Raw genomic sequence first — 57,671 nt, forward strand, 5'->3', positions numbered from 1 at the left:
GTCCTGTGGTCCTGTGGTCCTGTGGTCCTGTGGTCCTGTGGTCCTGTGGTCCTGTGGTCCTGTGGTCCTGTGGTCCTGTGGTCCTGTAAGTAGGCTCGAGGGACGGGGTTCTAGTGTCAAGAAAAATGCAGCTTCTTTTCGCTCTTCCCATAGGACCGAGGGCCACAGATCCGCTTTTTCTCTTCCGCTCTTACTCGTCCCTAGTCCCTGCTCTTCCCGCTCTTCCTCGACCCTGCTCTTAACCGCTCTTAATCCGCCCCAAACAGGTCTCGGGTGTAGACTTTGTCTGCAACGTCTTCTAGTTCATCAGCCATACGGTTTGACAGAATCACATCCGACATTTGCTTAAACGCGTCCAGATCAGTGATCACTTTTGACTGGAAAAACTCATCTTCCGTCAAGACTGGCTCATAGACCACCACAGGAATGCCCTTCGCCTTGATACGCTTCATGATCCCCTGAATCGAAGAGGCGCGGAAGTTATCAGAGCCCGCTTTCATGATCAGGCGGTAAACACCCACAACCTCAGGTTTTTTCGCAATAATAGAATCCGCAATGAAGTCTTTACGGGTACGGTTTGCGTCAACAATCGCGCCAATAATATTGTTCGGCACTTTCTGGTAATTGGCTAATAACTGCTTTGTATCTTTCGGCAGACAATAACCGCCGTAACCAAATGATGGATTGTTATAGTGATTGCCAATACGCGGGTCTAAGCCGACCCCTTCAATGATCTGGCGGCTGTCGAGGCCATGGGCTTCCGCATACGAATCCAATTCATTAAAGTATGCAACCCGCATCGCTAGATAGGTATTAGAAAACAACTTCACCGCTTCCGCTTCAGTCGATTCGGTAAACAAAACTGGAATATCGTCTTTGACGGCACCTTGAATTAACAAGTTTGCAAATGTCTCGGCACGTTCAGATTTTTCGCCAACGATAATGCGAGAAGGATGAAGATTATCGTACAGCGCCCGCCCCTCACGTAAAAATTCAGGCGAGAACATAATGTTCGCACAACCAAATTCTTCTTTAATGCGCTGGGTATACCCCACTGGTACGGTTGATTTGATCACCATCACCGCATCAGGATTAATCGCCAGTACATCTTTAATGACCGCTTCTACCGATGAGGTATTAAAATAGTTAGTGACCGGATCATAATCTGTCGGGGTCGCAATAATAACAAATTGCGCACCGTCATAAGCCAGCGCCTTATCGGTCGTCGCATTTAAGTTCAATGATTTAGATGCCAGATATTCCGATATTTCTTTATCATCAATCGGGGATAAGCGACGATTAATTAACGCCACTTTTTCCGGAATAATGTCTAATGCAATAACTTCATTATGTTGCGAGAGAAGCACTGCATTTGATAGGCCCACATACCCTGTGCCTGCAACAGTAATTTTCATTACTCAACCTCAAAAAACTATCAGTAAAAAAATATGCCGAGTCATTATTTTAGGCTAGTCACCCAAAACGAGCATAAAATCTTACTAATAATGATATTAACTGATGACAAATACTAACTCAGTTCAGAAGTTGAGAGTAGCTTTATACCCAAACGGTTCAGTGCGCATTAATGAGGATCAAGGCAATCATGCCCTTCATCGAGAGTCATCCGATGTTCTGCGGCTAGCATGATGCTACTTTGCGGCTTCACTTTTCTTAACGCATCAGCTAACACCGCTTGTGCACGATGCTCACCATGAACAATATGAATCTTCGATGGTCCCTGCTCAATATTGGCAACAAACTGCACCAAATCGGCTTGATCGGCATGGGCTGAATAACCAGAGAGCTCATGTCGTCGAGCCTTCACCGCAACGCGCTGACCATTAATCTCAACCTTATTCGCCCCGGTTAATAAATTCTGGCCCAATGTGCCTTTGGCCTGATACCCTACAAACACGACATCGGTTCTAGAGTCCGGTAACAAGGCTTCCAGATAATTCATGATCCTTCCCCCCGAACACATACCACTGGCCGCAATCACAATCGCAGGCTCTCCGGTGGATTTAATGCGATTTACTAAGGCAATGTGCTCTTGATGCGACTCCACCGTAATACACTGAGAAAAGGATAACGGATGTCGGCCAAGCTGCACTTTCTGTTTGGCTTCTTTCGTCCACAACCGTTGGAACAGATCGTACTGTTCTGTGATTTGCGTCGCCAGTGGTGAATCTAAAATAACGGGTAAACGCTGCCATTGGATCTTATCTGATGTCGCCCCCTCACAGACCGGCATGATAGCGGCATCCGCCATCAGGGTTTCGATATCAAATAGCAACTCTTGAGTGCGGCCCACACTAAATGCAGGAATTAGAATTGCCCCGCCATCACGCAAAGAACGCGTTATTACCCGAGCTAAGCGGCTACCTCTGTCCCTCACTCTATCGTGCTGACGGTCACCATAGGTACTCTCAATGATCAGAGTATCCACCTTACGCGGGGAGATCGGGTCCACCAGCAACGGCGTCTCTGACGGCCCTAAATCCCCCGAGAACACCACAATGTGACCATCAGGCAATTCCAATTCAATATAGGCCGACCCCAAAATATGGCCAGCCTGACGAAAATAGGCATTAATGCGCTCCCCGCTTGGCAGCGGAATCGGCGCAAGGCAATCAAATGGAACGGGTTTGAGCAAGCGGTTTACCAATGACAGAAATTGGTTACGTTGACTCGTATTCAAATTTAACTGGATTTTTAACCCGTCATCGAGCATCAGTGGCAGCAAGGCTGCTGTCGCTTCAGTGGCATAAATAGGGCCACGAAACCCCGCCGCCAACAACCATGGGATCCGCCCCACATGATCGATATGGCAATGGGTCAATAACAGCGCTTGAATATGCTCAACCGGAAACTCAATATTCAGTGAGTTATTCGACTCACTCCCTTGAAAAAGGCCACAATCAACCAGAACACCGTGCTTTCCCCAACGAAGCTCATGACATGATCCTGTGACCCCTTCAAAGGCACCGTGATGAGTAATGTGCACGTAAATTCCCTCGTTAAAATAATGCATGCATCATGGCAAAATACACGACGGGCAAAAAGGAAATTACTGGTTTGCACGGCCCACTTCACGAAAATACCCACTAACAGAAATCTCAAAATCATTGTCATTGATCATACGTAGCAGAACGCTGTTTTATAACATTCGGCTCACAGCCATCGCACACCATAGGTTTCAATGTGTTCAAGCAGCTTATCATTCTTAATTTTGTGTTTAATGAGCATATCAACTTTAAATGGAATGGTTGTCTGCTCTATCTGCATCAACAAATCAGCCACATCCGTTATACCCAGAGACTCCCCAGCGACAACCAGATCGATATCTGAGTTTGGTTTAAATGTCCCCATCGCTCTTGAACCGAATAACCACGCTGAATGCACGTGAGGATGACGAGCTAATATTGCAACAATTTGCTGCTGATGTTTCTCTTTCAAGCCGTTATCCACTTGTAGATTATTCATCACGCAGGCTTTTCTCCGTTAAATAATGAGTAATAGTGGTGATAACAGGTTCAAATTCATTGACAATCAATGCCTGCGCTTCCAATGCATTTTCTTCATCATAAGTATGAGTTAGCAAGTTCCGCTTACCTAATGCATCAAGCAAAACTTCACACTGCTCAGCGGACAGGTGATTTGCTTCTAAAGCGGTTCTGATCACGCTGCGCGGAGAAGCCGCATCATAGCCTTCAAATTCAAGCAAATCTTTAAGCGTTTTCCAGGTGAGCTCAAATGAAAACTCAAAGGTTTGAATCAATCCCGCTAACTCCAACTCATTATAGGATTCTTGGCGACAAGCCTTCGTTAAGCGAAAATGTGCTTTTTGCAGGTTTTCTAAACGTTGTTTCCAACGCAGCGGATTTAAAGACATCTCAATAATCTCTTTTGTTGATTAGTTATACATTGTCACGAGTGACATTTTACGACATCCACACAGAATAAGCACAATCGCGTTGATCTTTTTAGCCCAAAAACAAAAATGCCGCCCCTCAAAAGGGACGGCATTTCATGATATAGCTACCGCATGCTGTATTCATGTCATAAACATCAAACTAGACGAGGGCCAGTTTGATGCTTAACTATCAACAATTACTTATCGGAACCAGGTTCAGTCGCTTCTACACCAAACACCTTCGATTTATTACTACCGAATAGCTCACGAATAAACGTAACGATACGCCAGATATGACTAATAACAAAAAAGTAGACGCCAAACACCGCCAAGAAACTGACAAACATAATGGACTCACGAATATTATTCATATCAGCCCAAATACCAATCGCCGCCATTAACGATGCCATGGAGCAAATGACCACTAATGACATACCGGAAGAAAGACCAATCCGCTGGCAAATGTGATGTAAATGCTCGCGATCCGGCTTAAACGGTGAATGGCCTTTACGAACACGGCGGATCATGATGGTTGCCATGTCCATCAGTGGGATCGCAATAAGCCATAATGCGGTTACCGGTTGAAACGCATACACACCCGGCTCTTGCGTACCGCGGATCAACATCCATACTGCTGCAAAGCCAATAAACACACTACCGGCATCCCCCATGAACACCTTAAAGCGACGCCCTAGCGGTATCCCCAAGTTGAGCATGATATATGGCACCATGGCAGTCACAATTAACAAACAGACCGTCGCAAGGTACTCATTGCCACTGGCGTAAAATACCAAGCCCAACGCGCCGAATGTCACCGAGGCCAGCCCACCGAGCAGGCCATCTATGCCATCAACCATATTAAACGCATTAATAGCACCAATGACACCCAATATAGTGATCACCCCACTGGCCATCGGTGATAGCGTAATGGTTTCACTGCCCATCAAGAAACCCAAGTTATGTAAACTGTGGTCACCAAGGTTGATCATCGCCAGTGAAATCGCCGCTTGGACTAATAAACGCAATTTAAAGCTAATATCATAATAATCGTCAATTGCCCCCACGACGACGAGAACAAAAGCACAGCTTAAAAATAGAACCAACGTTTCACTTATTGGCAGAAAAATAAGAAAACTGATGCAAACAGTGGTAAATATAGATATTCCACCGACGAGTGGAATAACCCCTTGATGGAGTTTACGGGCATTGGGCTTATCAACCAAGCCAATACGTTTTGCCACTTTGCGAAAGATAAATAAACTGCAGAATGACAAAACGAAAACAAATAGAAATGCGGTAGTTGTCATAATAATTTCTTATTAAGATTAAATTTATAGAACAAGTAAGATTATTAATCGACAGCAAACAATTGATAATCACGATCCGTGTAAAACATGAAGCAATGAAGCAATGAAGCAATAGTATTTAAAATATTAGCTGACTAGCGACAATAATTTATCGCTAACCATCACAGAATGTAGGTAATCCTCAAATTCTTTACCTAAGGTAGGATGACGCAGACCATATTCCACAAACGCTTTGAGATAACCCAACTTGTCACCACAGTCATGGGATTTACCCGTCATGTGGAAGGCTTCAACGGTTTCCTCGCGCATTAACATATCAATGGCATCAGTAAGCTGAATTTCATCGCCAGCACCAAGAGGCGTAATAGCCAACTTATCCCAAATATTGGCGGACAACACATAACGCCCCACAACGGCTAAATTCGATGGAGCCTCTTCCACCGCTGGCTTTTCTACCATGCGCGTCATAACACAAGACTCACCAGCAGCAAGCTCAGCCCCACCGCAATCGACCACACCGTACTTTGACACTTCGCTCATTGGCACGGGTTCAACCATGATTTGGCTGGCACCCGTTTGTTCAAAACGAGCGAGCATAGCAGCAAGGTTTTCAGTACGTTGATCAGCCGTATATTCATCCAAAATGACATCAGGTAATACCACGGCAAACGGCGCATCACCAACAAGCGGTTTGGCACACAATACTGCATGACCTAACCCTTTCGCATGCCCCTGACGGACATGCATGATGGTGACATCTTTCGGACAGATAGATTGCACTTCTTCAAGCAACTGGCGCTTAACACGCTTTTCCAGCGTCGCTTCCAGCTCATAAGAGGTATCAAAGTGGTTTTCGATAGCATTTTTTGAAGAGTGAGTTACCAACACTATTTCTTTAATGCCCGCCGCCACACATTCATTGACGATATATTGAATAAGCGGCTTATCAACAATTGGTAGCATTTCTTTTGGAATGGCTTTGGTTGCGGGGAGCATACGCGTACCGAGGCCTGCCACGGGGATTACGGCTTTGGTGATTTTGTCCATGAGATATCCATATGGGGTTCAAGGTTCAAGGTTCAAGGTTCAAGGTTCAAGGTTCAAGGTTCAAGGTTCAGCATTGTGAAGTAAGCCTATTTTTAACCAACTTAATAATATGATTTTGTGTATACCCACGGAAACCGCATGAACATCCCCACCACGAAAGGCTTAAAGAGCCTGACTAAGATAGTTTCCATCCATGATGCAGTTCATCCAGAGAAAAATTACGAAGCCCCTTACCCCATACAGGCAAGCTTTATTTCTTCCCGCTCTTATTTATTTCCGTTGAGTGCCAGCATTAAACGTTTTATCTGCATTAAGCAAATTTAACGCTAAATGACGAACCACAGCGAAATTCTCACCCGCTTCGTCTCAACGTATACGGCACTCATCTTCTCGCATTCCAACTTCAAGCTTCAGTGAAGCTGAACTTGTATTGACCAATGCGCTCTATAGCCGATTCAATTCCATAGCCGTTATATCATATTGACACAATTAGAATAAACGGGTTGAAACAGAAAAATGAATTTTGGAAAAACTAATATAGCATCGAAAATCTATTATCAATAGCTTATTACTAACAAAAAGCCACGATTAAAAATAAACATTAATTTGACATTTTATAACTTATCACTCCACTTGAGTAAAATCCTTAAGATAAATTATAAAATAAATTTTTAGGCTAACGGCGACAAATATTAAGCAAAAAACTCATTATCATATAAAAACAAACACATATTAAAAATGGAAGAACAAAACTAAGAATACTTCCTCTTGGAGACCATATTAATGCCTGAATCCAGAACCATGAAAAAAGAATTGGAATTATAGAACCTGACCTTACGTACTCTTCAATCTTATGAACAATATAGTGTAAAAAAAAACCTGAAATGAAAACAGTAATTAACCCACCAAGAGCATATGTTTCAGAAATAATACTACTTCCTAGGCCATTACCATTTACATAATAGCCAGGAGCTAAGGAATAAGTTAATTTATGATCAAGACTTAAAGTACTCGAAACATATTCAACATTACGACCGACGTCTGTAACAAAAGAAAGGAAAAAGTCATAAATGGGTGATAAAATATAAAAATTAGACGGATTAATTAAAACATCCTTTAACTCCATAAAATAGACATTAACATAAAATGACACGCCTTGAGATGTAAAGAAAAGACCTAACATTACTGGTATTTCATCGAATGAAATACTTGAGTAATCACCTCGGAGAGCAAGTACTATAGATGACAATATAAAAACCGAAAGTCCAACAAGTAAAGCATTATTTACTTTTGGTTTCTTTTGAGATATGAAAATATAATAATACCACAAAAAGAAAAATAAAGGCTGTAATATCAAACCTCTTGAACCTTTCATAAAGTCAAAGACATTAAGTACAACAAAAAAAACAAAGACAATGAAAAATTGCCTCTTAGAAAGATAAGTGATTAATAAAAAAGGGAATAAAACTTTTGTAATATACCAAGAAAACCTCAGTATAAATGATGACTTTTGGTAATCAGAATAAAGATAAAGATAACCATGTGTTTTCACTATTAAAAAATCATTATATAACTTAAGAATTGTAAAAGGTGATAGCGACAATATAATTATTAACGCTATTTTTTGCAAATAGAAGGCTTTATCACTTCTTTTTGATAACTCTACATTTTTTTTACATGCCCCCCCCTTCCTAATAATTACAGACAATCCATACGCAAAGATAAATAAACTTATAGAAAAAATCACACTCATTATATCTTTTATATCAGCATTATAGTTTGCATATTTTGTAAGGTTAATAACTATTGTTTTGTCAAAAATACCCAAAAATGGAATTGGAAGCAAAAAAAGACAAAATGAGTATAAAAATAAATTACTAGAATTATAAACATTGTATTTAATCAAAGAAGCTGATATAACTATTACATATTGAATAATTAAAACAATCAAAAAAAATTGAAGATAATTCCCATCCACATCAATATAGAATATTGTAGCAGACATAAAAAAAGCAAATAAATTTAAACTAAGTAATTTTTGATTTGTCATTTTATTTACTAAATAATGCTCGATGAAGTTCGACTCTTGTTAGAGTATTATCACCCCAAAATAACTTAAGGGCATCTTTATTTCTATCTAAGTCCATACTAGAACAGAAATCAGAAATTTCATCAATTTCTACATTCTGGCTATGTTCATTTTTATCGCTTCTAACAGAATTAAAAGCTTTTAAATGTTTTTTATTTCCAGATGTTATTTTGATCTTCTGCTCATCCACCAAATGTGGTTTATTCATTGATATACAATAACCTACATGAGTTCCAACTTTGTTAGAATACGTTGCGTCTGAAAGTTCAATGATTGATTTTAATCGATCTAAAAAATACTTATCTAACCTATGGCCAGCAGTAACAATTTTATAACCTTTGTTTAAGTATGCGTTACAAATGTCATCTTTATAACAATCAAGCCAGTACAAACAGATTAGCACATTGTCAAACCCACCTTCATCCATTCGAACCTTTTCAATTCTTGATATCATTTCGTTGTAGTTATACTCTAAATTAACTGAATTTCCAGAATGGACTGGAAAAACTAACAGTGTCCTACCTAAACTATCTTTTAGTATCGATAACTGCTTTTTGTCTAATAAAGACTGTGCATAATTAATATAAGACCCAATAGCTACTATCTTTTTCTTAACGCCGCCATTAATTAAGTGATGAGTTCTATTTGATGAAAAAGTTATTATTTTATTTACAAAACAAAATAATTGTTCTTGTTTCACTAAGTCTCCAAGAAAAAGCCCATGTTCGATATATCCATTTAACTTTATATTTTGATCAACACCACAATACCTTTTTAAAACAAAATCTATCCCATACAAACTATTATCAAATATATAATCTCTATAATAGAATGGAAGTGGCTTCACTAACTCTTTGTAATTAAATATTTCAATTTTTTTCCTTCTATCCACTTCATATTCATATTTGCTTTTTGAAAAAAAACCAACAACATGATTTAAAGAAAAAGAAAACAACTTATTGCGCATTGATAACATAATTATAAAACGTTTCAACTGTAACTCCAAAATAAGTAGAGTTGACATAAGCAGCAATGCCAACTCAAAAATATTTATCTCTTATATTTAATAAGTCCGTTTACTGACCAATGAAACGTATAATATAACGATTTCATAAGTCCAAACTTTTCCACGTTTCTATAAATACCATATTGTCTTGGTATCATTTTATATTTTTTGGATGTCGTAGACTGACTAAAAACTCTATAACTGGCGAGAACATTACTATTTCCTGTTGCAACAATCCCGCTCTTTAGAATAGATAACCACATTGCATAATCATCACGAAGACTACCAAGTGAAGAGTCAAAATAATGTTTCCCAATCTTATCACAATCATAAACTGCAGTTAAACAAGATATAGAACAGGTTTTTAACAAATCGTCATAACAAACAATGCCTGGAACTATAAAATCTTTTAATATTTTATTTCCGGATTCATCAATCCTACGGTATGATGAAAAAACTAGAGGGCTATTAGACTTATTTAGAAAAGACAATTGGGATTTCAAAAAATCATTATCCCATAAATCATCTGCATCTAAAAAAGCAATGAAACGCCCTTTCGCTTTCTCCAAGGCTTTATTTCTCGAAAATGCAGAACCCGAGTTTTTATCGTTGATATAGTAATGAATTCTATTATCAATGGAACAAAAATTTTCAATAATATCTTTAGTATTATCTCTGGAACAATCATCTACGATAATTAACTCCCAATTATCATACGTTTGAGATATAACACTTTCAATCGTGTCGGAAATATATTTTTGCGCATTAAAAGCCGGCATTATTATTGAAATCAATTCCATCATTTGTAACCATTTAACTCTTTACTCAAACTTAAAGATTCAGAAATATTATCTTCAATAGAACAATATTTCCAATCACCATATCGTCCTAATGTGTAGATGTCACTTTTTACAAGTTTCTCTTTAAATAGAGCCTTGAAACTTTCTGAGTTTTTTGAAACATGAACATAAGCAGGATTCAAAACAAGAAACTCATAAGCAACTACATTATGGTTTATTATTATTCCTGCCTTTTTAAGATCTTCTAATGTACGATCTAAGTAAAAAGATAAATCTACATTTTCATCTTCTTTTAGTCCAATTTCAACATAAAGACTCATCCGCTTTTCATTATCGAGAATATTGTTATAAAAGCCGACTCTATAAAATACATATTCATCTTCCGGAAAGTATGTCCAGTGAGAATTAACCGGACTATTTCCATCAAAACCAATATTTAATACTAGAACTTTGTTGCAAGATAATGATTCTTTCCCATTAGTATCAATATTTACCAACTCTACAAATTGATTGAGAGGTATCGTATTAATTAAATATTGATATTCAACTTTCCCATTATGAGTAGATACAATTTTATTTTCAACATCAATAGAAACTACAGAACAATCATTCCATAACTTACGTTCATCAAGATCACTCAACAATGCATTTACAAACGTTTCTGCACCTCCACGAGGGTATAAAAATTTTGAATTGTATGAATCGTTTTGAGATACAATCATATTATTTATGATTTCTTTAATGTCAGCATATGGGAAAAATCGCCCCATAGCATCAACATCTAAAGTATCTAAAGAACATGCATATAGTTTTTCATTATATGGCTTGAGGAACAATTCAGTAATCCCTTTACCAAATTTACCATACAACATATCTTCAAATGAAACATATTTCTTTTTTTCAATTCTATTGAATAAATGATATAAACAATATATAAAGCTATCCTTTTCCAACTGATGTATATTCTTCTGAAAAGGAAAGTCAATATGATTATTTTCTATATATATATTTGTTATTTTTTCTCTCTGTATAATTTCACTACTATCTATCTTATTTGCAAAAAAAGACTTAATCTCTTCATTGGCAAAATGGAAAAAATGACCCGCATAGTCCCATACAAAGCCATTTTTCTTTATTGTTTTACAATAACCACCAAATTTATTTTCTTTTTCAATAACAAGATAATCATCACTATCTATAAAATTAGCAAAAGCTAGACCTGTAACGCCACCACCAAGAACAAGATATTTAACTTTTTTCATTACTACCCCTAACTATATCCTTATAGCCATTAATCATTTTTTCAATAGAAAATTTATGCATAAAAGTCTTACGTGATTCATTTGACATTTTTTTCTTCGCTTCACGTGATAACTTTGCATAGGACATCAAAGCCTGTTTTAATTCATTTTCACAAGGTTCGATTAAATATCCATTTATTTCATTATCAATCATTTCAGGAATACCACCAACATTAGTACTAATTATAGGTAAACCAGCACGCATAGCTTCTATTATTGCTATTGGTAATCCTTCATCATAACTTGAAAGGACTAAAACGTCTGATTTAATCAAATATGAATGGACATTATTAGTTGCGCCTATAAATTTAATATTATCAAGTCCGTATTTTTTAACTCTTTCTTCTTCTGAATTTTTAAGCGGCCCATCCCCTACAAATGTCACGTCGAACAATTTTCGTAAACAACTCGGCATGTCATTAATTGCATCAATAAGTAATCTCTGACCTTTTCTTTCATTAATTGTACCGACAAAAACAAGCTTGATTTTATCAATCCCAATATGATCACAGACCTTATTATAGTTATCTTCAATACCATTGTAGATATAAAACAGGTTATCCTTTTTAACATTATCATGATTTGATAGAAAAAGGTCTCTTGATGATTTTGAAACAAATCCTATTTTACCAACGTTATTAATCACATAATTTTCAATATGCTTTAGATAAACATTGAAAATTGAATTTTTTATTCTAGGATAGTAACGATATAACATACTAAATGTTTCACCATTTGTATGTAGTACAACAATTATATTTTTCCTATCAATAAAACCTTTGTTAACCTTTAAAAAATAATAGCATGTATATATATCATGAAACAATATAGTATCAGGAGATGACGCAGTACTCTTATAATATTTAACTATCCGCTTTGAATGGCGAATATTTAGTAAATATATCAACAAAAAACTAAATATTGATGATTTTATTGATAGGTTTTCTATAAGACTTTTAACTATTGACTTGCGTTTAGTCTCGTTACTTTGCTGAAAATTTCTAGGTTCCCAGCAATCCAAGCTATAAAGATTTAAGTCTATATTTTCATTGTTAAACGATTCTTTTGAATCATCTAAACACCTCATCACACTACTAGCACCATTATGAGCTGTTAGCCATCCCCCAAAAACAATATCAAGCTTCATACTTACATTTCCATCTTTTAAATATATAAATTGTAAAAATCACTGCTGTAAAAAATTCAGCAGCGACAATTAACAAAGAAACTGATATTGGTGATATGTTATTTAACGAAACTAAATACAATAAAGCAAAGACATAAAACATACCCCCAGCAAAAATAACATTCCGATAAATAGTTATTTTACCTTTTACTATTATATATTGAACGCCAAAACAATTATTTATGACAATTGCAAAGAGCGATATGCTAAGAATTTTTATTACATATACTGATTCAGTACTTTCGCCACCTGATATAAAATGTACAAGATAACCTCCAAATATCATAGCTACAACACAAAAAACAAAAGCAACCAAAAATAAAATAATGGTTATTTTTGTTAATATTTTACTATCATAAGACTTTGATAACCGTGGAAATAGAGCTTGAGAAATAATACCAAATGGGAATTTCATTAATAAAAATATTTTTTCACCAATGTCAAAAATAGCTACAGCATTAGAACCAGCAAAAACACCAAGGACAATTTTGTTTAATCTCGTATATAGCTGTGTACAGTTAGCTAAAAATAAAGGCCATGATTCAACAAGGCACTCTTTAATAGAATTAAAACTGATTTTGGTAAAATATACTCCACTCTGTTTCAAGTTAACTTGAATATAAAACACACTCAGTAATGTAACAATAAAAGATATTAATGGATAAATAAAGTAAGCATTATCATCTCTTAATAAGATCACCGAAAGAATAATTATAGATATTTTAGCTATAAGATTCGTGTATGCGGCAATTTTTACATTATCTTCAACTTGATATAGCCACAATGGTAGGAAAATTTCTTGTATACAGACATAAGATAGCAAAAACAATACAATTGCATTATCTAATCCCATTAATGCATACGTTATAAAAATTGCTACAGACATTGAAATAGTGTATAAAACACATCTCGCAATTAACACGGATGAATAATATTCCCTTTTTCTATCGTTTTCTTTTATTTGACTATAACATCTAACAGCCGATATGTTAAACCCAAACGTAACCAATAGTAAAACATAAGAAATAATTGTTTGTAAAAATATTAACGAACCATATTTCTCCATACCTAACATGGAAACAAGTATTGGAACCAGTATTATCGGGGCGACTATATTTGTCACATTGTATATTAATAGAAAATTCAAATTCAATAGAAACAAATAATCAACTCCAAATATTCAATGTTCTCTGATCGAGTCAAAATAATTTTCACACTTAAAAGAAATTTAAAATACTTTGTTATCTCATCACCAACTAACCCATTAGAGAATAGCGGTGATTTTACATGATAGCAACGACTACAATTTGTAGTCATATAATATCTATTATATTAAGTAAAATAATGATTTAAATACTAACTTTAATCAGACTATATAGCTATACATCAAAACAACTTAATTCACATTATTTGTTTGATGATAATGAGAACGCTAGATTTTAAACTCAGAACCTTTAAGCAATAGACGTAGTATAATTATCTCCCACAATTAATTACTTAACACTTAACAACATACTGAAGTACAATATGAAAATTAATGATTTAAAAAGATTTAATCAGAAAATATTGCACAATAAAAAATAACCATATGATAAAAAACTATTTATGATTTTCTACACTAAACATCCTTGTGATATTTTCCTTATTGACGTCATAAAATTTGAAAATCTTGCTCAGCCCGGATAAGTTCTTCTTTTCGACCTATATCAATCCAATAGTCATTAATATGATAAATTTTACACTTGAAATTATCATTTACTAGATCTGTGAAAAATGTTGGCATATCATAAAATTCATTTTTGGGAACAAGATCCAAACAACGCGGATCTAGTATATAAACGCCTGCATTTACATTAAATTTCACAGATGGTTTTTCAGTAATTCCTCTAATACAATTATCTATATTTGACTCTACTACACCAAAAGGAATCTCATGTTCATAAGCTCTAACAGCCATAGATGCAAAAGCTTTTTCTTTCTCATGATATTCTAAAAAAAGAGTAAAATCCATATTAGTTAAAACATCAGCATTAATGACAAAAAAAGATTTATCCTTTATACTTTTAATCAAACTAAGAGCACCAGCAGTTCCCATTCTTATATTTTCATCAATATATTCTATACTAACAGAGAATGAATCCCCATTCCCAAAATGGTCAATTATAATATCTTTCTTGTAATTAACACAAATTATGAATTTAAAAAAACCTTGATCTCTAAATGATTCTAATAGATGTTGCAGCATTGGCTTACCACTAATAGGTAACATTGGTTTAGGAATTTTTTTTGTTAAATCTCCAAGCCGACTACCCAAACCTCCAGCCATAATAACTACAGTATTTTCTTTTGAAACAAATTCAATATCATCTAATGAAAACACAGAAATTAGTGTATTATCATTATCAACTAGAGGCATATGACGTCGATGAAGGCTTTTAAGCTTTGCTATTATATCCGGCCTCTCTGAATCGATCGACATAGTTACAGGTTTTTTATTTATTATATCAAATAAATCATCTTCTTTGTTAAGGATCGCACGCCGTATGTCACCATCCGTTAATATTCCTTTTAACTTGTTATCTATATCAATAAAAGCTAGAAAACCTATACCTCCATCATCTAGAGCTTTAATAGCTTGTCGTAAGGTGCTGTCTTTATTCAGTAAAAAGGTGTAATTCATTTCTTCCCTTCATTAAAAATCTTGCATATTCAAAATCTTCTATCGTATCTATGTCAACAGATCTACTTCTTGGCATTAAAAATGGGTATGTGTTATTAGAATAATATCGACCACTTTTGATTAAATCTGATTTGAACAAATAAATTGCACCATTAGGATAATATGACGTTCTTATTTCTTGTCTATTTTTCAAAAAATCATCGTTAAATATATTTTCTAACTTTCCAATATTATTAATATATTTATGCCATACAACAGGGTGCTGTTCTTCAGTATAACTAATTACAGAATCAGCATTTTTTTCAAAAAACAATTCAATTGCATTATCAATATCAGATACATTTCTCAGAGGCGATGTTGGTTGTAATACAATAAATGCATCAATTGACATACCAAACTCATTTCTAAGTCTATCTATTGTATAATTATAATTGTCGATTGCGAAAGAATCATCTTGTGCTAATTCCTTTGGTCGCAAAAAGGTATCTTTCACACCAAATTTTAATGCTGTTTTATAAATTTCATTATCGTCAGTAGATACAATTACATCAGTAATATATTTTGACTGGAGAGCAGCTTCTATCGTATAGGCAATTAGCGGCTTTCCATTAATTAATTTAATATTTTTACCAGGTAATCCCTTTGATCCACCTCGTGCTGGTATAATTGCAATCATTAAATAAGATCATCCTTAGTTAGAATGTGATCATATTCAAGGTCTTTATTAACTGTCATACCCACTATGAAATCAGTTAACTCAGGGGGAATACCACTACCTGGACGCTTATAATCAACATCTTCGCAAGTAATGACATCACCTTTACTCATTGCTCGACTCAAAACAATACTGCGTCGGAATTCAGCTTTTTTCTCATCGGTTTCTGGAGCAGAAATACGCAAACTCCCTAATGCATCATTGATACGCTTGACACCTTGAACAATCGCAGTAAGTTCTTCTTTATTAGCTGAAACTTTATGATCCCAACCTTCCATATTTTTATCAAGCGTGAAGTGCTTCTCAATAATACATGCGCCCATTGCAGCTGAGGCAAGAGGTATTTCAGTACCAATCGTATGATCTGAAAATCCTACACAATATTCTGGATATGTGCTCATGAGAGTTTTCATATTGTTTAGATTAACATCTGTATCTACAGGAGGGTAAGTTGAAACGCAGTGTAGGATCGCTATGTTCATATTTCCCGCTGCTTCAATACATTTAACCGCTTTATCGATCTCATACATTTCACTCAGGCCTGTTGATATCACCATCGGCTTGCCTTTTCTTGCCAAATAATCCAAAAATGGCAAATTGTTGAGGTCCATAGACGCAACTTTTATAAATGGTGTATCAAGTGCATCTACGAGAAAGTCTGCTTCCTTCTTGCTAAATGGTGTAGACGTACAGTTAATCCCAACTTTATCGGCGAATGACTTCATTTCTAATAATTCAGACTCAGATATCGAATATGCTTCAACAACCTCTTCTAAAGTAAAGTCATTACGATCTCGATAGTCATCAGCAATAAAGTAATTATCTTCATATTTTTTCTTGGCAAAGATCGTATCTTTAGACCAACTTTGGAACTTAACGCAATCAGCGCCTGCTTCTTTTGCTTCGATGATCAGCTTTTTTGCTAACTCCATATCACCATTGTGGTTAGAGCCTAGCTCCGCAATAATATACGGTTTGCCAAAATTAAAAACTTCTTTCTTTTCTGTTATCTTCATATTCGCAGCCTATTCCGATAGGACTTCCCACCAAAGCAGTGAGTCGTTATATGTTTGATTAATATTTAATATTGCATCGAGCTCAGATGCATGATTCAGTTGAGCCTTCAGTTGATTATTCGCATCCAGATAAACTTGGTAATCATCACTGACAGCTAGCATATGCTTAAAGTGTATTTCTCGTACGGTTAATGACTGTTGTAGACTCTGAGGAGTCACTTGACCAATACCAACCGTATTGATTTGATGTTGACGATAGTAAGTTAAGGATTGATTAGTAAAAACGGCACGCTTTGATTGACATAGAAGCTTAGAGAATAGATACCAATCCACGGCCACAAGATCGCGAGGAAAGTACAGATCATCACGACAAATGCCAGACAGGCGCATTGCTGTATTAGATAGACCAAAAATGTTCTTATCTCGAATAAAATCGAGACTGATTTCCTCACCATCGACCACACGCTGAGATAAAATTTGCTCTTTGAGTACCTGATTGTCATTAAATGAAGTTAGATCGTTCACGACGATATCATAATCAGACAATAAACTTAGCGCCGTTGAAATACGATTTTCTGAAAAATAGTCATCGATATCAGCAAAAATAGCAACTTCGTATTGATTATCAAGCGCATATTGACACATCTGTTGACGATTTTTCGCAATGTTACCAGCAGAGCTCAACTCAATGATATTCAACTCAGCATACTGAGCCTTAAACGAACTTAAGTCACCAAAGCCATCATTAACAAGAATCACATCAAAAAATTGTTCCGTCTGTCTTACTAAAGAAGCGAAGTAATCATGCACATAATTAACATCAATAGGAAATATCGTGGTCAGCACTGACGCTTTAATCCGATCGCTACAGGATTGTGCCACCTTCCCTTTATAGCAGGTACCCGCCTTTATGAAGGACCGCGTTGTGGTCGTAATACCTTGAACGATAACAGCATTACTGCCAACAAACGATCCTGCAGCCACCCTAGCCCCTCCATTAACTACAGCCCCTGTAGAAATATGGCAGTGCGCTCCGATAAATACATCATGCTCAATTAAGGCTTTACTGTTAATAATACTGTTTTCTTCAACCTGCGCTCCCGCATTTACCAATGCATCATGCATTATAATCCCCCCTTCAGCTACTTGTGCTGTTCGTGAGATGTGAGCGCGTGGTGATATAACCGTTGCAAGAGGCGCTTTGAGTGCTTTTAACCGATGATAGAGTTGTTCACGGATACGGCTTCTTTTTATCTGACCGACAGTGATCAAAAAATGGCATCCCTGTTTAACATAAGCTTCCATCTCATTATCAGTGCCAACAAACGGGTAACCAGCAAGTCTATCACCAACCTTTTCTTGACTATCCAGAATACCATGAATCCGATAACGACCTTGCAACTCAATGACATCAATACAAGCAGCACAGTGTCCACCACCACCCACTAGGATCAGATCAATCACTTAAGACTCCGCAACACTGGTGTACTAGGCAAATTTACTAAATGTGTTTCAATAAATTCAGATTGGCTCAAATCACCACGCATTACATTTTTAAACATCGGTAGACGGTGCATCAATTTCCAAATCGGACGCGTCATCACCCCGTTTTCATTGGTCACTTTTAGTAACTCATCACGCATATCGACATCAGGACAAATTACCGCATTGAGCCAATAATTCGACTGCGCATAATCAGGTTCCAGGACAAACTGGAAATCAGTACCCGCGAAAAAGTCCTGATAATGCTGGGCTAACTGCCGTTTCTGTACGAGGAAAGTCGGTAAAACTTCCATCTGCGCACAACCAAGCGCCGCATTAAGATTAGGCATCCGATAGTTAAATCCCGGCTCATCATGATAAAACTCATAGGGATGAGGAACCTTAGCCGTTGTCGTCACATGTTTAGTCTGTGCGCCAGCGTCTGCATCTCGGCACAAGACGATACCGCCACCACCAGTGGTAATGATCTTATTGCCATTAAAGCTGAGTGCACCAAACTCACCCACGGTACCCGTGTGCTTACCCTTGTAAAATGAACCTAAGCTTTCTGCCGCATCTTCGACCAACGTCAGCTGCCACTTGCTACACACCTCAACCAGTTCGTCTAACTCAACCGGATGACCAAAAGTATGCATCGGTACCACAGCACGAATACGCTGACCCGTTTGCTTATGGATACAGCCTCGCCCCTCAACCAGCACGGCATGCTGTTCCAGATAGGCTTCTACTGCTTTCGGACACAACCCTAGGCTAACGTTGGATACATCGACAAAAATCGGCTCGGCTCCCATGTGATATAATGCATTACATGTTGCGACAAATGTTAGCGCCTGAGTAATAACAAGATCACCTCGTTCCACTCCGGCCATATATAGTGCAGCATGCAGAGCCGCCGTCCCATTGACGGTCGCAACCGCTCTAGGACTTTGAGTATACGTTTCAATTTTTCGTTCGAAGTCATCGACAAACTTCCCGACACTCGAGACAAATGTGCTCTGAATGGTTTCAGCCACATACGCCATCTCATGCCCATTAAATGTTGGAGCATGCAATGGAATAAATTGATCCGTTTTATAGATATCACGGATAAACTCGACAATTTCTTGGCTCATGACAATTCCTGTTAATCAGCAGCGAGTTACATTTTGCTATCTAGATATTTACCGGTTTCTTTATGACCAAAATCCGGCAACATTTTAAAGAACAGCGCCACGATTTCCTCTTTGCTCCATTCACGCTTGTCTTTCATTTCACCGATCCGCTGCTCAAACAGCTCGAGTAGTTCTTGTTGATAAAGCGGATCATTCTTAATGATGCCTAAGTTTTCAAAACGTGCCATATCAAGCGTTTCTTTGTCGGTAAAGAATTCTTCGAAATCTTTTTCTCCGGTCGTATCGCTCGACGTGAATAAGCAAGGCCACTTACCTTGCGCAGGAAGTGTTTTCGCCAGTTCACGCGCTTCATCTTCACTGTCACACAAGTAAGGTTCAAAACCACGCTGCTCAAGATATTTAACTGCAATATCGGCAAATGAGATAAGGTGAAGCGCTTCACTCAATTTAGGGAAGAAGATGTCGCGATTTTCACCAAAAATGCAAGACATCAGGCACAGTTCGCCAGACTCTTGCGGCGTCACAAAATAACGCTTGATATCATTCGGGGCGACAATAGGTTGATTCTTTTGAATACGCTGGTTAAAACCATGCAGTAGTGAACCATCAGAAAAAGCGACATTAGCAAAGCGTGCCGTTGAAATCGTAATCTGTTCACTTTTACGCATCAGGAACATTTCCATAATACGCTTAGAAGCCCCCATCATATTCACTGGATTCGCAGCCTTATCGGTCGAAACACAGAAATACTTTTTCACACCAGCATCTAGAGACTGTTGGATGGTTTTATCCGTATTAAATACGTTGACATCAATCATCCGCATTAATGTATAAGGGTCTTTCTCGCTACGCACATGCTTTAATGCTGAAAGGTTCAACACATAATCGTACTGGCCATCGGCCTTAATAAACGCATCATATTCAATCGAACCAATGTCCAGAGCAAATGTTTGAAAGTCACCATCAATATAACCATACGAACTACGAATATCGCGTACCAATTCAACCATATTGTTTTCACTGATATCAACAACATGCAGTTTTTCCGGGTTGCGCTTAAAAATTTCTTTAGTTACCGCTTGACCAATTGAACCTGCACCGCCTAAAACAAGGAAGCGAGATCCAGAAACAATGCGTGTTAAATCGAATTCATGGTGCGAAACATCTTGCGTAAAAAGTGCATTAGTACGACCAATTAGCGGCAGAATATTGCTCATTTGATTTTCCTAGCTTCAACTAAATTTCAATTAAATTCATTTCTAGCCTCAGTCAATTGCTCGGTACTGAGACAATTTTCATTCATTTTGAGACAGCCCGTTGCAGGCTACACCTTGTAAACCGTGGGTTTTGCTTAGTTTCGAGGAAGGCCCCCAATAGGTTGCAAAAATTATCGAACCTATAATTACAACAATTTAAGGCGCTGTATTCAGCGCCTTTTATCATTGCTTTTGCTCAATATTTTTATTTCGATTCGTAACTATAGTTGTAATAACCATAGTTACCACCGTAATACCCGCTCGCTTTTCTTACTACGGCATTCAAGATAAAGCCTTTTATCTCGATGCCATTTTGTTCAAAGCGCTGTTTGGTGACTTCAATTTCTTTCGTTGTGTTCTGCCCAAAGCGGCCCACTAGTAATGATGTACCGGCATGGGCACCAACAATGGCCGGATCCGTAACCGCAAGAATTGGCGGTGTGTCGACTATGACAATGTCGTAGTTTTCTGAAGCCCAATCCATTAATTGTTTAAAGCGCGGATGCATTAATAGCTCAGACGGGTTAGGTGGCACTTCACCTCGGCTGATGAAATCAAGCCCTTCAACACCCGGTTTTTTAATTAAGGTTTCAATGCTCGTTTGACCACTCAAATAGCTCGATAGGCCTGGTTTAGGATCCACCGCCATCTGCTTTTCCATTCGGCCTTTTCGCATATCGGCATCAATCACCAATACGGTTTGACCCGATTTGGCGATAACCGCCGCCATATTGGCCGAAACAAATGATTTACCAATGCCAGGACTTGGGCCTGAAATCATAATAATATTATTTTTCGCTTCCATCATCGCAAAGTGCAAACTGGTACGCAGGCTACGCAATGCTTCAATCGACAGATCAGCAGGGTTAGATACCGCAAGTAAGGTTTCTTCTACGGTTAGCTGTTTCTTGTGCTTTTGTTTACCTTGTTGCTTTTTCTCTAGCTCTATCTGCCAGTCAGACATCGGCACACTGGCATACACGGGCAAACCAATTGCTTCGATCTCATCGGGGTTTTCAACCCCACGGTGGAACGCGGCACGCAGTAATGCAATCGCGACAGCCAACATTCCCCCAAGCAGGGTAGCCAATACCACAATCAGTGACTTTTTAGGTTTCACCGCATGGGTATAGGATTGTGCAACATCTAAAATACGCACATTCCCGACGGTGCTGGCTTTAACGATATTCAGCTCTTGCACTTTATTAAGCAATTGCACGTAAATTTGCTGGTTAACTTCAACATCTCGGGTTAAACGCAACACTTCGCGTTGGGTTTTTGGCAATTTTTGCACTTGCTTATTAAAACGTTCACGTTCACCCAGCAAGGTTTGACGCTTATCCAATAACGCAATATAAGCTGGGTGCTCTTTGGTAAAACGCTGTGATATTTCACTCTCTTTAAAAGTCAGCTCATTAAGCTGCGCTTCCAACTTCACCATCACATCAAGGGTCGATTTCGCTTCTAACCCTAAATCAATCGACTCGTTTTCTTGGCGGAATTTATTGAGCAGATCTTCAGCAACGGTCAATTGAGCTTTAATTTCTGGCAAATGAGAGCGTAAAAATTGCAGACTGTTTTCAGCTTCCGCCGAATTGCGCGCGACATTCTGCAAGAAATAATCCTGACTAATGCTATTGAGGATCGCTTCAATTTCAGCGCGGTTTTCGCCAGTAAAACTTAACTGCAAAATACCGGTTTGTTTGCCCCGCTCACTCACAGCCAGGTTTTGTTGTAACCATTGGATCGCATCAAGGCGTGAACGCTTGGCAACGGTAAAACTGTCGCCAGTTTGCGCCTGCCACTGAGTGACAAACAGTTCCAACTCCCCTTTTTGTGCTAACTCACCCACTTTACCATCAAGGACTGGACGATCATTGGCATCGGTGAGGGTATAGCTACCGGTATCGGCGTCGACCACCGTCAAGGTAAAGACGGGGGGTAACATATACTCAGGCACATCAAACCGTGAAATATCCAGGCTTGCCGTTTCACCTTGTAAACGGGCCAACCCTTTACCAATAATCGGCAAGGTATTTTGCGAAACCACGGTGGTCAGGTTGAGCTGATCAACCGTTTCACCCAAAATCATCCGCGATTTAATGATCTCAATTTCTGTGGTGGCAGATGACTCACTGGCAAACAATTCACCCATATCACCCAATGCTGGCATGCCAGAGCTTTTGGTTTCTACCTGAATTAAGGCATCGGCTTTATAAATAGGGGTAGCCAAAAGCGCGTAAGCAATACCGATAATGGCAAAAACAAAGGTGATCGCGATAATATTCCAACGGCTATCAATTAAGATACCAAACAGCTTCCCCAGATCGATCTCATCTGAGTCTTGCCTAACTTGTGTGTTTTGAGAAACGCTCATTATTTCTTCCAAAAAAAGGAACGAGGGACGAGTCTTAAGGGACGAGTTAAAGCAAAAGCCACACATCCTATATCAATCATCGTAACTATGTGTAAAGCGAGAGATGAGTCTTAGGGGCGAGCAAAACAAATGCCACATACCCTATATCAATCATCGTCACTATGTGTAAAGCGAGAGATGAGTCTTAGGGACAAGTTAAAGCAAAAGCCAACTCCCTATATTAATCATCATCACTATATGTAAAACGAGAGATGAGTCTTAGGGGCAAGTTAAAGCAAAAACCACACACCCTATATCAATCATCACTATGTGTAAAACGAGGACGAGAACTAGAGAGGAGTGAAAGCAAAACCTCTCACATCTTTCTCAGTCATCTTCATTGCCTAGCCTATATTCGGCAGCGGCATCTTGAATATTGTTTCTTAATAAATAATTTATATAGCCAGCAATCATTCTACTGATATCTGCAACTTCTTGTTCTAGTGTAAATGCGTATTGTTGTGGTAGATAACCGAAGTCACCGGCTAGCAGCAACTGAGTCGAAAGCTCTGCACATGAACCTTTTGCATAGTAAAGAAAACGAATATTATCTTTACTACTACCACGCTCAGAACCTTCTGCGATATTTGAGGGAACAGAAACTGCAGAGCGGCATATTTGGTCTTTAAAACCAAAATCACGACATGTTTTCATTGCAGAATACACTTGGTTAGCCACCTGATAACTTCGTTTCCAAATATCCAACTCTTTATATCGCAAATGAATGCCTCGCTCTTCCTGAACGCCTAAAACCTAGTCCCGCCCTTCCTAGCTCTTCCTGCTTTTCCTAGGATCTCGTCCCTCGACCCTTAACGCCTTCGCATTTTACCAATTCCTTACTCGCAATACGCCTTCGGTTAATTCATTAAAACCAGTAATTGTTGGCAGTAACTGGGCAATGACGCGGTTCCAACGCACGATTGGGGCGGCGGTGACGTAGACGATGTCGTACGGTTGCAGTTCAAATTCGGTGCCGATTACCAGCGCGGAGGCGTCTTGGATGTTTAGTTGGTAAACATTGGCCATTGCTTTCGCACTATCTTCATTGCTATTAGTCTGAGCGCTGGTTTGGCTACCACTCACGCTTGCAGCCTGATTCATGTTACTGCGAATGACGAACACGCCAGTTGCATCAGCAGAGAGTTGGTTAATACCACCCACGTTGCTGAGTGCTTCAGTCAGGCTCATTCCTGCGCGATCGATAGTCAGCAGTTTGGGATCGTTCACTTCACCCATCACGAACACTTTCAACGCGTCGTTGCGTGGTACGTGAACGATATCACCCGGTCGCAGTAAGCGGTTTTGGGTTAAATCTCCGCGTTGCATGAGTGCATACAGTGACAGTGTTTCTTCAGTGCCATTACGCGTTAATGTGACATTGCGCCAGTCAGCATCTTCCGCTAAACCGCCCGCTTTGTTGATTGCATCCAACAAGGTTAACGGTACGTTGGTGATGGCTTGCTGGCCGGCGGTTTTTACCTCACCGGTAATATAGGTTTTCTGTGAACGAAATGACGCGACGTTCACATCTACCTGTGGGCTTTCAATGAATTCTGCTAATCGCTTGGCAATTACATTGCGTACTTGGGTAACAGTCTTACCTTCTACTTTCACCGAACCAATGTACGGATAGAAAATAGTGCCATCGGCATGTACCCAGTTACCCGCTTCGGTTGAGCTACGGTATGAACCGGCCGGAATGGTCAACTCTGGGTGATCCCAAATCGTAATATTCAAAATATCACCTGGACCAATGCGGTATTGATAACGAGCAATTTCAGCATCTAGCGCAATATTGGTTTGAGAAAAGACTTTAGGCGCTTTAAATTGATTCACCCGGCTGGCGGTTAACGGATAAATATTAATTTGATCGGTAATGTCAGACTGCTGATTCGTTTCTGCCGCGGCATCATTGGTAACAATGACGTTTTTATTATTGGTACTCAAGTGTGAACCCGGCACCGTACATCCCGCAAGCATGGCTGTCGCCACTGCGGTGATGATAAGCTTCTTAGTGAAATGCATAGTAAGACTTAGTTAGTAGGGACGAGTAGCGAGTAGCGAGGAAAAAAAGAGCCTAAGCCCTCATTCCATCTACCATAGCCAGTCCGTGGTTATATTGATGTTGGGTATCGATAGATGCGTTTCGAGATTTAAATATTAAGGGTCAAGATGCGAGTCAAAGATAAAGGTTCGGGAAAAAGTCAATGTGATCAGAAAGGAGGCGTTATGAAGAATTAACCGTTTCAGCTACCGTGGGAATATATCATCGAGCCAAGAGTCATCGCTCTTACTCGTCCCGCTCTTCCTAGCCTTGCTTCTCCCTCGAAACCCGACCTGCTTTTACTCGTTCCTGCTCTTTCACCGTATTTCCGACACGCTACCGCCCTTAGGTTATGGTTCCCAATGACCGGAAAAGGCAATATTTTGATGACTAGTTTTATTGAGAATACTATGCGCCATGAGGCGTAAGGTGTTTTTTGAATTCACAACCTAAAAAGACCAATTTCTCTGTTCTTTTTGCGCTCTTATTCTCTAAATTTCGGAGGGAATTTTACACTTTTTTTGTGTTGATAGGAATATGAATTTCATTGCTTACTTTTTCAGCAATAGACCATCGTTTAACCACTGCATTAATAAATTGCTCGTCGATTGGTTAACATTCTGAACTCGATAACCATACCTAATACTGTGTAATTAAACGCTTTTTATGTTAATCCAGAATGTCACTGACTCTTGAAATGCGCTTAATACACATTTTTTGCTCACCTGCAAAAATTCATTTCATTTCTGAATCAGAAATATTCAGCCAATTTTGTGAGCAAGATCAAATTCCACCCTCATTGTGAGGAAGGATAAATAATTTCTTTTCTATCAATTAGGTGGATGCGTTGCGCATTTTCATTTATCACCATATCATTGCAATGAGGCGGACTCCGCTTTTTTAGGTTTTTTGATGAAAAATCTGTTTTTAACCTCTTTATTACAGATAAGGACATAACAATGAAAAAGACTGCGATTGCGCTTCTAGCGGCAATATCTATGGCAGGTTCAGCGTTTGCTGCCACTGAAACCACAGCAGCAGCGGCTGGTAGCTCGTCTACATCAGCGGCAACAACTGCAGCAGCAACAACTGCGACTACTACTGGTACAGCAGCGGGTGCAGCAGGTGCAACGGCAGCGGCTGCTGGCGGTATTACAGCAACAACAGTGGCTGTTGGCGCGGCAGTGGCTGTTGGCGTAGTGGCCGTGGCAGATTCAGGTAGCAACGACACGACAACATCTGTATCAGCGAAAGGCTAATCCAGCAAAATTTGCTGTAGCTCGAAATAACGGACAATAACCGCACACTTGCTGCATTCCATGCTGCCGCTGTGCGGTTATTTTTCATTTACTCATGTTATCATTTTGCCGTTTTATTTTTTACATTGACGTCTCGTGTTTAAACATGCCCTTTGTTTTTACGTTTAAACCACTTTTATTCTTCTGAGGAGCGAGTCGCTAGGATGCCCTTTTCCCACCGCCTGACCAAGCCACTGACCTTATTTTGCTGGTTAATTGCTGCACCTATTTTATTAAGTGGCTGCAGTCAAAAATTCAATGATGTTAATGACACCATGCAATTGGCGTTATTCGGTAATGCCGACGCCACACTCAGTGCCGAGCGCATCAGCCATTTGCCGTATGCCAGTATTTACGCCACCGTCGATAATGGCCCACAAGCCTTTATGGTTTTAGCGTTAGCGGAACCGACGGCCACATTCGGTAATAACCAAACCAAGCCGAATAATATCACCCCACCAACACTTAAATGGCTATCGTCAGATAACGGGATGTTAATTACCCAAGCGGGGCGGTTAATTAAAACCCTGAATTTACCTCTCGGTAATTTACTGAGTGTGAGCAGCGCGCAGGTTGATCCGTTAATTAATGGCTTGCACCTGCCCAATACCGCCCGTACCTGGACACGCACGATTGACTGGCAGCCGGGTTACCATGCGGGATACCGTGTAACGTCACACTTTGAACAACACCCAAATCAGATCATTATGATCAACCAACAGCCGAAAGAAACGCTGTATTTTACTGAGTTGGTTGCCGTTGAGGCATTAGATGTCACGTTTGTTAATGCATTTTGGCTTGATCCGACTACCGGAAACGTCATTAAGTCTCACCAAAAGCTGGCGCCAAGCTTGCCCTATGTCGATATCACTGTATTAAAACCGTATTTATAAGCAGGACTGAGAGATGAATTCAACCCATGCTGCGGGCGTTCAACCGCACCAGACACTCTTTAGAAAGACGCTATCACCGCTGCTTACTTTTGCTCGATCTTCATGCTATTGCTTGCTTGGTGCCAACCTGTTTGTGTCAAGTCTCACTTTTGCCGTAACGACATCAACGCCCCCTGTCGTAACTGCCAATGCGCCGGTTGTTGTGACGACAACCTATTCCATGGCGAATACGACCAATGCAACATCGCAGACACCCGCATTGCGCTTAACCTACCCTTCCGCGGTGCGTATGGAGCAGGTATTAACGGATAGTATTGGGCATTTATCACAATTACCGGTATCGGCTAACATTCACAACCAACCGATTTATTGGTTGGGCGCGGGGTTATACCGCCACGTTCCCCACCCCGATAAAGCTGCAGTATTGACGTCGTTGGAGCAACTCAGCAGTCAGCTGTCGGCCGATCAATCGTCAAGCCATGCACATGATATTGCGGTTATCCAAGCACTGCAGCAGACACTGTCTGCCCTGACTATTGGTGAACGTATTTTTACACCGTTAGATTACGATATGGTACGCATTACCCCGTCTGCTAATCCGCTTATATCTCAATCTGTTACGCTGGTGCTACCGCCTCGGCCCACGGATATCATCGTGTTAGGCGCAGTGGAAAAACCCGGCGCTCAGCCTTGGTTACCACGACAAGCAACGGATTTTTATCTCAGCCAAGCACAGCCCTCATCACAAGGAATAACCCAAGCAGCAAACAGTTACGCAACGGTTATCCAACCTGACGGTCACGTAGAGTCACACCCGATCGCTTACTGGAACCAAAACCATCTTGATATCGCGCCAGGTGCCACGGTCTATCTGAATTTTGCTGATCTACCCCGCCAATTTGCCACCCTCAATGATGAGATCATTACTTTACTAAGGAACCGGGCCCTGTGATGCACCCACTATTTAAAACTTCGCTATCGGCCATCACGCTGGCCATGCTGCCCGTCTTCTACTGTCAGGCTGATGCATTCAGTTACCCGCAATTTACCCCCTCACAGTCGGATTTCGGTGGGGTGGGGTTGATGCAAATGCCATCAGGCCGTGTGGCGAGAGAGGGAGAATTGACGCTGGGTGCCACCTTCAATGATGAGTACCACCATTACATGGTGTCGCTGCAGTTATTGCCTTGGTTAGAAACCACGATCCGTTATACCTTGGTGCAGGACTTACTTTATAGCAACGACGAAAGCTTTAGTGGTGATACCAAATACACCGATAAAGGCATCGATTTTAAAATTCGTCTGTTAGAAGAGAGCTACTGGCTGCCCGAAACGTCCATTGGCGTGCGTGATTTTGGCGGCACAGGCCTGTTTGATGGGGAATATATCGCTGCCAGCAAACACGTTGGCCCGCTCGATTTCACGCTCGGGGTTGGCTGGGGCTATATCGGCAACAGCGGCAACTTAACCGGCGATAAAACCAGCAGTATCGACTGTGGCCGTAGTACCGATTACAAAGGCAAGGGTGGCAGTATTGATTTCGACCGCTGGTTCACCGGTTGTAGCGCCCTGTTTGGCGGGGTGGAATATCAAACCCCCTGGGCGCCATTGCGGCTGAAAATGGAGTATGACGGCAATGATTATAGCAGTGATTTCCCCGTCACCCGTGCGGGTATTGATATGTCGCAAGACAGCAAATTCAACTATGGGATGCTATATCGGTTAGGGCAGTGGGGGGATCTGCGTTTAAGTTATGAGCGCGGAACAACCTGGACGATGGGCTTTAACCTTAATACCAACTTCAATAGTCTTAAATCCATGTGGCAAGATGAGCCTGCACCAGCGTATCGCCCTGTTGCTAACAAGACCGCTAACGATCTCACCAACAGTGACTGGGAACAGCTGGCACAAGATCTGCAACAAATCGCGGGCTATGAAAATCCGGCGCTGTACGCGGATAACAATACCGTGACCGTTGTCGCCCCGCAGATCAAATACCGAGATCGCAACAAGGCGCACTTACGCGCAGGGATCATTCTTGCCAATCAAGCCCCTGAAGCGAACACATATCGGATCATTGAAACCGCCAATCACCAGCCAGTCACTGAGACTCGCATTAACCGCGAGCAATTAGTGAAAGTGGCTGATCATGACTATATCAATGCGTCAGTGGCTGATGCGACTGAAGAAGTAGAACCGAGTGAGCCATCAGGCAAGTTATACGCGAAATCAGATAAAGCGTGGAATGTCAGTGTATCGCCAACGCTGCAGCAATCTTTCGGCGGTTCGGAAGACTTCTACATGTTTAACATTGGTATCACGGCTGGGGCTAACTATTGGTTTGGGGATCATGTTGAACTCGGTGGATCACTCTATCTCAATATTTATGACAACTACGACAAGTTTTTATATGAGGTGCCACCCGATGGGACGGACTTAAAACGTGTCCGTACCTTGGTCCGTCAATACATTAATGACAAACCTATCCAAATGAACAACCTTCAGTTGACTTGGATGGATAAGCTTTCTGAAAACTGGTATGGCCAAGCCTATGGCGGCTATCTGGAAATGATGTTTGGTGGGGTCGGCAGTGAGATTCTTTATCGTCCACAAGGCAGCAACTGGGCCTTTGGTATTGATGCCAACTATGTGATCCAGCGAGATCCTGACTCTCAATTGGGTTTCTTTACTGAAGAAGTGCAATTTGATCCGATCACCAATCGTCACTATCGCGTTCAAACGGGGGCGATGACTGGTCATGCGACGGTGTATTATCAACCACAATGGGAATGGCTACCAAATACCTTACTCAAGGTCAGTGCCGGTCAGTACTTAACGGAAGACAAAGGGTTCACTATCGACTTTTCAAAGCAATTTGATAGCGGCGTTATTGCGGGGGCATTTGTAGCTAAAACTAACCTGTCTGCCGATGAATTCGGGGAAGGCAGTTTTAACAAGGGATTCTACATTTCGATCCCGTTCGATGTCATGACGGTGAAACCAAGCACCAACCGGGCAACGATTTCTTGGCTTCCTCTCTCGCGCGACGGCGGTCAGATGCTCAACCGTAAATATGAACTGTTTAGTGTCACCGATGCTCGCTCACCTTGGTACGGTCGCAAGGCAATGAACTAGCTATAGGCTGTGCTTCCCTACCCTTATTGCAACGTCACGATACGGTTTAGTTCGTGACGTTGCCTTTTACGGGCGAGCGAATAACTTACAGCTTCTTAGCCCATGCTTTGGCTGATTCATCAATCAACTCATAGGCAAAATCAAAGGCTTCACGGCTTTGACGGTATGGATCTGGAATGTCTTTTTGGCCAATCCAGTGACCGAATAACATGGTTTTACCACGTGCTTCAGGCGCAATATTTGTCACCGCTTCAATATGCCCTTTTTCCATGACCAGAATGAGATCATAATCGCGACAAAGTTCAGCCGTGAGTTGCTGAGCAACATGTCCATCTAAACTGATCCCATGGTCCTGTGCCACTTCTGCTGCCGTTTTATCAGCGGGTTTACCCACTAAAGCCCCCACCCCCGCAGAAGCGATGTGTTTATTGGGCAGGTGGTGCTTCAACAAAAACTCACCCGACGGTGAACGACAAATGTTACCGACGCAAACCACCAGTATTTTATTAAACATAGGGGACCTTTTATCCTTTGACTCAAGTAGTAACACACATAAAGATGCGCTTTATGCATGAAGTTCCGGTTTATACCTCGACTGCCAGAAAATAAGCCTTCGTCTATCCATTGATACAGTTCAAGGTAACAGAAGTGTACAAGACACTGAATTAACAGCCTAAAGTTTACAATACCACGCTGGAGGTTTCAGCACACCCTCACTTCCATGCTTTAGATAAGCGACAGCACATCACACTTTGTTGAAGAAAATCCAGTTATTCACAATGGGCATATGACCAGGTCAATAGTGACCGTGATCACAAAAAATTATTCTATTAAGCGTGATCACCTGCGTAAGATCGCATTTTTTTATTTCATCGATAGTTAAATTTGTACTAGTATAGCAATTAATAAAACTGTCAATTACGGACTCGTCATTGACAAATAAAAATAACAAAGCCACACCATGATTTTAATACTTAGACACATAAAAGAGGTATGAGAATGTATAGGGCATATGCTCGATTTTCAATGAACCACCCTGTCATTCATATGTTCAACCTGTTGATTACAATGACTATATTTATAACCAGCAGCTATCAACTACTTGCCAACGAAAATCTCATTTTTTCAGTCGGCTTTCTTTTCGTCATATTGCCTAGCATCCTTTTTGCCAAATCTTCAGATTATCGGCGAAAGTACCTAGCGACAAACAATTAACAATTAACAATTAACAATTAAGCGTACTAAAAAGGCGTCTACTGACGCCTTTTTTGGTCTACGATGCATCATATTGCACATGCCATCAATCGTGTAATTAACATGCCACCTGTTGCAATTGCAACCACAACATTTTCACGATCTGTTGATCCATTGGACTAAGCTCTGACTGGGCACCCGCGATACTCAGATCAACTCTGCGGTTCATCTCAGCAACTGACAATTCACCATCCCGTTCACAGTTGGCGGCTGACAGCGATATATGACCACGTAGATAACCGCCAGCAAATAATTCATCATCGGATGCCGTTTCAACCATCTGGTCGATCAAACTTAATAACTTCTCTTCGTATTGGTGAATCATGGCTGTCTCATTTTATAGTGTTGATCAGAAACGAGTATCGAGGGTTAAGGTGGGAACCTGATAATGATCTCGTAACGCGTCTGACAGTATTTTACATCGCTCAGGTATACCTTGTTCAAGGTATATCATGACTTGAGCATGCACTCGATGGGTGAAGCGGATCCTGTCAGGCTCATAATTTCCGCTCAGGTTATCACAGCTCACTTGAAAGCGAAAACCGCAGCTAGCAGCTAGAATCCACTCTACTGCTTGGGGCTTTACCTCGACGTTTTCAAATTCAGCCTGTACCGTTTCACTACGCCCATCGGGTTCATACCAGTAGCCATAGTCTTCCAGCAACCGACGCTGCGGGCCGGCGATACACCAGTGAGCAATTTCATGAAGTGCCGAGGCAAAATAGCCTCGGGCAAAAACAATCCGATGACGGGGGTGCTCCGCATCCGCGGGCAAATAAATCGGTTCATCACCACCTAAAACAAGCTCGGTATTATAGGATTCGAGAAAGCATTGATTAAAAATAGCAATTAAATCATCGTTATTATGTTGCATCATGAATTACTTTTTTTTACCCGATCACCCGCACCGCGACCAATAGCCGTTTGTAAAATATACGCAAAATACGCTTTTAGCGAAAAGGTGGTAATCATTTCACTGTCCATCTGCGCCAACTTATCGGGTGTCGACATATCAACACCATTAATTTGGGCAAGTCCAGTGATACCGGGAAGCACAGTGGTGACACCCCGCGCATCACGTGCGGCAATAACATCAACTTGGTTAAACAAGCATGGACGAGGGCCAACCAAGCTCATTTCACCTTTCAATACGTTGATCAATTGCGGCAATTCATCCAGTTTAGTTTTGCGTAAAAAAACGCCTAATTTGGTCACTGCACGCGCATCGACCAAGTGGGTGGCTACCGAAACGGTTTCAACCGGCATGGTACGAAACTTGATTAACGTGAAGGGCTTCTTATCTTTCCCGACGCGCTCTTGGCGAAAAATCGGCTGGCCCGTATCACGCTTACCCAGCAGGTAAACGATAAGAAAAACAGGGGTAAGACAAATTAATCCTACCAATGCAAATAAGTAATCTAACGTTCGAATCATTAAGCTATGCATAGATCTTCAATTATCAGGGTGCTGAACGGTGAGTTTAAGAGAATCTGCAAGATTATAAGGAGGCCGCCAATTCAGGCAAGACTTTGTTTCACTAATATCCAATTGAAGATTGCCACACAAACGCTCACCAATACCCGGTTTACCCACGAGCTTTGTTAATCCAAGCAACCAGCATGACGGTACAGGCAATAAATAACACGGGCTACCCGTCGCATTGGCCATTTCACGCAGTAAGGTCGTGGTTGATACATCGTTATCATCAGACACGAGGAATACTTGGTTGGCCGCTTGTGGGTGAGTAAGGGTGGTTATAATCAAATCAACCAAATTACCGATGTACACTAAACTGCGTGTATTATTGATGGCGCCAAAAGGCATGGGCAGCCCTTTTTGTACGAGCTTTAAAAGCGATGCAAAATTGGCTTTAACACTCGGACCATAAACCAAAGGGGGACGAATAATCACCACCTCCATTGCGCTTTCTTTGGCGATCGCCAATAAGCCCTGTTCGGCTTCATATTTACTTAGTGCGTAAGGATCTGTCGGGGCGCTATTCACCGATGAAGTAAATGCGCGACCCGGCTCCGTTGCCTCGCCATTCACTTTAATACTGCTGATAAACACAAACCGCTTCACGCCGGCCTCAGCAGCTTGGCGGGCCAACTGCAATGTGCCATCGGTATTTATCGCTCGATATGCCGTTAAGGGGTCATTAACCTCATCCGTCATGACATGCACCCGCGCAGCACAATGCACCACGGCAGTCACATCTGAAAGGTATGAGGACCAATCGGTACTTGCATTTATATCAAGCGCAGCATACCCAAAATGATTGGATGCTCGACCAGCAAGAGGGGTAACCGTATAACCTGCTTGTTTACAGGCCATAACAACATATTGGCCAACAAAACCCGTCGCACCAGTTACTAATACTTTACTCAAAAAAACACCACTTCGTTCAAAACAACCCCACATCCAGATAAAAATCATATAAAATGAGTATCTATCAGCTCTGTATGATAATCTCACTGTCTAACGCAAATATAGCTAGATCAAATCAGAATTTCAGCAGAAGCCTTCAACATGATACGTATTCTTAAGTCCTTATTCTATGCGAAACGCAGCAATAAACGCATCATTACAATATGCTACGATATCTTGGCTGTCGCCTTCTCATTATATGCAGCCAATTCATTGAGACTTGGCACCTGGAGCTTGCCGCTCGGGAAAGAAGAAATTGCCAGTTATCTGATTACCATTAGTGCAACTATTTTTGTTTTCACTCGACTTGGCATGTACCGCGCGATCCTTCGCTATCTTATGCTGCCTGCCATTGGCCATATTTTTCTCGCAGTCATCATCTCTGCTTTGGTACTGGCTATTTCAAGTTTTTACTTCAATTCCTTTGTACCACGCAGCGTACCAATGATTTATGTCGGCGTGGCGATTTTGATTCTTGGCGCGCCGCGAGTATTGATAAAATCAATCTACTATTATTATTACCGCCGAAAAAAACCAAACGTATTCATCTATGGCGCTGGTTCAACAGGGCGCGAACTTGCCTATGCACTGATCCATGGTCATGAATATCATCCAGTCGTCATTCTTGATGATGACAATAGCAAAGTAGGCCAAATAATATTCGGCTTACGCGTTCACCACAGCAGTGAATTTGAGAAGCTTCAATCGTTATATAAACCCGTTAAGCTACTGATTGCGATTAATAATATAAAAACAGGTAACCGTTTAAGATTACTCAACAAAGTGTCTGAATGGCCGATTGAAGTACAATCTGTACCCTCGGTTGAAGATATCGCAGCGGGTAAAGCCGCGATTACAGAAGTAAGAGATCTTGATATCGTTGATCTGCTTGGTCGCCCTCAGATCGAACCAGACAAAACACTCATGGCTAAAAACAACACAGGAAAAGCCATCTTAATTACCGGTGCCGGCGGTTCGATTGGCTCTGAACTGTGCCGCCAGATCGTCAAACAAACACCAAAAACAGTGGTCTTATTTGAGCTCAATGAGTACAACTTGTACCAAATTGATCGTGAAATTCGCGCGATGGTCAAGCATCTAAAAATAGAATGCCAGATAGTCTCAGCTCTTGGATCTGTTCAAAATAAGAACCGAATTAAAAAAATAATGGAGCAGTATAAAATAGAAACTGTTTACCATGCCGCCGCTTATAAGCATGTTCCTATAGTCGAAGATAATGTAGTTGAAGGGATTCGAAATAACGTCTTCGGTACACTGATGGTGGCAGAGTCAGCCATAGAAACGGGAGTGAAAAACTTCACCCTCATATCTACCGACAAAGCAGTGCGACCAACGAACGTGATGGGCGCCAGTAAACGTATGGCTGAATTAGTCCTCCAAGCGTTAGCCGACAAACAATCCAATACAACATTCACGATGGTACGCTTTGGTAATGTACTGGGGTCATCAGGCTCGGTGGTACCGCTGTTTAGAGAGCAAATTCGTAACGGAGGGCCAGTTACTGTTACCCACCCAGATATCACCCGCTTTTTCATGCTGATCCCTGAAGCGGCACAATTAGTGATTCAGGCTGGTGCGATGGGTAATAATGGTCAGGTTTTTGTTCTCGATATGGGTGAACCAGTCAAAATTCTTGATTTGGCCAAGCGCATGGTCCAACTCATGGGTATGACGGAGAAATGTATCGGTCAAACAGCAGAAACAGAAGGTGATATTGAAATATCATTCACGGGACTTCGCCCTGGTGAAAAACTATATGAAGAATTGTTGATCGGTGAAAATGTTAGTGGGACATCGCATCCAAAAATCATGACTGCGCAAGAAGATAAGCTATCTTGGGATGATATGGCTGCCATACTCAGCAAGTTAAATACATGTTGCCATGACAATGAATACGACGGTATCAAGCAGATTTTGCTTGATACTCCAACTGGGTATACACCAAAATAGTGTTCAAAGAAAATACTATAATTATAAATACGACAATTGATGTAATGAGAAAATGAAAAAGTTATTATTCGTGATTAATGTAGATTGGTATTTTTGCTTACACTGGTTAGCAAGGGCTAAAGCTGCGCAAAATGAAGGTTTTGAAATTCATTTAGCAACACAAAATACTAAATCAAAACAAATTCAAGAATTAGAAAATTTAGGCTTCAAAATTCATGCGATTGAACTTTCAAGAAAATCCATGAGCCTAACAAATAATATTAAAACATTTTGGCAGCTCTTTACTCTGATACGAGTCCTAAAGCCTGATTTAGTACATTCAATTACAGTAAAGCCAAACCTTTTTGTTGGTCTAATTTGTAAATATTTATCTATTCCACAAGTAATGAGTGTTACAGGTTTAGGCATAACATTTTCAAGTCGAACAATCAAAGCGCGTATCTCACGCGGCATTGTAACGACTCTTTATAGATTTATTGCTAAACGAAAAAGTAAATACAAAATATTATTCGAAAATAAAGATGATAGGACACGATTCTTATCAGAAAATATTGGTACCGAAAAAAACCTTCAAGTAATTGCTGGTGCAGGTGTAAACTTAAGTGAATATTTGTATACGCCAAAGCAAATTAAGCAAGAAAAAGAAATAATCAAAATTCTCTTTGCTGCAAGGATGCTATGGAGCAAAGGGCTTGAGCAACTTATCTCTGCCGTAGGGCTTGTTAGAAACAATGGCGTTGCTTTAGAACTAAATGTCGCAGGAATTATCGATACGGATAGCTGCGATGCGATTCCATTAGATAAAATCAATCAATGGGCAAGCTCCAATACAATTAATTGGCTAGGGCAAGTATCAGATATGGTAACTTTGATACAAGATGCTGATATTATATGTCTTCCGACACAATATGGTGAAGGTGTTCCGAGAATTCTAATTGAAGCAGCTGCGATAGGGCGTCCAATTATTACAACGAATGTAGCTGGTTGTAGAGACATCGTTGAGAACAATAAATCAGGATTTATTGTTCCAATTAACGACAGTAATGCAATAGCAGAAAAAATAAACATACTTATGCATGACGACAAAATGCGCTACGATTTTGGACTAGAGGCAAGAATTATAACTGAAAAAACGTTCTGCCAAAATATAGTAATAAAGAGTACATTGGATATATATAAAGAATTACTATCCTAAATTAAGTGATAATAAATACTGAAATATTTATTATTACTATCAAACCTCAGTAATTCAATATACTGAGGTTTGATATAAACGCATAATATTGATAAACCACACTATCTATAATACGCAATTTTCTAAGCTAAATTTATCAAATTATAGATTGTGCCTATATAACATAAGCACATACCCTTTATTTAACTCTATACTTAGACAATGCACAAGCAAATAACTTTTCTATAACTTGTAAATTTCCCTTAATAGGGCTTATCTTTGTAGGCGTTTTTCCTGACTTCGGATATTCACGTGTAACAGGAATTTCTAAACATTTAAATTTACGTTTAGCTGCTTCGATTGCTAAATAATAATGTAGTTCATAACCTGTGAATATATCACGAAATACAGAGATATCATTATCAAGAAGTAATTTACGACTATATGCTCTAAAACCATTAGTCGTATCAGTATACTTGAATCCAGATGCTAAACGCATTACTGGAACATGCAATACTTTTAAACCCAGTAATCTAGATTTAGGCGTATTTATAGCATGGCCTCCCGGAATAAATCTAGACCCTTGGACATGATCATAATTCAGCTCTAGCTTCTCTACAAAGTGTGGTATATCAGTAACACTATCTTTGTTATTACCATCAATTACAACTACACCCTTATATCCCCGTTCTAGAGCCCAAGAAAAACCAATTCTCATTTGAGTACCTAGCTTTCCTTCTTGTTTTTTAATCAATAATGTATTCACATTTAATGATTTCAAAAGGGAATGGTCAGTAGAACCGTCTGAACTATCGCCATCAGCAATAATAATATCAGCATTTAGGCTAACATGAGACATTCGTTCAAGTTGTTTATGAAGCTTTTCACCTTCATTAATAACAAAAATAATTACACAATAGTCATGCTGCTTTTCTGAGAATACATGTGACTCGTAATTAGGAACTTCATAATAATTCAGTGACGTAGAAATCATTTGTTCCGCCCTGTTTTTACCAGATTCAAATCATCCGTTGTAGATTCATAAAGAACATTAAAACGATTTTCTTCAAGCATCACATTACTATTTTTTTCACAGACAACACTATAACTACGATGCTCACTGCGATCATTTAATAAACGAGCCAAGTACTCACCAAAGAAAGCCAGCATTGTAAATAATAAAGAAAACAAAATAGAGGAAAATAATACTAATGTAGTCCAGCCTTCTGAAACATGATTAGTAATTAAGTTTACAATCAAACTATACAAGGCAAAGAAAAAAGCCAATAAGCTGCCTAACACTCCAAGCATACTCATCCAACGTAACGGTTTAGTTGAATTAAAAATAGTATATTGTAGGGCCTCTTGAATACCGTTTTTAACGTTCTTTTTGTTCGTATTGTTTAATGATGTATAACCAAAATCAATCGTTGAATACCCTGTGCGGGAAATTTTTACATATAATTTATGATAAAAACGGCCTGATTCAGTTACCGCATTGACAGTTCGACGACTTAAACACATCGCACCTGAAAAATTCTTAGGGAAATCATACCCAATTGAATCAAGTAATTTCTGTGTATACGGACGAACCATTTTATAGAATTTAGTTGATGATTGTTCGGAGACACCAAGAACAATATCGGCTCCAGATTTACACCGTTGAACGAAGCCATCAATGATGTCGATGGGATCATTATTGACATCAACATTGACAACAAAATCACCTATCGCATTTTCGATACCAGCAGCAACAGCGACATCATCAGATACATCTGTCGATAGTAAAATATAACGAATAGATGGGTATTTACATAGCAGCTCATCGACTCCGGATATTGAATTACCTTCAAAGTTTCTGTCAATAATAATAATTTCATAATCACTATAACGATCATATAAATAATTCGACATATTACTTATATATTTCTCTAGCTCATTATATTTATTATTAATAACAAGAACAACAGTTACAAAACTATCCTGCTTATTCATTTATTTATCCAAACCTAATTGTATGATAACTTCAACCGCATCATAAACATTATCAATTTTACCGCCCATTATACAATGGAAACCTTTTAAACCAAAGTTTGGTTTAAATAATATTGGACGAGAGTCATCAGATTCACTGCGAGGTAAGACTGTTTTGACTTCCCAAATTGACTCTTTATATTGACAGTCTTCCAATGATGGTATGTATCGAACCGCATCCTTTATCATTTTCCTCCATGCTGTTTCTTTAGGCACTTTGTCAAAATGAACGTGTGAATTACGATAAGACGATGCATCATCATACCACTCGTGATGTGGTGTATATCGAACATGGCTAAAAGAGTGTGCATTCTTCGATGGGAATGGCATCACAGAAAAAAATGGTCCACACATAACTGTTAAACCAGTTTTTTTGAAATGTTCTGGTACATCAACTATACACATTTCTGTTAATTCATGCTTCAAAGGCACAAAATCAAGTTGTGAATTATTGATTACGTTATTAATCATTGAGTAAGTGCAATTGTATACTTGCTTAGCTTCAACAAGAGTAGTCTCATCATCAGCGTTGATTCTCACCAATAGATTATCATTAGGTAATTGCTCAACAGAGTAAACCTCATGATTTAACATGATTTCGACCCCGACATTCTGCACTCTATCTAACATAGTCGCTTTTAGAATTGTAGAGTCAAATGCATATTCTTTTGTAGTAAATACTTGATCAATTAAATTAGGATTAACGAGTTTTCTTATATGTTCAGGCGCAGGCACACATGAAGCACCAATGCGATCACAAAACTTTTGAAACTGGTGACCAGTGACTTTACCGAGAATATTTGCCGTTAAATAATATTTATCGAAGTCATCAACAACACAATCGCGAAACTCATCGACAAAACGAGGAAATGAGATACGGGATCTAAGTGCAGTAAGTACACTTCTTGGGTAATGGTATCCATTATGTACTCGAGCTTGATTTACATATGATGCTCTCTGCATCAAATCATTCTCTTTCTCAACTAACAATACAGATTTTCCAGCTTTTGCCAAAAATTCTGCTATGAACAGTCCAAAAAAACCACCACCAATAATAACGACGTCTTTACTTAACACTTGAATGCCTATCTAATTTATAAAAAGAATCACAATTTGTCATCGATACAATACCTTTTGCATTGTATCCACTTAAGTCATTTTTATCAATTATAATATAATCGATATCAAAATCAGATATAAATTCTCGTATATTATTCTTATCAAGATTTGTGGGTTGCATAATAGTATTTACATTATATTTTGCTGAAAGTTTTGCTGAAAACACACGACCCTTATTAATTGACTCATTGATAACTAATACTCGTCCATCATCTGTCATACACTCTTTAAACGAACTATAAGACAAGTTAGTCTGACTCTCGGACACATGCTTATATACACGAGCCGATGACAATAAGAGCATTAATATGGCTGTACAGATATATAGATACCTTGAAATAAGTTTTAGATAATTATCGTTGACTATAAAAACAAGATGAAGACTATATAAGATAGAAATAGGTGCAAAATATCTAATATCCGTGTATCCGGTTAAAGATATAAACACTAAAGATATATATGCAGAAGTACAAAATATCAGAGATATTAATTCACTCTTTAATTTAGAACCTTTGAAATAAAAGTATACATATAATAGTAATGGAATTGCGCCAATAACCACTTCAGCATATGAACGAAGAATGAGTGTTTTAATCAACTGATAGAAACTATCATACACAGGTGACTTATAAAACAAAACATCTATTACAGGTAAATTCTGTGATAATAAAATAGTATTTTCTGACACAAAAAGCTTATCAAAATAACAAAACGAATATATTACCCAAGGAATATTCAATAATAAAACAGGAATTACAACATATAATAAATAACTTCTATAAATAGGAACTAAACAAGCTAATATAATAAATACGAAAGGCAATGAATCAAATCGATTAAGGCATAAAAGCCCAAGCGTAACACCTGCATAAAAAAGTCTATTTTTTTTATTGTCGAAGAGTAAATTAATTGAAACTAACGTTAACAATATAGAAAGAGGAATACTTCTCGCTGAAAATATTTCATAAATAAAACCAATATTCAAAAAAAGAACACATAGCAATAAGTTTGCGTACTTAATTTTTAGTGATATTCTCTGTATCACTAAAGCAATTAATATAAGTATAACAAAGTTTAAGTATACACCATTAAAAATACTCGCTCCAAATATTTCATTAATTATAGTTAGAAGTAGTGGATACAAAAAAGGAAATGAAACACTTAGATCAGAATCATATGCATACTGTCTAATATTATGCGTATGATAACTTAAATTCAATAACGATTTAGATAGCTCATAATAAGCCCATGAATCCGTACTAAAAGAAGGGTATAAAATAAATGTTATAAAAAGAATCAATATCCCAAAAGACAAAAACAAAGAATTTTTATTAATCATAGCAAGTCCTAACTGGGTGTGACATAGAACACTATCACACCCAATATCTGTTATCTCATAGAATGGTAATCTAAAAATAAACTCTCAATATTTTCTTGAGAAACATTCTCTTTATGAAGGCTTATTGAATCTATTGTGATACTTGCACTATCTAAGAAATCAGACATTTTTTTCACATTAAAATCTATCGTTGACTCCCCCTTTACAACAAGTGGAAATTCCCACTCTGTTTCAGACCAAGGTAAGCTAACCGGTAGTGTTGTCACAGGCGAAGAGGTCAACATGAAAAATCGTGGCGATTTACCAATAAGTGGTACGTTTAAGTATGGATTGGATACTGAATATTTAAGCTTCACTGTATATAATGAATACTTATCATCTCTGCTACCAAGCATCTCACTAGTAGGTAATTTTTTAGATATTTCAGTAAAATCATATGTCGTAGACTTATTGATCTTATCCTGTTTTTCCCAAAGAGAAAATTCGTCTAAATCAACAACAGGTTTATAATGCCTAACCAATTCTTTAAAAAATGACCAGTGCCAATTTAATAACCATGGAGTGAAACGTTCAGGCTTTGCAAAAGAAACATATTCAGGTGATATTTTATTAAATGCACTGTAATATTCACTTCTGCTCGTCTTCCCTAGAACATGTATAAGCATTTCAGTCGGTGCAGGGTTAACCTTATTATAAAAAAGATTCAACATAGAACCAGGATAAATTTCCCAAATCTTAAAATCATTATCTGGTGTAATCGGTACTGTTGCATAAAACTTATCAGCTTTAAGTTGTTTATTATGCTCATAATAAACGTTAACATCTGCACCTTTTAACCAAACTCGTAATGGTATTAGATTATCAATTTTCTCTGATGAATATAGCTCTTTATATTTTTCTTTTATCACCTTATACTCATTTGCAGTCAAATCACTATAATGACCACTTTCGATTTTTGACTTTATTTTTGTCTCATCATCGACATTTAATTTATCAATCACATTACCAATAAGATCAATAGCTATTGTTTTTCCATTATAATCATCGGCTTTTAATATATACTTCGAATCACCGATAATTAAATTTGCATTGTTTTTTAGTTCAATATTGTTATCGACTTTTATTTGATAATGACGTTCAATACCAAAAGCAAAATCATTATCAATATTTTCAGAAATATTGATATTAATCGCACGCTGACTAGCTTGCGCATTACTAGTAACATCTACAATATTGATTCTTGAATCAATATAAGGAATAAACTTTTCTTGACCTGATATTTCAATAATAAAATCGCCAAGGCCAATCGGTATTACAGTATTAATTTTGAAATTTTTATTGTTTATTTTTATTGTGCTTCCATTCAATAAATTCTTAGAGTCATTGAATGAAAATGTTCGAACATAAATCCTTTGCTTATTATCATTGAACTGATTAACCAATCCGCCACGAACTAACCCCATTCGTTCAGAATCAAGCAATACTTTGAATTTCTTCTCTTTTCCATCAATTTTAGGAACTTCAATACTATTAATATTGGTTCCGATCGGTAAGCTAGTTACGACTTCTAAGTATTCATTTGAAGCAGCTTTAACATAACCAAAATGATCTACATCTCCATGAAGAATGATGTAATCACCAACGATACCACTAAGTTCTTGATTTGAACTATCATGACTCAATTTCAACTTAAAAGTATGTTGTAAACCAAGAATAAAATCGTCGTTAATACTTGAATTTAACTTCGTCTGACTGTAGAGACTCCGATCTAGATTTACTAAATCACTTGCAAATGCATCATTTGAAAAATAACTAGTTCCTTTCTCTCTAGAGATATACTTCGTAGCCTTATCTAAATAGTCAGCATATTGATGTTGAATATTCCAACTTCCTTGTACCCCTTGATAGTCATGATGCTTATTGAGCTTCACAGATTCAAATTTATTCGTTGAATATAATCCCACATCAAGCTTCATTTTGCTATCGATAGCATAATATGCCCAATAAACAGTAGATAGTAGCGAAAGTGTCAGTGCGACATACTTGACATTTAATTTTCTCACTTTAATTAACCCCTTTTTTTACAAACAAGCCAAGAGCCACAAAAGAGCCAATCAAGTATAAATACCTCACATTAAGCGCAGCCTGATGCGCGCCAATGTAACCAATATTTGATGCCCAGGATAACAACGAACCAAAGAATAATGTAAATAAGGAGAAAGCAAAAATTTTACTTTTCCCTTGTAGCGTCTTTGTCAACATTAAAACTATAACAAACAGCGTTGCTAATACAGAAACTATTGTCGTTACCTGACTAGGCACACCATCTATTATATCAAAACTAAATACTTCACTAAAATTATCGTAAAATCTATTTGGAAAAACACCAAACACCCAAGCTTGATCATTCGAAATCACTTGTATAGACTTTATAGTTTCAATATTTCCAAATAGCAAATAATTGAGTCCGATAAAACAGCATATAAACACAAATAAAGCACTGAATGGAAAAATAAATGCCTGTTTTATATTCACAGTAAAGTAATAAATAAACATTGCAACCAATGCGCCACCAACAGCATAAAAACCCTGTTCAGCTGCCAAGAAAACACATATAGCACCTATGACGCCAAATAAAGCCAATTTAAATAAATTTGAGGACTTGACATCATCAAGTATATAAAAGACAACAAGTGCCATAATAATATGAGGGCTAAACCTGATCGCCATTGGCGCACCTAAAAATAAAGGCGACAAATATCCACCAGTATAAGGAATAAAATTACATACAGCCAAATAAAATAATAGCACCGCACTAGCTATATTTACGGACATTACTTTTCTTAACAACATATACATAGGAATCAATAAAAATAAAGTATTTATAATATATGTTGATGTTAATGCTGACATTACAGATGAAATATTAAAAACATTTTTAAAAATAAAATATAGTGGATATAACAGATAAGGTATACCATTTCCATGAAAGTAAAAATAATCCTCACCAGGAAATGAACCATGATCCATTTTTAATAATGGAAATAATGTCTGAAACGTACCATCCCAAGGTGTACGATTAAAATAAAATACAGACTGATAATATAAAAATGAGCAACATGCTAGCGTTACTATCCAACATAGTAACAGTGATATTTTATATGCAATATCAGCTTTGTTATTTTCAAACATCCTCTTTACCTTAACTTTTACTCAACATAAATACACCTGCGCAAATAGTCGCACAGCCTAATATTTTCAAAAGTGAAATAGGTTCATTATAAATGATATTACCCATATATATAACAAATACAAATCCTAATGATACGAATGGATATGCGTAACTGACATCAACTTTTTTAAGTACGTATATCCAAACTAATAATGCAATGACCTGAAAGAGTACACCAAGAACAAGATAAAAGTTCGTTGACAGTGATAGCATAAGCTTAAATAATGATTGAACTGTAAATTCATTAGGTATAACTAATATCTCAGCACCTTTCTTTAATAGCAGCTGAGATGAAGATGAAAATAGCACACTCAATACAATCACTAATGAAAAAATCATAAATAGACCTTTCTAACAAATTCTAACGATTTTTCTATATCTATTACATTTTGCTCTGTCTGCTTCATTTCAACTGTAATATAATTATTGTAATTATTATGTTTCAGTATATTAGCCACTTCTTTATGATTAATATCAGTACTAGATATCGGTAATAGATCTTTTTCGCTAATATGAAAATGTGAGATCATCTCTGAATTATTATCAATAGCTTCAACTATGTTTTCTTTAGCTAAAAACATACCACCAGTATCAAAATGAGCACTTAGACCTGGCATGTTTGCAAATTTGATAAATTCACAAACTTCATCAGTCGTAGTTAAAAAATCAGCACCATAATATTCTGGATTATTTTCAATACAAATTGCAGCGCCAATATCATTAGCTCTCTTCGCTAGAGGTGCAAAAAAATTCGACGCTTTCTCAAATGCTTCAACTTTTGACAATTGGCCCTTTAATCTATTTTTAGGTGACCCAAATACTAATTTCTTAGCACCTAAATACTCCGCCATTTCAAGAACTCGATACAAATGATTCTGAATTTCAGATACCTCTGTACTATCGCCAAAAATATTTCCTGTAGGACCTCCGAATAATAAGGCCTGCATGGAAACAATATTTAGATTATGCTTTTTATGATAATTACAGTAACTAATAACCTCATTCTTTGTGAATTTTTTTACGTTATTAACTACTTTTGCAGGAGCAACTTCAACATTCTTAATCTCTAATTTATTTAAGATATTAAAAACATGAAGCTCTTCCTCATGCTTCCAGGCAATATTAGAAATAGCTAGATTATTCATATGTATACTCCAATATGAATTTTTTTAATTCATTCAAACAATGTTGTTTGCTATACATGTATTTACCTTCCATACCCCAATATTTGCCATAAATAGTATTGACATCATACTCAACTAAAGGTCGGTCTAATTCATTAATGAAATTATCATAGCCACAACACTCTGCGACTTCTGCTACAGATAATGACTCGACTGCAACATTTAATAATAGAATATTGTTGTTTTTTACAATATCAATGTCATTGTTTATATTTGATAATGGATAGAACTGGAACTTATTTCTAGTTTCAATTGATTCAATCATGTTTTTATTTAAAAAATCAAATATGATATTTTTTTTCAGTCCATAACCAAATAACCCAGGTAGACGTAATATATGTACTCGCCCAAAATGATTTTTAATAAAACTTTCAAACATTAATCGATGCTTTCCATAAGGTTGGCATGCATCAATATTAATATCACTTTCTTCGTTGACTCCAACAGGTGAAGGATAAACATCCACCGTTGAAATTAAAATCACACATTTTGCTTGTACATGTTTAAGATTGCCTATTAACGCATTAATATTTTTAATGTCATTTTCAGGTTCTTTATTTGCTAACCATTTTACCGCAGGAACACCTGTTATAACGAGCTCATCAAATTCCATCCCTTTGATTGTATTTATATTTTTGGTATTAAAATAATGAGTAAACTCTCTTTCTTTGCATATGTTTCCACCCACAAACCCAGTGTGACCGATTATAGCCGTTGCCATGTTACATCTCCTTAACATTCATTGCTTGTAGAATTCCGCACGATTCTAACATATCATCCCAATACAATGGAGTATAATTTTCATTCATAACAAAATCAGCATCGACATCAAATCTATTTATTTCGAAATAATTAAATGTAACATTATTTTTCTTGCTAAATGAATCAACCCAGTTGGTTTGAATTGTATAAATTGAAAGCCCGCAAGCAAGATATTCTAATATTTTTGTCGATGTTTGAATGTTATATGGGTATATGTTATCAATAACATTTATACCAACTTTTGCTTGATTAAGATAATATGGAATTTTTTTATAATCAACTAATCCAGTAAATGTAATATTATTATATTGCGAATATTTCTCATGGTACCACTTAGGCGCGGTTCCAATCACAATTATGCTTTTATCTTCTCTGATAGCAAACTTATCTAATATCAAATCTAATCGTCTGTCATCATTAATAGCTCCTGAATATACAAAGTCATATTTTTTTTCTTGATCTCTTTTGTAAAAATCAGGACTAACTGCCATATCTCTAATAACATAAGGTATGTTATCTTTAAAAGACATTTTGTCATATACATCTGTATTTAAAAACACTCTAAGATTTGGCTTGCAACATACTAATCTTTTTATTATATCTTTATACTTTGCAAATATACCTGTTGACAATGATGCATATTCATGAATGGTGAATTTGTCGTTTTTCTTGATTAATTGCATTCCCATAAATAACCAAAGAACATCATACTGATCACTTTCATTTATATTTTCAGAAATACAAACATCAACACCATATGTTTCAAAAAACTTCTTATATATGCCTATTTCAGGCAAAATGGCTTTTTTACTTCTCTTAATTAATAATTTCATTTTTATATAAACCATATGAGATAATTGCAATCCCAAATACTAATGGAATAATTGAAGACGCTAAGATTATATTTACAAGATCATAATTTAGATATAAACATAACATTAGCACTGATATTCTTGATATGTTTTTTAGAATTTCAACATTTAATAAGTACCATTCTTTACCATTATAAATTAGTGCACAAGTGAACGGAATCATAATTAATTGGATTGTCATCCATGGTAATAATGCAATAAATACATTTGCTGAAAGTGACCATTTCACACCAAAGGCAGTCTCAATAGCAAACTCAGATATGAACATTGACACAATAATTATTATTGTTGCCAGAATTACTATTTTACATATCCAATCTTTCAAAACTTTTGCTTGCGCTTGTTCTTTAAGATCATTATATATCAGCCTTGAAAATACATTAGTACAAATTACAATACCCGCAAATATTAATTTATCTGCTAATGAATAAATACCAGCAATTTCCGCATCTAATTGATTATAAATAATAATTAATGGCAAATTTAACCCAACAATATTTACACTACTTATCAGTGAGTTTTTTACCATAAAAACAAACTCACTTTTTTTTATCCCCTCAAAATCACTACATCTAACTTTTATTAATTTGAAAATTAATATTTGGCTAAATATCAAACCAACAATAAACCCAATAAATAGTCCATGCTCATATTTATAAAACATTATCTGAAATAAAATTACAGTTGTTGCTCTTAATATATTTGCGATCGCTATTTTTTTATAAGATTTATTTGATGAATAATAATCAGTGTGAATTTCATATAAAGATAGAAATACAATCACAATCATGAAGTATATCAAACCTATTGTAAATCCACTGAAATAACAATATATTGATGTTGCCAATATAGTTGTAAGTGCTAATAGCATATACGATTTTAATACTATTTTATTCTTTATGGCTTCTTTATTTACAATTTGAATTTTTAAATTCAATCTAAAGCAGAAAAAAAATGCAACTGTTGTTACTATTGTTATAAAGTAATTATATTCTCCAAATAATAATGGGTCATATAGACGTGTTAATATTGGTAGCGCTAATAGTGTAATGCACTGAGAGCCTGCAAAACCAAAAAATAACATTTTTTTATTATTCATCTCAACCTTGCTAGTCCTGATCTATTACTCGTTTGAGTTTATCTGCAAATTTAGAACGTTAGTATTGAAAATATACACATCAATATTTAACACACTAAATATATTATTAATCACACTATGTTTAAATTAAAAATATTTATTATGAGCGTCGAATGAGAAAAAACAGGAAAACTAAATCTATAGCCATAAGCTACAAATATCTCTATATTACTTATAAATAATTCTAGCTTCACAAGCAGCTATATCTTTTTCGATAAAACCGCTCGTGCAAACAAATAGTTTTTAATGATATCAACTTTCATTTAATATTACTAATTGTTTATAATTCCTGTTCTCTAATACTCATCAATCTCATCCATGAAATCATCGAGGAATTCTTCGCCTTGAGGCTCTGTATCGTCCGATACGCCGCCGGTGGCGCGGAACGCTTTATTCTGCAGATAAGCGTCACGGGTGAAGATATACGGATCCGGTGAATCTTTTAGGATCCCTTCCTGATTGACCAGTGCGGCGCGATCTTCCATGCCTTCTAGCGCCCATTTACCCAGGCTCTGCCAGAAGGTGAGCAGGTTAAGCGGGAAATAAAGGCCGTCAACCACATCGCCTGCCCCTTCGCGTAAGGTTAGTGGGCCGTACATCGGTACCATGAAATAAGGGCCATTGCCGACGCCATAGTAACCCATGGCATCGCCAAAGGCGCGGTTGCTGGGTTTACGAATGTCGGCCAAGGTAGCTATATCGATTAATCCCGCCAAACCAAAGGTGCTGTTGATCCAAAAGCGGTTGAAGTGGGTGACGGCCTGCTCACCTTCAAGCATGATGATACTGTTGACCATGCTGGCTGGCTCTTCAAGGTTGGAGATGAAATTCATGATGCCGGTACGTAGCGGCGATGGAACGTAGTCAACATACGCCAGCGAAACAGGACGGGCGATATACGGGTCGAGGTAATTGTAATTCAGGTTCCACATGGCGCGGTTGAAACCTTCAAAGGGGTCATATACGCCCGGCACGGTGCCATAATCATCGCCCTGCGCGTCAACTTCAGCGACGACGTCAGCAAAATCCTCATCGTCTGATTCATCGACGATGACCGTGGTTTCTGCGTCTTCATCGTCATCAACGCCGGTGGTATCATCCAACTCGGTGGAAGTTTCCACCATGGTATTGGTCTCTATCACCAGGTTGGTTGCGGTATCTGACTCATTACTCGGGGTGTCCGCACACGCGGTGAGCATAAGGGCAATCGCGATCGCTAGAAGGGGTTGTCGTGTCACTGTATATCCCATAAAAATCAGAATGAAAGAAACAAAAAGGCTGAATAGTCATTATATACTATCCAGCCGTCTTATTTTCTACCAGCTTTAGTTGAAAGTGTTGATTAATATTGCTTATTTATCAGCACTTTTGTGGAACCACCTAACGGAATGACATCACTCTGCCCGTACCAGTCGTCGGTTTTGGTCATTACGTTACCATCACTGTCGATACGTGCTTTAATGATCATCTCGGATAACGATGTCAATGGACGCTCTGGGATCATGCTGTCACTGTCGCTCAGGGTTAGCGTCAACGGAAAGGCTGATAACGGTAAACGCTTCGCCGCGACAGGCATTGGTGCGCCATCCGCAGAATGTACCGAGATAATCACCATCCCTTTAGCGGGTAGCGTTACCGAGGGATCAAGATCAACCGTCACAGACACCGAAGACGCGGTATTAGTTGTCTTGCCCATTTCAGCTTCTGCACGTTCGATACTCCGATTAAGCATTTGCGCACGTGGATCATCTTCACCAATCACCTGCTTCATCATATTCCAGTATGCAATCGCCTGAGAGTATTCCCCTTTTTCAAATGCATCGAAAGCCAGCAGTGACATCGCAGTGACGTTAGTGTGATCGCTACGGAGCACGGTACGCAGCAGTAGTCGGGCACGATCAGTCTGTGCCGGATCACCAATCATCATCAGTGTCTGGGCGTAGCTCAGCTGTATATCTGGATTGTTAGGATCTAACTGGTAAGCACGGTTCATGGCATTTTGAGCCGTTTCAGCATCGCGGTTTGCCGTGCCGACACGCCCGAGCAACAACCAACCGGTGGCATCATCCGGGTCATCATGCAGTCGAGTACGCAATGCCAGGGTAATGTCATCCATTTCTTGATCGGTCAGCGGCTCAGCGCCATTGCCACCCATTAATCGTTGCGACATTTCCGGCAGGCGAGCCACGGTATCTTGCCAGACTTGTACCTTATCAAGACTGCCGACCTTCCAGTACAGGCCATAACAGACCCCGACCAAAACGATCAATCCCGGCAGTAGCATCGCGGTACTGACCGTGGATTTTTTCGCTTGTTCGCCAGCCGGTACATCATCGAGCAGTGATTGCTGCAATTCGACAACCAATTCGTCTTGGTTGGCAACCAGGCCTTCGCTGTTTTCTTCTTGCAGCTCATCCATACGATCGGTAAAGAACGCTTTGTTGAGTTCATCACGGCTGGCAGCCTCATCCTGATCGCTACCGCGGTACATCGGCACCACGAAGATCACGATCGCTACCACAACCAATAGGGCGGTAATTAGCCAAAACATTGTCATTACTTCACCTTCCCGTCTTGGTTAGTCTTTGCTGTTTGCTGATCGGTTGCAGACTGCCCCATTTCAGACAGCAGCGCCTTCAATCGTGCTTGCTCATCACTGGCCAGCTCTTCATTTGATGCCGCCTTCGCACTGCTCTTACGTGAACGGACGACGAGCACCGTAAAGCCAATCACAATAAACAGCAATGGGCCAAGCCAGAGGATCAAGGTCGAAGCCATGACGGGTGGGTCGTAAGTCACAAAGTTGCCATAGCGGGCAATCATGTAATCCACGACATCCTGTTTGCTTTTACCTTGCTGCAACAGCTCGTAGGTTTTATGGCGCATGTCCTGCGCCAGAGTGGCATTGGAATCAGCAATGTTATTATTCTGGCACTTAGGGCAACGCAGGGTTGCAGTCAGTTCCTGAAAGGTCTGTTCCTGATCCGTACTGTCAAATTCATAAACATCAATGGCCGCCATGGCGGGTGATGAGATCATCACACTCACCCCACCAACTGCGGCCATGACAGACAAAGCCATCACGGGTGCGAGAAGCAGGCGAGACATCCGATGTAAACCAGAGAACCAAGGTGAATTTTTCATTAGCCTTTTGCCTCCACCACCAATGCGTCATACATCGGCTTCAAAGTGTCGTTCCAGTTTCGCTCGTTAACATCACCGACATGGCGATAGCGAATGATACCATTAGCATCAATCAGGAAAGTCTCCGGCGCACCGTACACCCCCAAGTCCATCCCCAGCATACCATTGCCATCAAACAGACTATGGATATAAGGATTACCCAGCTCATTCAGCCAGCGCACCGCTTTAAGGCGCTCATCCTTATAATTGAGACCGATGATTTTCACCCCTTGTCCCGCTAACTGGTTCAAGTAAGCATGCTCGGCATAACAGGTAGGGCACCAGGTTGCCCAGACATTCAACAACAGCGGCTCACCGGTGAAAATATCCTGATCGTAGAGCTTGCCCGCTTCCACCAAGTCTTCCAGCTTAAACTGAGGGACAGGTTTGCCGACCAATACCGATTCCAGTTTGGTCGGATCATCACCACCTGCATTGCGGGTTAGTTGGATCATAAACATCACGACCAACCCCATGAACAGGGCTAATGGAATAAAAAGTAACTTTTTGTTCATCAGTTTGCCTTCGCCTCTTGCTTTTCCACAACAGGGTGTTCTTTATTGGCTTTTTTACGGAAGCGATATCGCTTATCACTGATCGCGATCGCACCGCCCAGCGCCATCAATGCCGCACCGAACCAGATCCAGTTAACGAATGGCTTAAAGTAAATACGCACGGCCCATGCACCGGTATTACCTAAACGCTCACCCAATGCCACGTACAAATCGCGGGTAACACCGCTGTCAATCGCCGCTTCTGTCATCATAGAGCCAGCCACAGAGTAAAAACGCTTCTCGGCATGCAATGTTGTGACGGCGATACCATTGCGGCTGATATGGAAATCAGCTATGTAACCGTCATAGTTCGGGCCATCGGCATCGCGCAGGCCAGCAAAGGTAAATTGGTAACCCTCTACCTGCATGGTTTCACCCGGCGCTAAACGTACATCACGTTCGATGTCGTAGTTTGACACTAGGGTGATACCAATCAGACTGATCGCCATGCCCATATGACCCAATATCATCGCCCAGTGACTACGGCCTAATTTGCCAAGTCCGGTCATAAAGTCATGACGGTGGGTAGCACGCTCATGCAATTCAAACGCGTGCAACACAATGATCCAAATAGCCATTGTCATACCGAGCACCGCTAGCGGCTTGACGGTATCGGCAAATAACCAGACTGACAGAAAAGCCAGTGGCAAAGTAACCAGCGCTGAGATGATCAGTTGCTTACGTATGCTTGAAACCGTATCTCGCTTCCAGCGAACCAGTGGACCGATACCCAAAATAAAGGCAAACGGGATCATCAGCCAGGTAAACAAGGTATTAAAGAACGGTACCCCGATAGACACCGAGCCCAGGCCAATCTGCTTATGGATTAGCGGTAGCAAAGTACCGATCAATACCACTAACAAACCCGCAACCAATAGCAGGTTATTTGCCAGCAACAGGTTCTCACGTGAAAACAGGCTGTAGTTACCGCGAGAGCGGATTTGGCCACCACGCAGTGCATAAAGCAGCAATGAGCCACCAATCACCACAACAAGGAAACCGAGGATAAACATACCGCGGGCCGGATCTGAGGCAAAGGCATGCACCGACACCAGCACTCCGGAACGCACTAAGAAAGTACCGAGTAGACTTAATGAGAACGCAGAAATGGCCAGCAATACTGTCCACGCTTTGAACGTGCCACGCTTTTCAGTAACCGCCAGTGAGTGCATTAAAGCGGTTCCGGTTAGCCACGGCATGAATGACGCATTTTCGACCGGATCCCAGAACCACCAGCCGCCCCAGCCAAGTTCGTAGTACGCCCACCATGAACCCAGTGCGATACCCAGTGTCAGGAATGACCACGCGGCAATAGTCCAAGGACGAGACCAACGTGCCCATGCCGTATCAAGACGGCCCGTCATTAACGAGGCAATGGCAAATGCAAACGCAACCGAGAAACCGACATAGCCCATGTACAGCAATGGCGGGTGAATGATCAGCCCCGGATCTTGCAACAGTGGGTTAAGATCGCGCCCGTCAACAGGGAAATGTGGCAGCGTACGCAGAAACGGGTTAGAGGTAACGATAATAAACAGCAAGAAGCCAATTGCTATCATACCCATGACCGACAGGACGCGCGCCAGTGATTCCAGCGGCATACCACGGCTGAACAAGGCAACCGCAACGGCCCATGTTGCTTGGATCAAGACCCACAGCAGCAGCGAACCTTCGTGACCGCCCCAAACCGCCGACAAGCGGTAGTACCACGGCAGCAGTGAATTGGAGTTACTGGCGACGTACGCAACAGTAAAGTCGTTGGCATAAAAGGCCCAGCTAAGAATAATGAATGCCAGTGAAATCATGCCGAACACGCCGTAGGTTAACGGGCGTGCCATCCGCATCAGTGACTGGTTGCCAACGGATGCACCGTATAAGGGATAGACGCTGAGCAGGATCGATAATCCCAGCGCGACTATCAGGCTAAAATTGCCTATTTCTACAATCATTGTTGAGTACTACCCTGCAATTGTTCATCGGTGTACTGAAGCGGTGCGTGCGTTTTCTCCATCGCTTCTGCCACTTCGGGTGGCATGTACTCTTCATCGTGCTTGGCCAGTACTTCATGGGCTTCAATAGTATTGGCATTAACCAATACACCTTGTGCAACAATGCCCTGCCCTTCACGGAACAGATCCGGCAAGATGCCGTCATAGGTTACCGTCACCGCAGGACCAATATCCGCCACTTTGAACGTCACCAGCAGTGACTCCGGATCGCGCTTGACCGATCCGTCAACCACCATGCCGCCAATACGCAAACGCTGACCCACTTCGGGTTTGGTGCCATCCGGCTTTCCGTTAACCAGTTCGGTTGGGGTATAAAAAAGATCCATATTCTGGTTCAGTGCATACAGCAGTAAACCAACGGTGGCGCCGAGGCCAACGACCAACGCCAACACCAACGTCAGGCGCTTTTTACGTCTCGGGGTCATAATGTATTCTCCAGTTTTTCTGCGTCTTTGATGCGCTGCTCGCGCGCAATCTTGTTCTTGATCTCAACCGCCAAACGACGCTTGGTATTCAGGCTTGAGATCAACAGCCATAACAAGGCTGCAAATGAAATGCCATAGGAACCCCATACATAAGGGGCATAGCCTCCCATCGCGAGGAAGTCACTAAAAGAGTCAAAATGCATAGCAGCCTCACTTCATCATTAATTCACGCACCCAAGGGCGGTGGCTTTCACGGGCAATGATTTCGTTACGTAAACGCACCAGCGTTAACGCGCCAAAGAAACAGGCAAAACCGATGATATTAAGCAGCAACGGCCAGAGCATGGACGAAGAGATCGACGGTTTTGCAAATTTGGTAATGGTCGCACCCTGGTGCAAGGTGTTCCACCACTCCACGGAGAAATGAATGATAGGTAAGTTGATCACCCCGACAATCGCCAGAATGCCCGCCGCTTTACCCGCAGTTTTCTGATCATCAAAGGCGCTATAAAGGGCAATAACACCCAAATATAAAAACAGTAAAATCAGCTCAGAGGTCAAACGGGCATCCCATACCCACCATGCTCCCCACATCGGTTTGCCCCAGATAGCACCGGTTAGCAAAGCGATCACGGTAAATACCGCACCGATGGGTGCCATCGCCAACGCAGCCATATCCGATAAACGGATCTGCCACACTAAACCAATGAAGGCGGCAATGGCCATTGACATATACGCCCCCATCGACCAGATAGCCGCTGGGACATGCAAATAAATGATCCGGAAACTGTCACCTTGCTGGTAATCAGTCGGCGCAAACATCAAGCCCCAGATCGTACCGATAATCAGGGATACCAAGGCTATGATTGAAAACCAAGGTAGCAAGGTACCGCACAGGCGGTAGCAATTTTCAGCTTTCGCATAGGGATGTAACCACTTCCACATATTTCTGCTCTACTCGTGTAATAGGAATTATGACGTTTAGCCGGTAGATAACTCATTCGCTAAAAAACAGCGTATATTACCGTAAAACGCGACTTATTATTCTGTTAGGCGATAAATACCTTGCGAGATCTCGGTGCTGGGCCTTTCACCCAGTTATCCAGAACCCATCAGCAAGTTGAATACTCCTTTCGGGCTATTAACGCATTTATCACCAGCTTCCTTGTCCTCGCTCAAAATTGTCTCATGAGTTCCTTTCTCATGAGACAAATACCATCGTAGTAATTGTAATCATTTATTGCACACTTATGCGTAGTGAAGCTGCGACAGCAAAAGGAGAAAGTGTCGCAGAGCCCACCAACATGGCTCCCATGAGTGCCAATTGGCCGTTAAACGGCATCCCCAAACTGGCTGCATTAATAGCAGAGGTCGCGAATATCAACACAGGAATGTACAAAGGCAGTATGAGCAAGCTCAACAAAACCCCACCTTTGCGTAATCCCACCGTTAATGCGACCCCTATCGCGCCCAGAAAGCTTAACGTCGGTGTCCCAATAAGCAGGGTTAGCACCACGGCTTTCCAGGTTGCCCAATCCAATGACAGTAAAATGGCTAATAGCGGGCTGATCAACAATAACGGCACGCCCGTTAACAACCAGTGGGCGACCATTTTGGCAAAGGCCAACACGGGTAACGGTGTCGGCATTAACAACATCTGCTCTAACGAGCCGTCGATAAAATCATCACGAAACAGACGCTCCATCGATAATAAAGCCGCCAGTAAGGCGGCAACCCAGACAATGCCGGGGGCAATGCGGGCCAACAAGTTTGGCTCTGGGCCGATACCCAGAGGAAACAGGGTGATCACGATGATGAAGAACCACAATGGGTTAAACACATCCGCCTGACGCCGAAACGCTATCAGCAATTCACGACGGATCATGTGAGTAATGGCATTCATCGTTGGTTAGCGCCCCAGTTTAATTTTTCGTAAATGGTTACTGTCAGTAAACATGTCCTGATGGGTAGTGAGGATCACCATGCCACCACGCTGCACATGAGAGAGAAAAAGCAGCTCTAACACCTTCACCCCCTGTTTATCGATGGCCGTTAAAGGCTCATCCAGTATCCACAGTTTATGATCGCTCAACCATAACCGGGCCAATGCGACCCGGCGCTGTTGACCTGCTGACAGCTGTCCCGCTGGCACATCTTCACGTCCTGCCAAGCCGACATGAGCCAGGGCCTGCCACAAGCGATCATCACCGGTCACTTTTGCGGTACCCGCCAGATCACCCTGTGTATTGCAACGGTGCATTGACTGGAAGAACACCA

54 protein-coding genes and 1 pseudogene (1 of these 55 running past the window's edge) are annotated in these 57,671 nt (G+C 39.6%); 7 read left to right on the plus strand and 48 right to left on the minus strand.

Annotated features, from left to right (window positions below):
* Positions 1-248 precede the first annotated feature (248 nt).
* The 6 genes from L4D12_RS18895 to galU all read right to left on the minus strand — a co-directional run bounded on the left by L4D12_RS18895 (position 249) and on the right by galU (position 6,267).
* Positions 249-1,415, minus strand: coding sequence for a nucleotide sugar dehydrogenase (locus tag L4D12_RS18895; RefSeq protein ID WP_428449390.1), 1,167 nt, complete (start codon positions 1,413-1,415; stop codon positions 249-251).
* A gap of 167 nt (positions 1,416-1,582) precedes the next feature.
* A complete protein-coding gene (locus L4D12_RS18900) occupies positions 1,583-3,004 on the minus strand; it encodes an MBL fold metallo-hydrolase RNA specificity domain-containing protein (protein ID WP_428449391.1) in 1,422 nt (473 codons plus the stop codon).
* 167 nt (positions 3,005-3,171) lie between these two features.
* Positions 3,172-3,483 (minus strand): nucleotidyltransferase family protein, encoded by a 312-nt coding sequence (locus L4D12_RS18905; protein ID WP_428449453.1) that lies wholly within the window; start codon positions 3,481-3,483, stop codon positions 3,172-3,174.
* Complete coding sequence (locus tag L4D12_RS18910) at positions 3,476-3,892, minus strand: HI0074 family nucleotidyltransferase substrate-binding subunit (protein WP_428449392.1); 417 nt, start codon at positions 3,890-3,892, stop codon at positions 3,476-3,478. Before L4D12_RS18910 ends, L4D12_RS18905 begins: the two co-directional genes overlap by 8 nt.
* 218 nt (positions 3,893-4,110) lie before the next feature.
* Positions 4,111-5,220: a UDP-N-acetylglucosamine--undecaprenyl-phosphate N-acetylglucosaminephosphotransferase gene (gene wecA / locus L4D12_RS18915; RefSeq protein ID WP_428449393.1), complete on the minus strand. Its 1,110-nt coding sequence runs from the start codon at positions 5,218-5,220 to the stop codon at positions 4,111-4,113.
* 126 nt (positions 5,221-5,346) lie between these two features.
* A complete protein-coding gene (gene galU / locus L4D12_RS18920; protein ID WP_428449394.1) occupies positions 5,347-6,267 on the minus strand; it encodes a UTP--glucose-1-phosphate uridylyltransferase GalU in 921 nt (306 codons plus the stop codon).
* A gap of 138 nt (positions 6,268-6,405) precedes the next feature.
* Between galU and L4D12_RS18925 the strand changes: the two genes are divergently transcribed.
* A complete protein-coding gene (locus tag L4D12_RS18925) occupies positions 6,406-6,591 on the plus strand; it encodes a hypothetical protein (protein WP_428449395.1) in 186 nt (61 codons plus the stop codon).
* Here the strand turns inward: L4D12_RS18925 and L4D12_RS18930 are convergent.
* The 16 genes and pseudogenes from L4D12_RS18930 to L4D12_RS19005 all read right to left on the minus strand — a co-directional run.
* Positions 6,541-6,713: pseudogene (locus L4D12_RS18930) on the minus strand (ISAs1 family transposase); the annotation flags it as partial. The gene L4D12_RS18925 and the pseudogene L4D12_RS18930 overlap by 51 nt on opposite strands.
* Before the next feature lie 230 nt (positions 6,714-6,943).
* Entirely contained in the window at positions 6,944-8,317 is a 1,374-nt protein-coding gene (gene wzy / locus L4D12_RS18935) for an O-antigen polysaccharide polymerase Wzy (RefSeq protein WP_428449396.1), read from the minus strand.
* Between the two features lies 1 nt (position 8,318).
* Positions 8,319-9,350, minus strand: a complete 1,032-nt coding sequence (locus tag L4D12_RS18940) for a hypothetical protein (protein ID WP_428449397.1) — start codon at positions 9,348-9,350, stop codon at positions 8,319-8,321.
* Between the two features lie 56 nt (positions 9,351-9,406).
* Complete coding sequence (locus L4D12_RS18945; RefSeq protein ID WP_428449398.1) at positions 9,407-10,165, minus strand: glycosyltransferase family 2 protein; 759 nt, start codon at positions 10,163-10,165, stop codon at positions 9,407-9,409.
* On the minus strand, positions 10,162-11,424 hold the full coding sequence (locus L4D12_RS18950) for a protoporphyrinogen/coproporphyrinogen oxidase (protein ID WP_428449399.1): 1,263 nt from the start codon (positions 11,422-11,424) through the stop codon (positions 10,162-10,164). Before L4D12_RS18950 ends, L4D12_RS18945 begins: the two co-directional genes overlap by 4 nt.
* Positions 11,411-12,610 carry a glycosyltransferase family 4 protein gene (locus tag L4D12_RS18955; RefSeq protein WP_428449400.1) on the minus strand — a complete coding sequence of 400 codons (1,200 nt, stop codon included), beginning with the start codon at positions 12,608-12,610 and terminating at the stop codon, positions 11,411-11,413. Before L4D12_RS18955 ends, L4D12_RS18950 begins: the two co-directional genes overlap by 14 nt.
* Positions 12,600-13,811 (minus strand): oligosaccharide flippase family protein, encoded by a 1,212-nt coding sequence (locus tag L4D12_RS18960; RefSeq protein ID WP_428449401.1) that lies wholly within the window; start codon positions 13,809-13,811, stop codon positions 12,600-12,602. The genes L4D12_RS18955 and L4D12_RS18960 overlap by 11 nt, the downstream gene beginning before the upstream one ends.
* A gap of 489 nt (positions 13,812-14,300) precedes the next feature.
* Positions 14,301-15,329, minus strand: a complete 1,029-nt coding sequence (locus L4D12_RS18965; protein WP_428449402.1) for a nucleotidyltransferase family protein — start codon at positions 15,327-15,329, stop codon at positions 14,301-14,303.
* Positions 15,304-16,005, minus strand: coding sequence for an acylneuraminate cytidylyltransferase family protein (locus L4D12_RS18970; protein ID WP_428449403.1), 702 nt, complete (start codon positions 16,003-16,005; stop codon positions 15,304-15,306). The genes L4D12_RS18965 and L4D12_RS18970 overlap by 26 nt, the downstream gene beginning before the upstream one ends.
* Positions 16,005-17,060, minus strand: a complete 1,056-nt coding sequence (locus L4D12_RS18975) for an N-acetylneuraminate synthase family protein (RefSeq protein ID WP_428449404.1) — start codon at positions 17,058-17,060, stop codon at positions 16,005-16,007. Before L4D12_RS18975 ends, L4D12_RS18970 begins: the two co-directional genes overlap by 1 nt.
* Before the next feature lie 9 nt (positions 17,061-17,069).
* Positions 17,070-18,524, minus strand: a complete 1,455-nt coding sequence (locus L4D12_RS18980) for a NeuD/PglB/VioB family sugar acetyltransferase (protein ID WP_428449405.1) — start codon at positions 18,522-18,524, stop codon at positions 17,070-17,072.
* Positions 18,521-19,675, minus strand: a complete 1,155-nt coding sequence (locus L4D12_RS18985) for a LegC family aminotransferase (protein ID WP_428449406.1) — start codon at positions 19,673-19,675, stop codon at positions 18,521-18,523. Before L4D12_RS18985 ends, L4D12_RS18980 begins: the two co-directional genes overlap by 4 nt.
* 26 nt (positions 19,676-19,701) lie before the next feature.
* Entirely contained in the window at positions 19,702-20,892 is a 1,191-nt protein-coding gene (locus L4D12_RS18990) for a UDP-N-acetylglucosamine 4,6-dehydratase (protein ID WP_428449407.1), read from the minus strand.
* A 244-nt stretch (positions 20,893-21,136) separates the two neighbouring features.
* A complete protein-coding gene (locus L4D12_RS18995) occupies positions 21,137-23,308 on the minus strand; it encodes a polysaccharide biosynthesis tyrosine autokinase (protein WP_428449408.1) in 2,172 nt (723 codons plus the stop codon).
* Between the two features lie 366 nt (positions 23,309-23,674).
* Entirely contained in the window at positions 23,675-24,067 is a 393-nt protein-coding gene (locus L4D12_RS19000; RefSeq protein WP_428449409.1) for a four helix bundle protein, read from the minus strand.
* Positions 24,068-24,172: 105 nt separating this feature from the next.
* Positions 24,173-25,372 (minus strand): polysaccharide export protein, encoded by a 1,200-nt coding sequence (locus tag L4D12_RS19005; RefSeq protein WP_428449410.1) that lies wholly within the window; start codon positions 25,370-25,372, stop codon positions 24,173-24,175.
* Positions 25,373-26,350: 978 nt separating this feature from the next.
* Between L4D12_RS19005 and L4D12_RS19010 the strand changes: the two genes are divergently transcribed.
* From L4D12_RS19010 to L4D12_RS19025, 4 genes are all read left to right on the plus strand, one after another.
* Positions 26,351-26,650 carry a hypothetical protein gene (locus L4D12_RS19010; protein ID WP_428449411.1) on the plus strand — a complete coding sequence of 100 codons (300 nt, stop codon included), beginning with the start codon at positions 26,351-26,353 and terminating at the stop codon, positions 26,648-26,650.
* 203 nt (positions 26,651-26,853) lie between these two features.
* Complete coding sequence (locus L4D12_RS19015; protein WP_428449412.1) at positions 26,854-27,582, plus strand: YjbF family lipoprotein; 729 nt, start codon at positions 26,854-26,856, stop codon at positions 27,580-27,582.
* A gap of 13 nt (positions 27,583-27,595) precedes the next feature.
* Positions 27,596-28,534: a capsule biosynthesis GfcC family protein gene (locus tag L4D12_RS19020; protein ID WP_428449413.1), complete on the plus strand. Its 939-nt coding sequence runs from the start codon at positions 27,596-27,598 to the stop codon at positions 28,532-28,534.
* Positions 28,534-30,717 (plus strand): YjbH domain-containing protein, encoded by a 2,184-nt coding sequence (locus L4D12_RS19025; protein ID WP_428449454.1) that lies wholly within the window; start codon positions 28,534-28,536, stop codon positions 30,715-30,717. Before L4D12_RS19020 ends, L4D12_RS19025 begins: the two co-directional genes overlap by 1 nt.
* 85 nt (positions 30,718-30,802) lie before the next feature.
* Here L4D12_RS19025 and L4D12_RS19030 read toward each other — a convergent pair whose 3' ends face one another.
* The 5 genes from L4D12_RS19030 to L4D12_RS19050 form a co-directional block, all read right to left on the minus strand.
* Positions 30,803-31,231 (minus strand): arsenate reductase/protein-tyrosine-phosphatase family protein, encoded by a 429-nt coding sequence (locus L4D12_RS19030; RefSeq protein WP_428449414.1) that lies wholly within the window; start codon positions 31,229-31,231, stop codon positions 30,803-30,805.
* A gap of 798 nt (positions 31,232-32,029) precedes the next feature.
* Positions 32,030-32,296, minus strand: coding sequence for a YfcL family protein (locus tag L4D12_RS19035; RefSeq protein ID WP_428449415.1), 267 nt, complete (start codon positions 32,294-32,296; stop codon positions 32,030-32,032).
* 24 nt (positions 32,297-32,320) lie between these two features.
* Positions 32,321-32,845, minus strand: coding sequence for an elongation factor P hydroxylase (locus L4D12_RS19040; RefSeq protein WP_428449455.1), 525 nt, complete (start codon positions 32,843-32,845; stop codon positions 32,321-32,323).
* Positions 32,845-33,405, minus strand: a complete 561-nt coding sequence (locus tag L4D12_RS19045; protein WP_428449456.1) for a sugar transferase — start codon at positions 33,403-33,405, stop codon at positions 32,845-32,847. Before L4D12_RS19045 ends, L4D12_RS19040 begins: the two co-directional genes overlap by 1 nt.
* A gap of 18 nt (positions 33,406-33,423) precedes the next feature.
* Positions 33,424-34,359: a UDP-glucose 4-epimerase family protein gene (locus tag L4D12_RS19050; RefSeq protein ID WP_428449416.1), complete on the minus strand. Its 936-nt coding sequence runs from the start codon at positions 34,357-34,359 to the stop codon at positions 33,424-33,426.
* 141 nt (positions 34,360-34,500) lie between these two features.
* Between L4D12_RS19050 and L4D12_RS19055 the strand changes: the two genes are divergently transcribed.
* Together L4D12_RS19055 and L4D12_RS19060 are read left to right on the plus strand one after the other, a co-directional pair.
* Positions 34,501-36,369, plus strand: a complete 1,869-nt coding sequence (locus tag L4D12_RS19055; protein WP_428449417.1) for a polysaccharide biosynthesis protein — start codon at positions 34,501-34,503, stop codon at positions 36,367-36,369.
* Positions 36,370-36,421: 52 nt separating this feature from the next.
* Positions 36,422-37,564 (plus strand): glycosyltransferase family 4 protein, encoded by a 1,143-nt coding sequence (locus tag L4D12_RS19060; RefSeq protein ID WP_428449418.1) that lies wholly within the window; start codon positions 36,422-36,424, stop codon positions 37,562-37,564.
* A 178-nt stretch (positions 37,565-37,742) separates the two neighbouring features.
* On the opposite strand, the gene L4D12_RS19065 is transcribed toward L4D12_RS19060, so the two are convergent.
* From L4D12_RS19065 to ccmA, 21 genes are all read right to left on the minus strand, one after another.
* A complete protein-coding gene (locus L4D12_RS19065; protein ID WP_428449419.1) occupies positions 37,743-38,537 on the minus strand; it encodes a glycosyltransferase family 2 protein in 795 nt (264 codons plus the stop codon).
* Positions 38,534-39,538 (minus strand): glycosyltransferase, encoded by a 1,005-nt coding sequence (locus tag L4D12_RS19070; RefSeq protein WP_428449420.1) that lies wholly within the window; start codon positions 39,536-39,538, stop codon positions 38,534-38,536. The genes L4D12_RS19065 and L4D12_RS19070 overlap by 4 nt, the downstream gene beginning before the upstream one ends.
* Positions 39,539-40,654 carry an FAD-dependent oxidoreductase gene (locus L4D12_RS19075; protein WP_428449421.1) on the minus strand — a complete coding sequence of 372 codons (1,116 nt, stop codon included), beginning with the start codon at positions 40,652-40,654 and terminating at the stop codon, positions 39,539-39,541.
* Positions 40,644-42,035 (minus strand): hypothetical protein, encoded by a 1,392-nt coding sequence (locus L4D12_RS19080; protein WP_428449422.1) that lies wholly within the window; start codon positions 42,033-42,035, stop codon positions 40,644-40,646. Before L4D12_RS19080 ends, L4D12_RS19075 begins: the two co-directional genes overlap by 11 nt.
* A 50-nt stretch (positions 42,036-42,085) precedes the next feature.
* Complete coding sequence (locus tag L4D12_RS19085) at positions 42,086-44,098, minus strand: hypothetical protein (protein WP_428449423.1); 2,013 nt, start codon at positions 44,096-44,098, stop codon at positions 42,086-42,088.
* 1 nt (position 44,099) lies between these two features.
* Positions 44,100-45,227 (minus strand): hypothetical protein, encoded by a 1,128-nt coding sequence (locus L4D12_RS19090; protein ID WP_428449424.1) that lies wholly within the window; start codon positions 45,225-45,227, stop codon positions 44,100-44,102.
* A gap of 10 nt (positions 45,228-45,237) precedes the next feature.
* Entirely contained in the window at positions 45,238-45,606 is a 369-nt protein-coding gene (locus L4D12_RS19095) for an EamA family transporter (protein ID WP_428449425.1), read from the minus strand.
* Positions 45,603-46,412: a sugar phosphate isomerase/epimerase family protein gene (locus L4D12_RS19100; RefSeq protein WP_428449426.1), complete on the minus strand. Its 810-nt coding sequence runs from the start codon at positions 46,410-46,412 to the stop codon at positions 45,603-45,605. Before L4D12_RS19100 ends, L4D12_RS19095 begins: the two co-directional genes overlap by 4 nt.
* The gene (locus L4D12_RS19105; RefSeq protein WP_428449427.1) at positions 46,405-47,172 is read right to left on the minus strand and encodes an NAD-dependent epimerase/dehydratase family protein; all 768 of its coding nucleotides are present in this window, start codon (positions 47,170-47,172) and stop codon (positions 46,405-46,407) included. Before L4D12_RS19105 ends, L4D12_RS19100 begins: the two co-directional genes overlap by 8 nt.
* A 1-nt stretch (position 47,173) precedes the next feature.
* Positions 47,174-48,046, minus strand: a complete 873-nt coding sequence (locus L4D12_RS19110; protein WP_428449428.1) for a glycosyltransferase — start codon at positions 48,044-48,046, stop codon at positions 47,174-47,176.
* Entirely contained in the window at positions 48,030-49,184 is a 1,155-nt protein-coding gene (locus L4D12_RS19115) for a lipopolysaccharide biosynthesis protein (RefSeq protein ID WP_428449429.1), read from the minus strand. The genes L4D12_RS19110 and L4D12_RS19115 overlap by 17 nt, the downstream gene beginning before the upstream one ends.
* Before the next feature lie 335 nt (positions 49,185-49,519).
* Positions 49,520-50,461, minus strand: a complete 942-nt coding sequence (locus L4D12_RS19120; protein ID WP_428449430.1) for an MlaA family lipoprotein — start codon at positions 50,459-50,461, stop codon at positions 49,520-49,522.
* A gap of 104 nt (positions 50,462-50,565) precedes the next feature.
* Positions 50,566-51,780, minus strand: a complete 1,215-nt coding sequence (ccmI, locus tag L4D12_RS19125) for a c-type cytochrome biogenesis protein CcmI (RefSeq protein WP_428449431.1) — start codon at positions 51,778-51,780, stop codon at positions 50,566-50,568.
* Positions 51,780-52,265, minus strand: coding sequence for a cytochrome c-type biogenesis protein (locus L4D12_RS19130; protein ID WP_428449457.1), 486 nt, complete (start codon positions 52,263-52,265; stop codon positions 51,780-51,782). The genes ccmI and L4D12_RS19130 overlap by 1 nt, the downstream gene beginning before the upstream one ends.
* 101 nt (positions 52,266-52,366) lie before the next feature.
* Entirely contained in the window at positions 52,367-52,921 is a 555-nt protein-coding gene (locus tag L4D12_RS19135) for a DsbE family thiol:disulfide interchange protein (RefSeq protein ID WP_428449432.1), read from the minus strand.
* Positions 52,921-54,909 carry a heme lyase CcmF/NrfE family subunit gene (locus L4D12_RS19140; RefSeq protein WP_428449433.1) on the minus strand — a complete coding sequence of 663 codons (1,989 nt, stop codon included), beginning with the start codon at positions 54,907-54,909 and terminating at the stop codon, positions 52,921-52,923. Before L4D12_RS19140 ends, L4D12_RS19135 begins: the two co-directional genes overlap by 1 nt.
* On the minus strand, positions 54,906-55,394 hold the full coding sequence (ccmE, locus tag L4D12_RS19145) for a cytochrome c maturation protein CcmE (RefSeq protein WP_428449434.1): 489 nt from the start codon (positions 55,392-55,394) through the stop codon (positions 54,906-54,908). The genes L4D12_RS19140 and ccmE overlap by 4 nt, the downstream gene beginning before the upstream one ends.
* The gene (gene ccmD / locus L4D12_RS19150) at positions 55,391-55,597 is read right to left on the minus strand and encodes a heme exporter protein CcmD (protein WP_428449435.1); all 207 of its coding nucleotides are present in this window, start codon (positions 55,595-55,597) and stop codon (positions 55,391-55,393) included. Before ccmD ends, ccmE begins: the two co-directional genes overlap by 4 nt.
* Before the next feature lie 7 nt (positions 55,598-55,604).
* Complete coding sequence (locus L4D12_RS19155) at positions 55,605-56,339, minus strand: heme ABC transporter permease (protein WP_428449436.1); 735 nt, start codon at positions 56,337-56,339, stop codon at positions 55,605-55,607.
* A gap of 292 nt (positions 56,340-56,631) precedes the next feature.
* On the minus strand, positions 56,632-57,297 hold the full coding sequence (gene ccmB, locus L4D12_RS19160) for a heme exporter protein CcmB (protein ID WP_428449437.1): 666 nt from the start codon (positions 57,295-57,297) through the stop codon (positions 56,632-56,634).
* 6 nt (positions 57,298-57,303) lie between these two features.
* Positions 57,304-57,671: the 3' portion of a cytochrome c biogenesis heme-transporting ATPase CcmA gene (ccmA, locus tag L4D12_RS19165; RefSeq protein ID WP_428449438.1), read on the minus strand. The gene runs 283 nt beyond the window's last position; 368 of the gene's 651 nt are visible here — the last part of the coding sequence; its start codon lies off the right edge, out of view — the gene reads right to left on this strand; it ends in the stop codon at positions 57,304-57,306.

This window comes from Photobacterium nomapromontoriensis (assembly GCF_050336815.1).
Classification (GTDB): Bacteria; Pseudomonadota; Gammaproteobacteria; order Enterobacterales; family Vibrionaceae; genus Photobacterium; species Photobacterium nomapromontoriensis.

Coding starts and splice junctions, on each gene's coding strand:
- ccmB (WP_428449437.1), bottom strand. CDS start 57,297: ATGAATGCCATTACTCACATGATCCGTCGTGAATTGCTGATAGCGTTT.
- L4D12_RS19045 (WP_428449456.1), bottom strand. CDS start 33,405: ATGATTCGAACGTTAGATTACTTATTTGCATTGGTAGGATTAATTTGT.
- L4D12_RS18970 (WP_428449403.1), bottom strand. CDS start 16,005: ATGATTGCAATTATACCAGCACGAGGTGGATCAAAGGGATTACCTGGT.
- L4D12_RS19090 (WP_428449424.1), bottom strand. CDS start 45,227: ATGTTTGAAAATAACAAAGCTGATATTGCATATAAAATATCACTGTTA.
- L4D12_RS19155 (WP_428449436.1), bottom strand. CDS start 56,339: ATGTGGAAGTGGTTACATCCCTATGCGAAAGCTGAAAATTGCTACCGC.
- galU (WP_428449394.1), bottom strand. CDS start 6,267: ATGGACAAAATCACCAAAGCCGTAATCCCCGTGGCAGGCCTCGGTACG.
- L4D12_RS19105 (WP_428449427.1), bottom strand. CDS start 47,172: ATGGCAACGGCTATAATCGGTCACACTGGGTTTGTGGGTGGAAACATA.
- L4D12_RS18955 (WP_428449400.1), bottom strand. CDS start 12,610: ATGAAGCTTGATATTGTTTTTGGGGGATGGCTAACAGCTCATAATGGT.
- wzy (WP_428449396.1), bottom strand. CDS start 8,317: ATGACAAATCAAAAATTACTTAGTTTAAATTTATTTGCTTTTTTTATG.
- L4D12_RS19020 (WP_428449413.1), top strand. CDS start 27,596: ATGAATTCAACCCATGCTGCGGGCGTTCAACCGCACCAGACACTCTTT.
- L4D12_RS19015 (WP_428449412.1), top strand. CDS start 26,854: ATGCCCTTTTCCCACCGCCTGACCAAGCCACTGACCTTATTTTGCTGG.
- ccmE (WP_428449434.1), bottom strand. CDS start 55,394: ATGACCCCGAGACGTAAAAAGCGCCTGACGTTGGTGTTGGCGTTGGTC.
- L4D12_RS19025 (WP_428449454.1), top strand. CDS start 28,534: ATGCACCCACTATTTAAAACTTCGCTATCGGCCATCACGCTGGCCATG.
- L4D12_RS19030 (WP_428449414.1), bottom strand. CDS start 31,231: ATGTTTAATAAAATACTGGTGGTTTGCGTCGGTAACATTTGTCGTTCA.
- L4D12_RS19060 (WP_428449418.1), top strand. CDS start 36,422: ATGAAAAAGTTATTATTCGTGATTAATGTAGATTGGTATTTTTGCTTA.
- L4D12_RS18990 (WP_428449407.1), bottom strand. CDS start 20,892: ATGAGCAATATTCTGCCGCTAATTGGTCGTACTAATGCACTTTTTACG.
- L4D12_RS19010 (WP_428449411.1), top strand. CDS start 26,351: ATGAAAAAGACTGCGATTGCGCTTCTAGCGGCAATATCTATGGCAGGT.
- L4D12_RS18985 (WP_428449406.1), bottom strand. CDS start 19,675: ATGAGCCAAGAAATTGTCGAGTTTATCCGTGATATCTATAAAACGGAT.
- L4D12_RS19110 (WP_428449428.1), bottom strand. CDS start 48,046: ATGAAATTATTAATTAAGAGAAGTAAAAAAGCCATTTTGCCTGAAATA.
- L4D12_RS19065 (WP_428449419.1), bottom strand. CDS start 38,537: ATGATTTCTACGTCACTGAATTATTATGAAGTTCCTAATTACGAGTCA.
- ccmD (WP_428449435.1), bottom strand. CDS start 55,597: ATGCATTTTGACTCTTTTAGTGACTTCCTCGCGATGGGAGGCTATGCC.
- L4D12_RS19070 (WP_428449420.1), bottom strand. CDS start 39,538: ATGAATAAGCAGGATAGTTTTGTAACTGTTGTTCTTGTTATTAATAAT.
- L4D12_RS19005 (WP_428449410.1), bottom strand. CDS start 25,372: ATGCATTTCACTAAGAAGCTTATCATCACCGCAGTGGCGACAGCCATG.
- L4D12_RS18975 (WP_428449404.1), bottom strand. CDS start 17,060: ATGAAGATAACAGAAAAGAAAGAAGTTTTTAATTTTGGCAAACCGTAT.
- L4D12_RS19135 (WP_428449432.1), bottom strand. CDS start 52,921: ATGAACAAAAAGTTACTTTTTATTCCATTAGCCCTGTTCATGGGGTTG.
- L4D12_RS19100 (WP_428449426.1), bottom strand. CDS start 46,412: ATGAATAATCTAGCTATTTCTAATATTGCCTGGAAGCATGAGGAAGAG.
- wecA (WP_428449393.1), bottom strand. CDS start 5,220: ATGACAACTACCGCATTTCTATTTGTTTTCGTTTTGTCATTCTGCAGT.
- L4D12_RS19140 (WP_428449433.1), bottom strand. CDS start 54,909: ATGATTGTAGAAATAGGCAATTTTAGCCTGATAGTCGCGCTGGGATTA.
- L4D12_RS19035 (WP_428449415.1), bottom strand. CDS start 32,296: ATGATTCACCAATACGAAGAGAAGTTATTAAGTTTGATCGACCAGATG.
- ccmI (WP_428449431.1), bottom strand. CDS start 51,780: ATGACAATGTTTTGGCTAATTACCGCCCTATTGGTTGTGGTAGCGATC.
- L4D12_RS19115 (WP_428449429.1), bottom strand. CDS start 49,184: ATGAATAATAAAAAAATGTTATTTTTTGGTTTTGCAGGCTCTCAGTGC.
- L4D12_RS18995 (WP_428449408.1), bottom strand. CDS start 23,308: ATGAGCGTTTCTCAAAACACACAAGTTAGGCAAGACTCAGATGAGATC.
- L4D12_RS19095 (WP_428449425.1), bottom strand. CDS start 45,606: ATGATTTTTTCATTAGTGATTGTATTGAGTGTGCTATTTTCATCTTCA.
- L4D12_RS18950 (WP_428449399.1), bottom strand. CDS start 11,424: ATGAAAAAAGTTAAATATCTTGTTCTTGGTGGTGGCGTTACAGGTCTA.
- L4D12_RS18945 (WP_428449398.1), bottom strand. CDS start 10,165: ATGATGGAATTGATTTCAATAATAATGCCGGCTTTTAATGCGCAAAAA.
- L4D12_RS18910 (WP_428449392.1), bottom strand. CDS start 3,892: ATGTCTTTAAATCCGCTGCGTTGGAAACAACGTTTAGAAAACCTGCAA.
- L4D12_RS18905 (WP_428449453.1), bottom strand. CDS start 3,483: ATGAATAATCTACAAGTGGATAACGGCTTGAAAGAGAAACATCAGCAG.
- L4D12_RS19040 (WP_428449455.1), bottom strand. CDS start 32,845: ATGCAACATAATAACGATGATTTAATTGCTATTTTTAATCAATGCTTT.
- L4D12_RS18965 (WP_428449402.1), bottom strand. CDS start 15,329: ATGAATTACACCTTTTTACTGAATAAAGACAGCACCTTACGACAAGCT.
- L4D12_RS19055 (WP_428449417.1), top strand. CDS start 34,501: ATGATACGTATTCTTAAGTCCTTATTCTATGCGAAACGCAGCAATAAA.
- L4D12_RS19080 (WP_428449422.1), bottom strand. CDS start 42,035: ATGATTAATAAAAATTCTTTGTTTTTGTCTTTTGGGATATTGATTCTT.
- L4D12_RS18925 (WP_428449395.1), top strand. CDS start 6,406: ATGAACATCCCCACCACGAAAGGCTTAAAGAGCCTGACTAAGATAGTT.
- L4D12_RS18895 (WP_428449390.1), bottom strand. CDS start 1,415: ATGAAAATTACTGTTGCAGGCACAGGGTATGTGGGCCTATCAAATGCA.